The sequence below is a fragment of the Caballeronia sp. ATUFL_F2_KS9A genome (assembly GCF_023630765.1).
In the GTDB taxonomy this organism is placed as follows: Bacteria; Pseudomonadota; Gammaproteobacteria; order Burkholderiales; family Burkholderiaceae; genus Caballeronia; species Caballeronia zhejiangensis.
Map to the genome: position 1 here is coordinate 1 of NZ_JALQEK010000003.1, position 56,571 is coordinate 56,571.

Genomic DNA, 56,571 nt, shown 5'->3' on the forward strand with positions numbered 1-56,571 from the left:
CCCCCCCCCCCCCCCCCCCCCCCCCCCCCCCCCCCCCCCCCCCCCCCCCCCCCCCCCCCCCCCCCCCCCCGCCGCCCGATCCGGCCCGCTTGCGGTAAGTAATGTTTCACCCCTACAGTTCTACGTTGTTGCAACCCTCCTCGGCGCGATCGGAACCTCATATGCCCACAGCCTACAAACGCGTACTCCTCAAGCTCTCCGGCGAAGCCCTGATGGGCGACGATGCTTTCGGCATCAATCGCGCAACAATCGAAAGGATGGTGGCGGATGTCGCGGAGGTGGTGCGGATCGGGACGCAACTGGCCGTCGTGATCGGCGGCGGCAACATCTTCCGCGGTGTCGCGGGCGGCGCGGCCGGCATGGACCGGGCGACGGCCGACTACATGGGGATGCTCGCCACGATGATGAACGCGCTCGCGCTGCAAGACGCGATGCGCCACGCGGGCATCGAAGCGCGCGTGCAATCCGCGTTGCGCATGGATCAGGTGGTCGAGCCGTACATCCGCCCCCGCGCGATCCGTCAACTGGAAGAGGGCAAGGTCGTGATCTTCGCGGCCGGCACGGGCAACCCGTTCTTCACGACGGATACGGCCGCCGCGCTGCGCGGCTCGGAAATCGGCGCCGAAGTGGTGTTGAAGGCGACGAAGGTCGATGGCGTATACTCCGCCGACCCGAAGAAGGACCCGCATGCGACGCGTTACAGCACGATCAGCTTCGACGAGGCGATCGGCAAGAATCTTCAGGTGATGGACGCCACCGCGTTCGCACTGTGCCGCGACCAGAAGCTGCCGATTCGCGTGTTCTCGATCACGAAGCCGGGCGCATTGAAGCGCATCGTGCAGGGCGACGACGAAGGGACGCTCGTCCACGTGTAAACTCTCGCGGTATCAGGCGCCGCGCAGCGGGGCGGCAAGCCTCGCGCGACAGAGCGCCGCTATCGCCGGTAAAACTTAGGTTTGGAGGTTCAAAATGAGTGTGGCTGACATCAAGAAGAGCGTCGACCAGAAGATGCAGCGGTCGATCGAAGCGTTCAAGGCCGATCTCGCCAAGATCCGTACGGGCCGCGCCCACACCGGGCTGCTCGACCACATCCAGGTCGACTACTACGGTTCGAACGTGCCCATCTCGCAAGTCGCGAACATGACGCTCGTCGATGCCCGTACGATCGGCGTGCAGCCGTGGGAAAAGAAGATGGTCGCCGTGATCGAGAAGGCGATCCGCGAATCGGATCTCGGCCTGAACCCTGCCACGCAGGGCGACCTGATCCGCGTGCCGATGCCCGCGCTGACCGAAGAGCGCCGTCGCGAACTCACGAAGGTCGTGAAGAGCGAAGGCGAGACCGCCAAGGTCGCCGTGCGCAATCTGCGCCGCGATGCGAACGATCAACTGAAGAAACTCGTGAAGGACAAGGAGATTTCGGAAGACGACGAGCGCCGTGCGAGCGACGAAGTGCAGAAGTTCACCGACAAGTTCGTCGCCGAAATCGACAAGCTCGTTCAGACCAAAGAATCCGAAATCATGACGGTGTGAGGCCGTAGAGACGGTCCTGCCAAGCCCGGACGTGCAAGCTCCGGGCTGGCTCTCACTTCTTCAGATTCCCAGATTCAGCGGCCATGACCTATACCAGCTCCACCGTTGCCGTGCCCGATGTCGCGGCTGTCCCGCGTCACGTCGCGATCATCATGGACGGCAATGGCCGATGGGCGACCGAGCGGCGTCTGCCGCGCGTCGCCGGTCATACGCGCGGCGTCGATGCGGTCCGCGCGACCGTCGAAAGCTGCGCGCGGCGCGGCGTCGAATTCGTCACGCTCTTCGCGTTCAGTTCCGAAAACTGGCGCCGTCCGACCGACGAAGTGTCCTTCCTGATGCGCCTGTTCGTGACCGCGCTCGAACGCGAGATCGGCAAGCTGCATGCGAACGGCATTCGTCTGCGCGTCGTCGGCGACATTTCCATGTTCGACGACCGCATCCGCGCGCTCATCCAACGCGCCGAAACCAAGACAGCCCGCAATACGCGACTCACGCTGACCATCGCTGCCAATTACGGCGGGCGCTGGGACATCATGCAGGCGACGAAGAAGCTTATCGCGGAGTCTCTCGAGTCGGGCGTGCCCGCGCGCGTGGACGACGAATCGTTCGCCGAACATCTCGCGATGGCCTACGCGCCGGAGCCGGATCTGTTCATCCGCACGGGCGGCGAGCAGCGCATCAGCAACTTCCTGCTGTGGCAGCTCGCTTACACCGAGTTCTACTTCACCGACACCTACTGGCCCGACTTCGACGCCGACGCCCTGGACCGCGCGATCGCGTCCTACGGCGACCGCGAACGCCGCTTCGGGCGCACCAGCGCGCAACTCGCTTCCCAATCGCAGAAGGCCGACACCCTTTCATGCTAAGAACCCGTGTCATCACGGCAATCGTCCTGCTCGCCGTACTCGTGCCGATCACGCTGTTTGCGCCGATCGGCGCATTCGGAGCGTTGATCGGGTTCGTCGTCGTGTTCGCGGCCTGGGAATGGGGACGGCTCCTCAAGCTGAACGGGGCGGGGCCGGTCGCTTACGCGCTCGTCGCGGGCATCGCGCTCGTTCTGAGCACGTTCCTCGGGATCAAAGCCACGCCGCTCTACCAGATGGCCGGTATTTTCTGGGTGCTGGCGGGGCCTTACGCATTGCTTCGCAAGCCCGCGCTGGCCGCGCACGCCTGGCGCGCGTTCCTGCTTTTCGCCGGAATCGTCGTGTTTCTGGCCTGCTGGCACGCGGTCGTCGACGCGCGCACGCGAGGCGTATCCTTCGTGCTATCGCTTCTGCTAGTAGTCTGGCTGGCTGATATAGGCGCATACTTCGCCGGAAAAGCGCTCGGCCGCCATAAGCTCGCCCCGTCGATCAGCCCGGGCAAGACCTGGGAGGGCGCCATCGGCGGGTGGCTCGCCGTTATCGTCATCGGCGCGCTCGCCGCCGCCACCGGCTTTTACGCGCCCACCGTATTCACCGCCTTCGTCGGACAGCTCGGCTGGGATCGCGCGTTCGTCGCGCTTTCCGTGCTGGTCGCGTTCAGCGTGGTCGGCGATCTGTTCGAGTCGCTGCTCAAGCGCCAGGCGGGTGTCAAGGACTCGAGCGGCCTTCTGCCGGGTCACGGCGGCGTCCTCGACCGCATCGACGCATTGTTGCCTGTATTGCCGATCGCATTGCTCATGCTTGGCTGATCGGCTAGAGAAGAATTTATGCAAACACGTCTCACACTGCTCGGCTCCACGGGCTCGATCGGCGATAGCACGCTCGACGTCGTGGCGCGGCATGCGGACCGTTTCTCGGTCTACGCGCTCACCGCTCACCGCAACGGCGACAAACTCGTCGCGCAATGTCTGAAGTTTCAGCCCGAAGTGGCGGTCGTCGGCGACGCCGAAACCGCCGTACGCGTCGCGGCTGCGTTGCGCGCGCAGGGTTGCAAGACCGAAGTGACGCACGGGACCGAGGCGCTCGTCGAAGTCGCGCGCGCGGCGCAGTGCGATACGGTCGTCGCGGCCATCGTCGGCGCGGCGGGCCTGGCGCCCACGCTCGCCGCCGCACGCGCCGGCAAGCGCATCCTTCTCGCGAACAAGGAAGCGCTCGTGATGTCCGGCCAGATTTTCATGGATGCGGTGCGCGACAACGGCGCGATCCTGCTGCCGGTCGACAGCGAGCACAACGCGGTGTTCCAGTGCCTGCCGCCTTGCGCAGACAAGGAAGCGAAGCTGCACGGCGGCGTCTCGAAGATCATCCTGACGGCGTCCGGCGGTCCTTTCCGCACGCGCGAGCCCGCGACGCTCGTGAACGTCACGCCCGAAGAGGCCGTGAAGCATCCGAACTGGGCGATGGGCCGCAAGATCTCGGTCGATTCCGCGACGATGATGAACAAGGGCCTCGAAGTCATCGAGGCGCACTGGCTCTTCAATCTGCCCGGCTCGCGCATCGAGGTGCTGATCCATCCGCAGAGCGTGATTCATTCGATGGTGTCCTATGCCGACGGCTCGGTGCTCGCGCAACTCGGCAATCCGGACATGCGTACGCCGATCGCGCATGCACTGGCGTATCCTGAGCGTGTCGATTCGGGCGTCGCGCCGCTCGATCTCGCGCAGATCGCGACGCTCACATTCGAAAAACCCGACTTCGCGCGCTTCCCGTGTCTCGCGCTGGCGATTGCCGCGCTGGAAGCAGGCGGCATCGCGAGCGCGGCGTTGAACGCGGCCAATGAAATCGCCGTCGAGGCGTTCCTCGATCGCCGCATCGGCTTCATGGCGATCGGCGACGTGGTGGATCGCGTGCTGAACGCGCTGCCGAATACGAGCGCCGCGACCTTGGCCGACGTTCTCGCCGCGGATGCCGACGCGCGCCGTCTGGCGTCCCGTTTCGTCGCAGAGCTCACCGCGAGCGCGCCGGGCGCCGAACCCATCGCCCATTGAGGCCGTCATGAACTTTCTGACCGAAATCGTCGCCTTCGTTGTCGCGATAGGCGTACTGGTCGTCGTCCACGAATTCGGTCACTACAGCGTCGCGCGACTGTGCGGCGTGAAAGTGCTGCGGTTCTCGGTCGGCTTCGGCAAGCCGCTCGTGCGATGGGTCAGCAAGAAGACGGGCGTCGAATGGACGATCGCCGCGCTGCCGCTCGGCGGCTACGTGAAGATGCTCGACGAACGCGAGGTCGATCCCGAGAGCGGCACGACCATTCCCGCCGAAGACCTGCCGCGCGCGTTCAACCGTCAGAACGTGGGCAAGCGCATCGCGATCGTCGCGGCGGGGCCGATCGCCAATTTCCTGCTCGCAATCGTGCTGTTTTCCGCCGTGTTCGCGGGCGGCGTGACCGAGCCGGCGGCGATCGTTTCGCAGCCCGCTTCCGATACGGCGGCGGCGCAAGCGGGCTTCGAAGGCGGCGAAACGATTCTCTCGATGCGTGACGCGGAAGGCGGCGAGACGCATCCGATCCGCTCATGGTCCGACCTGCGCTGGAAGATGCTCGACGCATCGTTCGATCATCGGCGCATCGTGCTGACGGCGAAGACGCACGACGGCACCTTCGACTTTCCGGTGACGGTCACGGGCATCACCGATTCCGAAGCCGATCAGGATTTCATGGACAAGCTCGGCTTCACGCCGGGCGGCGGCACGCTGACGGTCGCGGGCGTCGAGGCGGGCAGCGCGGCGCAGAAGAGCGGGCTGAAGGCGGGCGACATGCTGCGCGCGATCGACGGCCGCAGCGTCGACAACGCGACGAGCTTCATCGACTACGTGAAGGCGCACGGCGGCAAGCCGGTGACGCTCGTGGTCGAGCGCAACGGCCAGCGCGATTCCGTGCAGATCGTGCCGGACGTGAAGCGCGATGCGTCGACGGGCAAGGACATCGGGCGTATCGGCGCCGCGCTCGCGAATCAACTGCCGACGGTAGATGTGCGCTACGGGCCGCTCGAAAGTCTGCGCCTCGGCGTGAACCGCACGTGGGACATCAGCGTGTACTCGCTGCGCATGTTCGGGCGGATGATCACCGGCGAGGCGTCGCTCAAGAATCTGTCAGGGCCGGTCACGATTGCCGACTACGCGGGCAAGAGCGCAAGGCTCGGTGCGACGGCCTTCATTTCGTTTCTGGCACTCGTGAGCATCAGCCTCGGAGTGTTGAACTTGTTACCGATTCCGGTATTGGACGGTGGGCATCTGTTATATTATTTGGTTGAGGCTGTTACCGGCAAGGCAGTATCCGATCGCTGGCAGCTTGTTCTGCAAAGGGCGGGCCTGGTCTGCATCGTCGCTCTGTCGATGATCGCGCTGTTCAATGACCTCGCGCGTCTGATTCGTTTTTGATCCACTTTGACAATTTCTGGCGGCGTCTTTCGAGCGACCGCCGGAACGAATGCAGCTTTAAATACTGGGGAAGCACGTTGTTCAAACCTCATCGCTTTGTTCCTAAGACGGCTGTGGCCGCGGCGCTCGCCGCAACGGGCATGGCGGCGCACGCCACCACGCCGTTCGTCGTGCAGGATATTCGGATCGACGGTCTCCAACGCATCGAGCCTGGCTCCGTGTTCGCTTATCTGCCGATCAAGCAAGGCGACACCTTCACCGACGACAAGGCCTCCGAAGCGATTCGCGCACTCTACGCAACGGGTTTCTTCAACGACGTTCAGATTGCCACCGAAGGCAACGTGGTGATCGTTCAGGTGCAGGAACGCCCGGCGATTTCGGCCATCGATTTCGCGGGCCTGCACGAGTTCGACAAGGACAACCTCACGAAGGCGCTGCGTTCCGTCGGCCTGTCGCAAGGCCGCTCGTACGACAAGGCGCTCGTCGACAAGGCGGAGCAGGAGCTCAAGCGCCAATACCTGACGCGCGGCTACTACGCCGCGGAAGTCACGACCACCGTGACGCCGGTCGACCGCAATCGCGTGCAGATTCTGTTCTCCGTCGCGGAAGGTCCGAGCGCGAAGATTCGCCAGATCAACTTCGTCGGCAACAAGGCGTTCAGTTCCAGTACGCTGCTCGGCGAAATGCAGCTTTCCACGCCGAACTGGTTCTCGTGGTACACGAAGAGCGATCTCTACGCGAAGGAAAAGCTCACGGGCGACCTCGAGAACGTGCGCTCGTACTATCTGAACCGCGGCTACCTCGAGTTCGCGATCGACTCCACGCAGGTGTCGATCTCGCCGGACAAGAAGGACATGTATCTGACGATCGCCGTGCACGAAGGCGAGCCGTACAAGATCAGCAGCATCACGCTTTCGGGCAATCTGCTCGACCGTCAGGCCGAGCTCAACAAGCTCATCAAGATCAAACCGGGCGAGCGCTTCTCGGCCGAAAAGCTGCAGTCGACCACCAAGGCGATCGTCGACAAGCTCGGCGAATACGGCTACGCGTTCGCGCAGGTCAACGCGCAGCCGCAGATCGATCAGGCGAACCACACCGTGGCGCTCACGCTGCAAGTCGATCCGAGCCGTCGCGTGTATGTGCGGCGCGTGAACATCGTCGGCAATACGCGTACGCGCGACGAAGTGGTGCGCCGCGAAATGCGCCAGCTCGAAAGCTCGTGGTTCGATTCGAGCCGCCTCGCGCTGTCGAAGGACCGTATCAACCGTCTCGGCTACTTCACCGACGTGGACGTCACTACGACGCCCGTGGAAGGCACGAACGACCAGGTCGACGTCGACGTGAAGGTGGCCGAAAAGCCGACCGGCGCGATCACGCTGGGCGCGGGCTTCTCGTCGACGGACAAGGTGGTGCTCTCGGCGGGCGTGTCGCAGGACAACGTGTTCGGCTCGGGCACGAGTCTCGCGGTCAACGTGAACACCGCGAAAACCTATCGCACGCTGACCGTGACGCAGGTCGATCCGTACTTCACGATCGACGGCATCAAGCGCATCACCGACGCTTACTACCGCACGTATCAGCCGCTGTATTACTCGACGGATTCGAGCTTCAAGATCATCACGATGGGCGCGGACACGAAGTTCGGCATCCCGTTCTCGGAGCAGGACACGGTGTTCTTCGGCGTCGGAGCCGAACAGAACACGATGGACGTGGACAGCAACACGCCGCAGTCCTACAAGAACTACGTGAACGAGTTCGGCCGTGTCGTGAACAACTATCCGCTGACCGCGGGCTGGTCGCGAGACAATCGCGACAGCGCGCTCGTCCCGAGCCGCGGCTACTACATCCAGTCGAACGCAGAATACGGCACGCCGCTCGGCAACACGACGTACGCGAAGTTCGACGCGCAGTTCCAGTATTACTACTCGTTCGCGCGCGGTTTCGTGCTCGGCTTCAATCTGCAGGGCGGCTACGGCAAGGGCCTGCAAGGGCAGACGTACCCGATCTTCAAGAACTACTACGCGGGTGGTATCGGTTCGGTGCGCGGTTACTCGCCGAGCTCGCTGGGTCCGCGCGACGCGAAGACCAACGACCCGATCGGCGGCTCGCGCATGGCGGTCGGCAATATCGAGCTGACGTTCCCGCTGCCGGGAACGGGCTACGATCGTACGCTGCGCGTGTTCACCTTCCTCGATGCCGGTAACGTCTGGGGCGATCCGGGTCAAGGCGGTACGAGCGGCGGTGCAAACGGCTTGCGCTACGGTTACGGTCTGGGTCTCGCGTGGATCTCGCCGATCGGCCCGCTCAAGCTGAGCCTCGGCTTCCCGCTGCAGAAGCATGAGGGCGACCAGTATCAGAAGTTCCAGTTCCAGATCGGTACGGCGTTCTAAGCAGCCCGCCGATGAACGCGAACTTCATTTTTTTCGACGTAACGTGAGGAACACTTTGGGAACCGGTAAGCATTCGAAACATAGGGCGCTGGCGCTTGCGTTGTCGATGGTTCTCGGCCTGGGCACGGCGATGTCCGCCAGTGCTCAGGAAGCGCGCATCGCGGCGGTCAATTCGGACCGCATCTTGCGCGAATCGTCCGCGGCGAAGGCCGCCCAGTCGAAGCTCGAGCAGGAATTCTCCAAGCGCGACAAGGCGCTGCAGGACATGGCGCAGCGCCTGAAGGCGATGTCGGACAACATCGACAAGAACGGTGCCTCGATGTCGCCGACCGACCGCGCGGCCCGTCAGCGCGATCTGGCGCAGCTCGACGCGGACTTCCAGCGCAAGCAGCGCGAGTTCCGCGAGGACCTGAATCAGCGCCGTAACGAGGAACTCGCGGCGGTGCTGGACCGCGCGAACAAGGTGATCAAGCAGATCGCCGAGCAGCAGCACTACGACCTGATCGTGCAGGAAGCGGTGTACGTGAGCCCGCGCATCGACATTACGGATCAGGTGCTAAAGGCGCTGGCGGCGGGCGCGACCGGCACGGGTTCGCTCACGAACCCGAACTGACGAGGACTGAGACGAGATGGCATCAGGCATGACGGTCACCCTCGGCGAGCTGGTGAAACGCTTCGGCGGCGAGGTGGTCGGCGACGGCGCGCACGCGGTCGGCAGTCTCGCGCCGCTCGACAAGGCGGGCCCCGCGCAGCTCGCGTTTCTCGCGAATCAGAAGTATCTGCCGCAAGTCGAGACGACGCGCGCCGGCGCCGTGCTGATTTCCCCGGCCGACCTCGACAAGGTGACGAATCGCGCGGGCAGTAATTTCATCGTCACGCCGAATCCTTACGCTTATTTCGCTCGCGTGGCTCAGGCGTTCATCGACTTGGCGACGCCCAAGGCCGAGCCTGGCGTGCATCCGAGCGCCTACATCGATCCGGACGCGAAGGTTGCGGCGAGCGCCGTGATCGGCCCTCACGTGACGGTTGAGGCGGGCGCGGTCGTCGGCGAGCGCGTGAAGCTGGATGCGGGCGTAGTCGTCGGGCGCGGCGTTACGCTAGGCGACGACGTTCATCTGTATCCGAACGTCACCGTTTATCACGGCTGCAAGCTCGGCGCGCGCGTGATCGTGCACGCGGGCGCGGTGATCGGTGCGGACGGTTTCGGCTTCGCTCCGGATTTCGTCGGCGAGGGCGATGCGCGCACCGGAAGCTGGGTGAAGATTCCGCAGGTTGGCGCGGTGGATATCGCCGACGACGTGGAAATCGGCGCCAACACGACGATCGATCGCGGCGCGATGGCGGACACCGTCATCGAGGAATGCGTGAAGATCGATAATCTCGTGCAGATCGGCCACAACTGCCGCATCGGCGCGTACACGGTCATCGCCGGCTGCGCGGGCATCGCGGGCAGCACGAGCATCGGCAAGCATTGCATGATCGGCGGCGCGGTGGGCATCGCGGGGCACGTGACGCTCGCGGACTACGTGATCGTCACCGCGCAATCCGGCGTGTCGAAGTCGCTCCTGAAGCCCGGCATGTACACGAGCGCGTTTCCGGCCGTGCCGCATGCAGACTGGAACAAGAGCGCGGCGATCATGCGCAATCTGGACAAGATGCGCGAGCGCATCAAGGCGCTCGAGACCGCGCTCGCCGATTCACGCAAGCGCGACGAGACGAGCGGCGGCGCATAAGCGCCGGGCTCGTTCGAACGAAGAACGAACCACAAGCAAGAGCGGGCCGGTTCAAGCCGCCGAAGCGAGCTGGCAATCCCGGGCGGGCGTCCGATACGGCCCGCCATCCAAATTTCCGCGCCCGACGCGCGCGTGAGCAGAACGACCATGAGCACAGAAAAAATCAATCTCGACATCCACAAGATTCTCACGCTGCTGCCGCATCGCTATCCGATCCTGCTCGTGGACCGCGTGCTCGAACTCGAGCCGCACAAGAGCATCAAAGCGATCAAGAACGTGACGATCAACGAGCCGTATTTCCAGGGCCACTTCCCGACGCGCCCGGTGATGCCCGGCGTGCTGATTCTCGAAGCGCTCGCGCAGACGGCCGCGCTTCTGACGTTCGCGGAAGAGCCGCACGATCCGTCCAACACGCTCTATTACTTCGTCGGCATCGACGGCGCGCGCTTCAAGCGCGTGGTGGAGCCGGGCGATCAGCTCGTTCTCAACGTCACGTTCGAGCGGTACATGCGGGGCATCTGGAAGTTCAAGGCGCGCGCCGAAGTGGACGGCGTGACCGCCGCCGAAGCCGAGCTCATGTGTACCGTCAAGAGCACGGACGCCTGAGCGCCTTCGCGTTCACACCGCGTTCAACGTAACAAGCAGCACGAACAGCATAGGCGAAAAGCGCATGAGCAAGATTCACCCAACCGCGATCATCGAGCCGGGCGCTCAGCTCGACGAGTCCGTCGAAGTCGGGCCGTACGCGATCGTCGGTTCGCACGTCGTGATCGGCGCGGGCACGACCATTGGCTCGCACAGCGTGATCGAGGGCCACACCACGATCGGCCGCGATAACCGCATCGGCCATTACGCGTCGATCGGCGGCCGTCCGCAGGACATGAAGTACAAGGGCGAGCCGACGCGCCTCGAAATCGGCGACCGCAACACCATCCGCGAATTCACGACGCTGCACACGGGCACGGCGCAGGATCAGGGCCTCACGTCGATCGGCAGCGACTGCTGGATCATGGCGTACGTGCACGTCGGTCACGACTGCCGGCTCGGCGACAACGTCATCATGTCGAGCAACGCGCAACTGGCGGGACATGTCATCGTCGGAGACCACGCGATCGTCGGCGGCATGTCGGGCGTGCATCAGTTCGTGCGCATCGGCGCGCATTCCATGCTGGGCGGCGCATCGGCGCTCGTGCAGGACGTGCCGCCGTTCGTCATCGCGGCAGGCAACAAGGCGGAGCCGCACGGCATCAACGTCGAGGGTCTCCGCCGCCGCGGCTTCACGCCCGACGCCATTTCGGCGCTGCGCTCCGCGTATCGCATCGTCTACAAGAGCGGCCTGTCGCTCGAAGAGGCGAAAGCGCAGCTGAAGGAGCTGAGCACGGCAGGCGGCGAGGGCGATGCGCCCGTCAAGGCATTCTCCGATTTCATCGCGGCGTCGCAGCGCGGCATCATCCGCTGACACGCTGTCCGATGACCCTGATCACCAACCCGCCACGCATCGCGATGGTCGCGGGCGAGCCGTCCGGCGACCTGCTCGCGGCATCGCTGCTCAAAGGCCTGCGGCGCACGCTGCCCGAAGGCACGCGCTATAGCGGCATCGGCGGTCCGCGCATGACGGCCGAGGGCTTCGAAGCGCATTGGCCGATGGACAAGCTGACCGTGCGCGGCTATGTCGAAGCGCTGAAGCACATTCCCGAGATTCTCGGCATCCGCAACGAGATCAAGCGTCAGTTGCTTGCCGAGCCGCCGTCGGTTTTCATCGGTGTGGACGCGCCCGATTTCAACTTCGGCCTCGAGCAGCCGCTGCGCGAAGCGGGCATTCCGACCGTGCATTTCGTCTGTCCGTCGATTTGGGCGTGGCGCGGCGGCCGCATCAAGAAGATCGTGAAAGCGGTCGATCACATGCTGTGCGTGTTTCCGTTCGAAACGGCGCTGATGGAAAAGGCGGGCGTCGCCGCGAGCTACGTCGGCCATCCGCTCGCCGATGACATTCCGCTCGAGCCGGACGTCGCGGGCGCGCGCCGCGAACTCGGCATCGCGGAAGGCGGTCCGGTGATCGCGGTCCTGCCGGGCAGCCGTCGCTCGGAGATTTCGCTGATCGGCCCGACCTTCTTCGACGCGATGGAACTGATGCAGCTTCGCGAGCCCAACGTGCGCTTCCTGATGCCCGCGGCGAATCCGGCGTTGCGCGAACTGCTGCGGCCGCTCGTGGACGCGCATCCGCATCTGTCGCTGACGATCACGGACGGCAACGCCCAGCGCGCGATGACCGCCGCCGATGCGATCCTCGTGAAAAGCGGCACGGTGACGCTCGAAGCGGCGCTGCTCAAGAAGCCGATGGTCATCTCGTACAAGGTGCCTTGGCTGACGGGTCAGATCATGAAGCGTCAGGGTTATCTGCCGTATGTCGGCTTGCCGAACATTCTGGCGGGCCGCTTCGTCGTGCCGGAAATCCTGCAGCACTTCGCGACGCCCGAAGCGCTCGCCGACGCCACGCTGAAACAGTTGAACGACGACGCCAACCGCCGTACCCTGACGGAAATATTCACCGACATGCACATCGCGCTGCGCCAGAATACGTCGCAGAAAGCGGCCGAGGCCGTCGCGCGGGTGCTCGACACGCGGAGGCCGCGGTAATGGCCGCTAGACGATCGGCGCAAGCCGGACTCGATTTCAGCTCACCGTTCGACGTCGTTTGTGGCGTCGACGAGGCCGGGCGCGGTCCGCTGGCCGGTCCGGTCGTGGCGGCGGCGGTCATCTTCGATCCGGCGAAGCCTCGCATCAACGGCATCGACGATTCGAAGGCGCTCTCTGCCAAAAGGCGCGAAGAGCTGTACGAGAAGATCGTCGATCGCGCGCTCGCGTACTGCATCGCGTCGGCGAGCGTCGAGGAAATCGACACCATCAACATCCTGCATGCGAGCATGCTGGCGATGAAGCGCGCGGTGGAAGGCCTCTCAGTCGCGCCGACGCTCGTGAAAGTCGATGGCAATCGCTGCCCGACCTTGTCCATCCGCAGCGAAGCCGTCATCCGCGGCGATGCGCTCGTCAAGCAGATCTCGGCGGCGTCGATTCTCGCAAAGGTCACGCGTGATCGCATGCTGGTCGATCTGCACGAGCTTTTCCCGATGTACGGCTTCGCCACGCATTCCGGCTACGGCACGCCGCAGCATCTGAAGGCGCTGCGCGAACATGGGCCGTGCGAGCATCATCGGCGGTCGTTCGCGCCGGTGCGCGAGGCGCACGCGCTCGTGTTCGGTTCGGTGTTGCCCGAGATCGCTCCCGAAGTGCTTCAGGTCGCATCGACGATCGAAGACGATCCCGACGCGCTCGCCTTCTGAGCGTCAACCGAATCAACGTGAAATCCATCACTTCGCGGGACAACCCGCTCTACAAGCGCATGAAGGCGCTCGCCGGGTCGACGGCGCAGCAGCGCAGAAGCGGCCACGCGCTGCTCGAAGGCCTGCATCTGGCGTCAGCGTATCTCGACGCGGCGGGCCAGCCGGAAACGTGCGTCGTCACCGAAGGCGCGCTCACGCACGAGGAAGCGCGCGAGATCGTCGCGCGCATCGAAGAGAAGCGCGTCGTCGTGTTGCCGGATGCGCTTTTCGGGCAGTTGTCGAGCGTCGTACACGGCGTGGGCATGCTGTTGCTCGTCGAAAAGATCGATGCAGAATTGCCCGCGCGCGTCGCACAAACCTGCGTGATTCTCGATGGCGTTCAGGACGCCGGCAATGTCGGCTCGATTCTGCGCAGCGCGGCGGCGGCGGGCATCACGCGCGTATTCTGCGCGCCGGGCACGGCATACGCGTGGTCATCGAAAGTGCTGCGCTCGGGCATGGGCGCGCATTTTCTGCTGGATATTTTCGAGGACGTCGAACCGGCCGATCTCATCGCGCGACTCGACGCACCCGTGACGATCACCGATTCGCACGGTGCCGTCGCGCTCTACGATTGCGACCTGTCGGGCGCGCTCGCCTGGGTGTTCGGCAACGAAGGCGCGGGCGTGTCGCAAATCTGGCGCGATGCGGTGACGCATCGCGTGACGATTCCGCAGCCGGGCGGCATGGAATCGCTGAACGTGGCGGCCGCGGCGGCGATCTGTCTCTTCGAGCAGTGCCGCCAGCAGCGCTGACAGCCGTCAATAGTAGGAAGGCCGCTCCGGCTTGACCTCCTGCAGGATCGTCGTGGCGATTTCCTCGATCGACTTGTGCGTCGACGAAAGCCACTTGATGCCTTCGCGCTTCATCATCATTTCCGCCTCGTTGATCTCGTAGCGGCAGTTTTCGAGTGCGGCGTACTTGCTGCCCGGACGGCGTTCGTTACGGATCTCGGCCAGCCGCTGCGGATCGATCGACAAACCGAACATCTTCGTCCGATGCTCGAGCAGCGGCGTCGGCAGCTTGCCGCGCTCGAAATCTTCGGGAATCAGCGGATAGTTCGCCGCCTTCACGCCGTACTGCATCGCGAGATAAAGGCTCGTTGGCGTTTTGCCGCTGCGCGATACGCCGACGAGAATGACGTCCGCGTCGGCGAGATTGCGGTTCGACTGGCCGTCGTCGTGGGCGAGCGAGAAATTGATCGCCTCGATGCGATTCTTGTATTCCTCCGTGTCGGCGTTCTGGTGCACGCGGCCCATCGCGTGCGTCGATTTCATTTCCAGTTCGTGCTCGAGCGGCTCGATGAAGGTCTGGAACATGTCGAGCACGAGCGCGTTGCAGCCCTTGACCACTTCATTCGATGCGCTGTCGACGAGCGTCGTGAACACGATCGGCCGGCGGCCATCGAGCGCGACGACTTCGTTGATCTTCTCGACGGTCGCGTAGGCCTTGTCGATCGAGTCGACAAACGGCACGCGCACGAGCCGGAATTTTTGATCGAACTGGGCGAGGATCGAATGCGCGAAGGTTTCGGCAGTGATCCCGGTCCCGTCGGAAACGATGAATACGGAAGGCGGCATCGGCGAAAGAGGGAACGAGTTGGGGCGACGATGCTCAAACGCTGAACCGTGGCTAGCGCGAAAGCACGGACGCCGTAAAAACCTGTGTTAAGGTAGCTGACCGCTGGCAGGCAGTGAACCGGGCGTGAGCGCCGGGGTGTGGGTGAGCCCACGATCAGGCGTTAAAGACCTCGATTTTGCCGTGGAACGACTGCCCGGCCGAAACAATTTTGAAATACGGCAAGGTAGAATAGCGGCAACCTGTTCGATAAGCAATTGCGGAGAAATTGAATCGGATTTTCGTCAAATCGCGGTCGTTTCGTGGCATTTCGTTACGTCAGTCCACGTTTTCGAGCAGATTTCAGACGTACCCCGCTTCTTTTTGACGTGCCCCGGTTCTCGCGGGCGCGTGTCCCCGAAGGTTTATCAAACAGGTTGTACGAGATGCGTGCGCGCTTCCAATGAGCGCGCTCGCATATGAGCCCACTCGTGCGATCGTGAATTCCATCCACCTTAGGGGCTTGTATGACTAACGCAGTCAATGTTGCGAAAGATGTCGCAAAGGATCAGGCGTATGTAGTTCCATTCGAGCAGTTGCGAATGACCGACGTGGAAATCGTCGGCGGCAAGAATGCGTCGCTCGGCGAAATGATCAGCCAGCTTTCCGAAGCCGGCGTTCGCGTGCCGACGGGTTTCGCCACGACTGCGCTCGCATTCCGCGACTTCCTCCATCACAACAATCTGACGGACCGCATCGCCAAACGTCTCGAGACGCTCGATGTCGACGACGTCAAGGCGCTCGCCGAAGCCGGCAAGGAAATCCGTCAGTGGATCGTCGACGCGCCGATGCAGCCGCGCCTCGAAGACGAAATCCGCCGCGGTTTCGAAGTCCTTCAAGCCAGCTCGCCCGAAGAGCTTTCGTTTGCCGTGCGCTCGTCGGCGACGGCCGAGGACTTGCCGGACGCATCCTTCGCGGGCCAGCAGGAAAGCTATCTGAACGTGGTCGGCATCGAGGACGTGCTCGATCGCATGAAGCACGTGTTTGCGTCGCTTTATAACGACCGCGCCATTTCCTATCGCGTCCACAAGGGCTTCACGCATGCGGAAGTCGCGTTGTCGGCGGGCGTGCAGCGCATGGTGCGCTCCGACGTCGGCGCGGCCGGCGTGATGTTCACCATCGACACCGAATCGGGCTTCAAGGAAACCGTCTTCATCACGTCGAGCTACGGCCTGGGCGAAACCGTCGTGCAAGGCGCGGTGAATCCGGACGAGTTCCACGTCTTCAAAACGACGCTCGAACAGGGCAAATACCCGATCATCCGCCGCTCGATCGGCTCGAAGCTCATCAAGATGGAATTCACGAAGCCGGGCGAGCCGGGCCGCGTGAAGACCGTCGACGTGCCGCACGAACAGCGCAACCGCTTCTCGATCACCGACGAAGACGTGATCGAGCTCGCGAAGTACGCGGTCATCATCGAGAAGCACTATCAGCGTCCGATGGACATCGAGTGGGGCAAGGACGGCCGCGACGGCAAGCTGTTCATCCTCCAGGCGCGCCCGGAGACGGTGAAGAGCCAGGCGTCGGGCAAGGCCGAAATGCGCTTCAAGCTGAAGGGGCAGTCGAACGTGCTGGCGACCGGCCGCGCGATCGGCCAGAAGATCGGCGCGGGCCCCGTGCGCGTGATTCACGATCCGTCGGAAATGGAACGCGTGCAGCCGGGCGACGTGCTCGTCGCCGACATGACGGACCCTAACTGGGAACCGGTGATGAAGCGTGCATCGGCCATCGTGACCAATCGCGGCGGCCGTACGTGCCACGCGGCGATCATCGCGCGTGAGCTGGGCGTGCCGGCGGTTGTCGGCTGCGGCGACGCAACGGACATCCTGAAGGACGGCGCACTCGTCACGGTGTCGTGCGCGGAAGGCGACGAAGGCAAGATCTACGACGGCCTGCTCGAAACCGAAGTGACCGAAGTGCAGCGCGGCGAACTGCCGAAGATTCCGGTCAAGATCATGATGAACGTCGGCAATCCGCAACTCGCGTTCGACTTCGCGCAGTTGCCCAACGCGGGCGTCGGCCTCGCGCGACTCGAGTTCATCATCAACAACAACATCGGCGTGCATCCGAAGGCGATTCTGGAGTACCCGAACGTCGATGCCGATCTGAAGAAGGCGGTTGAAAGCGTCGCGCGCGGCCATGCATCGCCGAAAGCGTTCTACGTCGACAAGCTGACCGAAGGCATCGCCACGATTGCAGCGGCGTTCTATCCGAAGCCCGTCATCGTGCGTCTGTCGGACTTCAAGTCGAACGAGTACAAGAAGCTGATCGGCGGTTCGCGCTACGAGCCGGATGAAGAAAATCCGATGCTCGGTTTCCGTGGCGCGTCGCGCTATATCGCGGAAGACTTCGCCGAGGCGTTCCACATGGAATGCATCGCGCTGAAGAAGGTCCGCGAGGAAATGGGCCTGGACAACGTGCAGATCATGGTGCCGTTCGTGCGTACGCTGAAGCAGGCGGATCGCGTGGTCGAGCTGCTGAAGAAGTTCGGTCTCGAACGCGGCAAGAACGACCTGAAGCTCGTGATGATGTGCGAAGTGCCGTCCAACGCGATTCTCGCCGAGCAGTTCCTGGAGCGCTTCGACGGCTTCTCGATCGGTTCGAACGACCTGACGCAGTTGACGCTGGGCCTCGATCGCGACTCGGGCATGGAGTTGCTCGCGGCGGACTTCGACGAGCGCGACGAAGCGGTGCAGTTCATGCTGAAGCGCGCGATCGAGACGTGCCTGAAGCTGAACAAGTACGTCGGCATTTGCGGTCAGGGCCCGTCGGACCACCCTGATCTCGCCGAGTGGCTCGCGAAGCAGGGCATCGAGTCGATGTCGCTTAATCCGGACACGATCATCGATACGTGGCAGCAGCTCGCGAAGACCTTGTCAAAATAAGTCGATGTCACACCTTTCCACTTGCTTTCGGATTGGTGCAGCGTGATATAAAAACACCCCGGACTTTTCCGGGGTGTTTTCGTTTGGAGACCGATGATGGAAACGGGCGGGTTGATCTGGTGGGTCGCTGCGGGCGCGCTGATCGTCGCGGAATTGTTTACCGGAACGTTCTATCTGCTCATGATCGCGCTCGGGATGATCGCGGGCGGCGTCGCTCATGTGCTCGGCGCGTTGCCGCACGTACAGATGGGCGCGGCCGCGGTCATCGCGCTGATCGCGGTGGCGGTGCTGCGGCGCTCGCGCTTCGTCAGCTGGAAGCGGCGTGACGACGCCTCGCGCGATGCGGCCGTGAATCTCGATATCGGCGCGACCCTGGAAGTCGATCAATGGCATCACGGCCACGCGCGCGCAATGTATCGCGGCGCGCAGTGGGATGTCGAGCTCGCACCGGGCGAAACGGAGGGCGCACGGCTTTATCGCATCACGGCGCTCGACGGCAATCGCCTGATCGTCGCGGCCAAACGGTAGTCCTATAAGGAGAAAAATAATGTCAATGTACTTTGCGCTCATCGTGCTCGTCATCGCGATCGTCATCGTGTCGAAAACGGTCAAGATCGTCCCTCAGCAACACGCATGGATCATGGAACGCCTCGGCCGCTATCATGCAACGCTCACGCCGGGCCTCAACATCGTGCTGCCGTTCATCGATCGCATCGCCTACAAGCACATGCTGAAGGAGATTCCGCTCGAAGTGCCGAGCCAAGTCTGTATCACGCGCGACAACACGCAGCTTCAAGTCGATGGCGTGCTGTACTTCCAGGTCACGGATGCGATGAAGGCTTCGTACGGATCGAGCAACTTCGTGTTCGCGATCACGCAACTGTCGCAGACGACGTTGCGTTCGGTCATCGGCAAGCTGGAGCTCGACAAGACGTTCGAGGAGCGCGACTTCATCAACCAGAGCATCGTGAATGCGCTCGACGAAGCCGCGTCGAACTGGGGCGTGAAAGTGCTGCGCTATGAAATCAAGGATCTCACGCCGCCGAAGGAAATCCTTCACGCGATGCAGGCGCAGATCACCGCCGAGCGCGAGAAGCGCGCGCTGATCGCCGCGTCCGAAGGGCGCAAGCAGGAGCAGATCAATCTGGCATCGGGCGCGCGCGAGGCCGCGATCCAGAAGTCGGAAGGCGAACGGCAGGCGGCGATCAATCAGGCGCAGGGCGAAGCCGCCGCGATTCTCGCGGTGGCGGAAGCGAACGCGCAAGCCATCGAGAAGATCGGCACTGCAATTCAGACAGCGGGCGGCATGGAAGCGGTGAATCTGAAGGTTGCGGAGCAGTATGTCGGCGCGTTCGGCAATCTCGCGAAGCAGGGCAACACGCTGATCGTGCCGGGCAACATGTCCGACATGAGCACGATGATCGCGTCCGCGTTGTCGATCGTGAAAGGCGAGGGCAGCGGCATAATCAGGAAGAGCTGAAGCAATCGGGGGCGCTAAAAAGCGCCCCCCGATTCGTTTCACGGTTTAACGCGAGGCGGTTCGCATCAGACGCCCGCGTTCGCGTTCCCAGTCGCGCTTCTTTTCGGTCTCGCGTTTGTCGTGCAACTTCTTGCCCTTCGCGAGGCCGATTTCACATTTCACGCGGCCATCCTTGTAGTGGAAGTTGAGCGGCACGAGCGTGTGCCCGCGCTGCTCGACCTTGCCGATGAGCTTGTCGATCTGTTCGCGGTGGAGGAGCAGCTTGCGCGTGCGCACCGGATCGAGGTTAGCGAATTTCGATGCTTCGGGCAGCGGGCTGATATGCGTGCCGATCAGAAAGAGCTCGCCGTTCTTGATCACGACGTAGCCTTCCTTGATCTGCGCGCGCCCGGCGCGAAGCGCCTTGACTTCCCAGCCCTCGAGCACGAGACCGGCCTCGTAGCGCTCTTCGACGAAGTAATCGAAGAAGGCTTTTCTGTTGTCGATGATGCTCATGAATGGAAAGTGCCCAACTCGTTTAAAATCCTGATTTTAGCAGCGCGCCGGCATGCGTTCGATCCGATGCCTCGTTCTCTTGCGCGTTGCCGCCCAATTCAGCCACCGCTGCGCCCTATATGGCAGACGTCCAGAAAACCGTATTGATCCGCCATTCAGCGGAAGAAATGTTCGACCTCGTCACCGATGTCGCCGACTACCCCAATTTCCTGCCTTGGTGCGGCGGCGTCGAAATCGGCCGCCACGACGAGAACGGCATGGAAGCGAAGATCGACATCAGCTTCAAGGGCATCAAGCAGCATTTCGCGACGCGCAATGTGCAAAAGCGTCCGACCAATATCGATATGGAGTTCCTGAGCGGCCCTTTCAAGAAATTCACCGGATATTGGCACTTTACGCCGCTGCGCGCGGACGCCTGCAAGATCGAATTCGCGCTGCATTACGAATTCTCGAACGTGATTCTGGAGAAGATCATCGGGCCGGTGTTCAGCCATATCGCCAACACGTTCGTCGATTCCTTCGTGAAGCGCGCGGACCAGCGCTACGGCAAGCCATGATGCATATCGATGTCTGCTACGGCCTGCCCGATGGCGCGTTCCTGAAGCGCGTCGACCTGCCCGAGGGCGCGACGGTGCGCGATGCGATCGACGCAAGCGGCGTGCTGCTCGCGCATCGCGACATCGATCTGACGACGCAGAAGGTCGGCGTGTTCGGCAAGCCGAAGCCGCTCGACGCGGCGCTCGCCGATTTCGACCGCGTCGAGATTTATCGGCCGCTGAAGGTGGATCCGAAGGCCGCGCGCCAGCGCCGCGTGGACAAGGCGCGCAAGGCGGGTTCGATCGAAGGGCGCAAGTGGCAGTCGAAGGATTCGCGCTGAGCGAATTCAATGCGCGGGCGCTTCTTTCGCCGCGGCGGGCGCCGGCTCCAGCGTGTGCTGCCTGACCGACCAGATTACGCCGGCGAGCAGCAGCACGATCGCGAGCACTTCGGGCGAGCGCGGCCAGCGGCCGTCGTAGACGAAGGCGTAGAGCAGGGCGAAGAGCGTCTCGAACACGATCATCTGCCCTGACAGCGTGAGCGGCAGGCGCTTCGCTGCCGCGTTCCACAGCATGTTGCCGAGCCACGAGCCGCCGGTGGCCAGCGCAAAAGAAACGATCCAGAACAGATGCCAGCGCGAGGCGGGCACGCTCGCCTGCACCGTGCCCGCGGGCAGCATCCAGACGATCGCGCCGAGCGCGACGCCGAGCAGACCCGTCACGATGCCCCACAGGATGGACCACTCGTTGCCGTCGAAATGGCGATTCGATTGCAGATACCGCGCGTTGACGACCGCGTACCACGTCCAAGAAGCGAGCGCCCCGAGCGCGCATCCGAGTCCGGCGAGGCGCGTGAGCACGCTCGTCGCGTGATCGGCGTCGCTGAATACATCGAGATTGATGCACGCGATGCCGGCCAGCACGAGCAGGAGCGGCCCGATGAGCCTTTTCAGGTCGACCGCGCCGTGATCCCGCCGTCCGGCGAGCGTGACGGTCACGGGGAGAATGCCGACGATCAGCGACGAAGGCGCGACGCCCACGAGCTGCACCGCGCTCGCGAGCAGCATGTAGTACAGCAGGTTGCCGACCAGCGCGAGCTTCGCGAGCGCGATGAAATCGGCGCGCGTGAGCTTGGCCGCGAGGCGCCGGGCGAACGGCAGCGCCACGGCGAGCGAAACCGCGCCGTACATCAGATAGCGCCCGACGGAGAGCGTCAGCGGCGAAAAATCCGGCAAGAGCCGTGGCGCGAGAAAGATGAAACCCCAGATCGCTCCCGCCGCCATTCCGTACATCACACCGCGCTGCATCGTCCGACTCCTGCCGAAATTTCAACTGACGGCGCGAAGCGTAGCATGTGGCCCCGGGCGGCCGTCTTGTCTAAAACTGCAACAACGCGGACGCCCGGCAGACGGGCGAAAGCGGTCCGGAATTTGCGTCCGAATGGGCTAAGCTGCTGTTCGGGCAGTGAAAATGCAGGGAACTATCGGTATAATCTGCTTTTGCGCCCATAGGATTTGCCATGCGTCTGATCCAGAAAGCACTCACGTTCGATGACGTGCTCCTCGTGCCCGCCTTCTCCAGCGTTCTCCCGCGCGACACCAGCCTGAAATCCCAGCTGACTCGCAATATTTCCCTGAACATGCCTCTCGTGTCCGCCGCCATGGACACGGTCACCGAAGGCCGGCTCGCCATCGCGATGGCGCAGATGGGCGGCATCGGCATCGTCCACAAGAATCTCACCGCCAAGGAACAGGCCCGCGAAGTCGCGAAAGTGAAGCGCTTCGAATCGGGCGTCGTGCGCGATCCGATCACGATTCCGCCGCAAATGCGCGTGCGCGACGTCATCGCGCTGACGCAGCAGCACGGCATTTCGGGTTTCCCGGTGGTCGAAGGCGCGCAACTGATCGGCATCGTCACCAATCGCGACCTGCGCTTCGAAGAACGGCTCGATGAGCCGGTGCGCAACATCATGACGCCGCGCGAACGCCTCGTGACGGTCAAGGAAGGCACGTCGCTCGCCGAGGCGAAGGCGCTGATGCACAGCCATCGCCTGGAGCGCGTGCTCGTGGTGAACGACGCGTTCGAGCTGCGCGGCCTGATGACGGTGAAGGACATCACCAAGCAGACCGAAAACCCGGACGCCTGCAAGGACGAAGACGGCAAGCTGCGTGTGGGCGCGGCCGTGGGCGTCGGTCCGGACAATGAAGAGCGCGTCGAGCTGCTCGCGCAGGCGGGCGTCGACGTGATCGTCGTCGATACCGCGCACGGCCATAGCCAGGGCGTGCTGGAGCGCGTGCGCTGGGTCAAGCAGAATTATCCGCACGTGCAGGTCATCGGCGGCAATATCGCGACGGCGGCGGCAGCCAAGTCGCTCGTCGAGTACGGCGCGGACGCGGTGAAGGTCGGTATCGGCCCGGGCTCGATCTGCACGACGCGGATCGTGGCGGGCGTCGGCGTGCCGCAGATCACGGCGATCGCGAATGTTTCCGAAGCACTGCGCGGCACCGGCGTGCCGGTCATCGCGGACGGCGGCGTGCGCTTCTCGGGCGACGTGTCGAAGGCGCTCGCGGCGGGCGCGAACGTCGTCATGATGGGCAGCATGCTCGCGGGCACCGAAGAATCGCCGGGCGACGTGTTCCTGTATCAGGGCCGCCAGTACAAGTCGTACCGCGGCATGGGTTCGGTCGGCGCGATGAAGGACGGCGCGGCGGACCGCTACTTCCAGGACAACTCGGCGAACATCGACAAGCTCGTGCCGGAAGGTATCGAAGGCCGTGTGGCCTACAAGGGCTCGGTCAACGCGATCCTGTTCCAGATCGTCGGCGGCGTGCGCGCGAGCATGGGCTACTGCGGTTGCCGCACGATTTCCGAACTGCACGAGAAGGCGGAATTCGTTCAGATCACGGCGGCCGGCATGCGCGAATCGCATGTGCATGACGTGCAGATCACGAAGGAAGCGCCCAACTATCACGTCGACTAATCGAGCGGACTGATCATGAAACCGTTGCTGCGGGTCGTGCTCGTCATCAATGCCCTGATTTTTCTGGCGTTCGGCCTGTTGTTTCTGCTGACGCCGTGGGCGGGCCTGTACGGCGCGCTGCAACTGGATTCGATCCGCGTTCAGCCGGCGTTCGCCGGGCAGTTGCTCGGTATCGCGCTCATCGGGCTGTCGTGGCTTGCGTTTCACGCAGCCGTCGATGGCGCGTTGACGGCTCGCGCCGCGCGCGTGTCGGGACACGTGCAGTGGCTGTCGGGGGTGGTGGTGCTGGTCTGGCTGCTCGGACTGCATACGCCTGAGATCGATGGCTTCGGGCAGATCAGCGCGGCCGTCGTGGGCGCCGTGCTGCTGGTGCTCGGTCTGGGCAGCGTGAGACTGTCGTCGGCGGTGCGTCGGCGCGAGCGCGCGGCGGCGGCCGGCGCGGTATCGGCGCAGCGCGCGGAAAAGAAGGCGGCGCAAAAGCGTGACGAGTTTTCCGCGAGCAACGCGGCATCGTCGGCGCGCGCCGAATCGGTCGATCTCGCGGCGCGTCCCGCAGCGCGCGCACCGGGCGCGACGGCCATCGATCCGGTATCGGGCCGCACGCTCGATCCCGTCTCGCCGGCCGGCGCGGTTCGCGCGCACCCGGACGGCGCGGTCGATCCCGTCACCGGCGGCACGCTCGATCCGCTGACGGGCCGCGCGGTCGATCCGGTCACCGGCAAGCGCATCGAGCCCGTCATCAGCGGCGAGATCGATCCGGCGACGGGTCGAAGAGCCGATCCGCTCGCGCCCGACGCGGGCCGCGCGCCTCGCTGAAGGCGTGAAGCGCATGCTACGAGCCACGCACGCGCAGCAACGGAAACACGCAGGACAAGCACGGTCGGCCTTTGCGCCGGCCGTCGATTTATTTGCAGACCGGGGCGCGAGGCCGCGCTCCGGCAGCACCGACATCATTCGTTCACTTAGCCTTTGGCCGCAGCCATGCACGACAAAATCCTGATTCTCGATTTCGGCTCCCAAGTCACCCAGCTGATCGCGCGGCGCATCCGCGAGTCGCACGTCTACTCGGAAATCCATCCGTACGACGTCGACGAGACGTTCATCCGCGAATTCGCGCCGAAGGGCATCATCCTGTCCGGCGGCCCGAACTCCGTCACCGAGGCGAAGTCGCCGCGCGCCCCGCAGATCGTCTTCGATCTCGGCGTGCCGGTGCTCGGCATCTGCTACGGCATGCAGACGATGGCCGATCAGCTCGGCGGCAAGGTCGAACTCGGCAACGTGCGCGAATTCGGCTATGCGGAAGTGCAGGCGCTGAATCACACGGGCTTTCTGGAAGGCATTCAGGATTTCGCCAGCGACAAGGGCGAGTCGATGCTCAAGGTTTGGATGAGCCACGGCGACAAGGTCGTCGATCTGCCGGCGGGTTTCAAGCTGATGGCCTCGACGCCGTCGTGCCCGATCGCCGCGATGGCCGACGACGACCGGCGCTTCTACGGCCTGCAATGGCATCCGGAAGTCACGCATACGGTGCAGGGCCGCGCGATGCTCGACCGCTTCGTGCTGGAGCTGTGCGGCGCGAAGGCCGATTGGGAGATGGGCCATTACATCGACGAGGCGGTCGAGAACATCCGCGCGCAGGTCGGCAATGAGCACGTGATTCTCGGCTTGTCGGGCGGCGTGGATTCGTCGGTGGCGGCGGCGCTTTTGCATCGCGCGATCGGCGACCAGCTGACGTGCGTGTTCGTCGATCACGGCTTGCTGCGTCAGAACGAGGCGGAGCAGGTCATGTCGACGTTCGCGGATCACCTGGGCGTGAAGGTGATTCACGTCGATGCCAGCGAGGAATTCCTGCAGAAGCTTGCGGGCGTGACCGATCCGGAGGCGAAGCGCAAGATCATCGGCGCGGAGTTCGTCGAAGTGTTTCACAACGAATCGGACAAGCTCACCGATGCCAAGTGGCTCGCGCAGGGCACGATTTATCCGGACGTGATCGAATCGGCGGGCAAGGGCAAGAAGGGCGCGCATACGATCAAGAGCCATCACAACGTCGGCGGTTTGCCGGAGACGCTGAATTTGAAGCTGCTCGAACCGCTGCGCGAGCTTTTCAAGGACGAAGTGCGCGAACTCGGCGTGAAGCTCGGTCTGCCGCCCGCGATGGTGTATCGCCATCCGTTCCCCGGTCCGGGTCTCGGCGTGCGGATTCTCGGCGAAGTGAAGCGCGAATTCGCGGACCTGCTGCGCCGCGCGGATGCGATTTTTATCGAGACGCTGCGCAACACCATCGACAAGGAAACGGGCAAGTCGTGGTACGACCTGACGAGCCAGGCGTTCGCGGTGTTCCTGCCGGTCAAGAGCGTCGGCGTGATGGGCGACGGGCGCACCTATGAATACGTCGTCGCGCTGCGCGCCGTGCAGACGCTCGACTTCATGACCGCGCATTGGGCGCATCTGCCGCATGATCTGCTCGGGCATGTTTCCAATCGCATCATCAACGAAGTGCGCGGGATCAATCGGGTGGTGTATGACATCTCTGGCAAGCCGCCTGCGACAATCGAGTGGGAGTGAGCCGCGTCTGATTGCGAGGGGGCATGACTGATTCCGCGTCCGATCGCCCCACCGACTCGCTCTTCTTCGCGATCTATCCGGACGCAGTCGCCGCCGCGCGCATCGCCGAACTGGCGGCGCGGCTGCGTATCGAGCACACGCTGAAGGCGAGGGCGATTCCCGCCGATCGCCTTCACGTCACCCTGCATTATCTTGGCGCCTTCGCAGGCGTTCCCGCCGATGTGGCCGCGCACGCTTGCGCCGCAGCATCCCGAATCGCGTTGCCGCCCGTCGATGTGACGCTCGACCGTATCGAAAGCTTTTCCGGCCGTCGCGCGAGACGCCCGCTCGTCGTTTCCGGCGATGTCACCGAGCCACTCGACGCGCTCGAGCGAACGCTCGGCGCGGCGCTGGAGGCGGCAGGCATCGCACTGAAGCGGCATCCCCGTTTCACGCCTCATGTGACCTTGCTCTACGACGAACACCGCGTCGCGCGTGAGCGCATCGAACCCATCGCATGGACCGTGCGTGAGTTCGCGCTCGTGCGCAGCCGGCTCGGCAAATCGCAACACGAAGTCCTCGCGCGCTGGCCGCTCGTGCCGTGAATCGGCGGAACCACGCGCAATAAAAGGTTTCGCGGATTTTTCTAACGCGTTAAGGTGCGTGTATCGGAATGAATCGAGACGAAGCGCTTACATGACCCGATCCCGCCTGCTGCACATCACGCCCGACACCCACCACGTCCAGATCGATCTCGTCTACGCGACCGATCGCAATTTCACCGGCAAGCCCATCTACAAGGCGCAGCACTGCCTGTTGCTCGAGCCCGCCGAAGCGGCATTGCGTAAAGCCGTCGATATCGCGACGAGCATCGGCATGACGCTCAGGATCTTCGACGCCTATCGTCCGCCGCAAGCGCAGAAAGTGCTGTGGGATTTCCTGCCCGATCCGACCTTCATCGCCGAACTCGGACGCGGCTCGAACCATAGCCGCGGCACGGCGGTGGACCTGACGCTCGTCGATCGCGACGGCAACGAGCTCGACATGGGCACCGGTTTCGATGCGATGGTCGCCGAATCCGAGCACTTTCACTTCGGCTTGCCGGAGCATGTGCAGCGCAACCGCACGCTGCTGCTGGGCGTCATGCACGGCGCGGGCTTCACGCACATCAAAAGCGAGTGGTGGCATTACGAATTGCCCGGCTCGCGCGAACTTGCTCTGATCGACAACGAAGAATGCGGCCCGCTGCGGCTCATGTAATCGGGGATTCGACATGAAACTGACTGCACTGATCACGGCGCTGATGCTCACGTTGATGAGCGCGCCGCCGGCAAGCGCCGCGACGCCGAAAGACATGTTCGTCATGGCCACGTTGCTCGATGAATTCACGTCGCTCGATCCCGGCGAAATCTACGAACTGGTGCCGGAGGAATACGTCGCGAACACGTATGACCGTCTGGTGCGCGTCGATCTGAAGGATCCGTCGAAATTCAATGGCGATGTCGCCGAATCGTGGACGGTGAGTCAGGACGGCCTCACGTTCACGTTCAAGATCCGGCCGGGACTCAAGTTCCATTCCGGCAATACGCTCACCGCCGATGACGTCGCTTGGTCGATTCAGCGCACCGCGCTGCTCGACAAGGGCGCGGCGGCGGTGCTTGCGGGCATCGGGCTGACGAAGGCGAACGCGTTGCAGAACGTGAAGAAGATCGACGATACGACCGTCTCGATCACGACGGATCAGCGCTATGCGCCGACCTTCGTGCTCAACGTGCTCGGTTCGTGGCCGGCGTCGGTGGTGGATCGCAAGCTCGTCGAATCGCACGCGAAGGGCAACGACTACGGCAACGAGTGGCTGAAGACCAACGAAGCCGGTTCGGGCGCGTACAAGCTCGTGAAATGGACCGCGAACGACAGCATCGTGCTGCAACGCTTCGACGGCTATCGCATTCCGCTCGCGATGAAGCGCATCGTGCTGCGTCACGTCACGGAAGCGGCGAGCCAGCGTCTGATGATCCAGAACGGCGACATCGACGTCGCGCGCGACCTCTCGCCCGACGATCTCGACACGCTCTCGAAGAACGGCGTCATCAAGGCGACGGCCGTGCCGCAAGCGACACTCATGTATCTCGGCCTCAACAACAAGAATCCGAATCTCGCGAAGCCGGAAGTCTGGGAAGCGATGAAGTGGCTCATCGACTATCAGGGCATTCAGAAGAACGTGATCCGCACGACCTACAAGGTTCACGAAGCGTTTCTCCCGGAAGGCTTTCTCGGCGCGCTGAACGAAAACCCGTATCACCAGGATGTCGCGAAGGCGAAGGCGCTGCTCGCGAAAGCGGGCTTGTCCAACGGCTTCACGGTGAAGATGGACGTGCGCAACGATTATCCGTACAGCGAGATCGCGCAAGCCGTGCAGGCGAATCTCGCGCTCGCCAACATCAAGGTGCAACTCGTGCCGAGCGACAACAAGCAGACGCTCGGACGATATCGCGCGCGGGCCCACGATATCTACATCGGCGAGTGGTCGGCGGATTACATCGATCCGCACAGTAACGCGCAGGGCTTCGTGTGGAATCCGGACAACTCGGATGCATCGAGCTACAAGATGCTCGCGTGGCGCAACGCGTGGGACATTCCACAACTGACGAAGGAAACCAACGCGGCGCTCGCCGAAAGCGATACGAAAAAGCGCGCGCAGCTGTACGAGAAGATGCAGCGTGAAGTGCTCGCGAAATCGCCGTTCGTCATCATGTTCCAAAAGGTGTCGCAGGTGGCGGCGCGGCCCGGCGTGACCGGTCTCGAAGTCGGGCCGATCAACGATCTCGTGTCGTATCGCAACATCAAGAAGCAGTGAACACGGTCACGCTCATCGGCTCGCGGCGCGGCGGCGCGCGCATCGCGTTGGCGCTCGCGCGCTGGATCGCGATGCTCGCCATCACGTTCACGGGCTTGCTCGCGATCACGTTTTTCATCGGCCGCAAGATTCCGATCGATCCGGTGCTCGCGATTCTCGGCGATCGCGCGTCCGCGACGGCTTATGCCGCCGCGCGTCTGCGGCTCGGTCTCGACAAGCCGCTCATCGAGCAATTCCTGATCTACGCGCGCGACGTGCTGCACGGCAATCTCGGCATTTCGCTGTTGACGGCAAATCCGGTCATCGACGACATCAAGCGCGTCTTTCCCGCGACGCTCGAACTCGCGACGCTCTCGACCTCCATCGGCATCGCGATCGGCGTGCCGCTCGGCGTCGCGGCGGCGGTGAAGCACAATCACATCGTCGATCACATCGCGCGCGTGATCGGGCTCGCCGGAAGCTCGGTGCCGGTGTTCTGGCTCGCGCTGATGGGCCTGCTGCTCTTTTACGCGCGGCTGCATTGGGTGTCGGGGCCGGGACGCATCGATCCGCTTTACGACGGCATGGTCGATACCCGCACGGGCAGTTTGCTCATCGATTCGCTCATCGCCGGCGAATGGGATGTCTTCGAGAACGCGTTCTCGCATATCGCGCTGCCGGCGAGCGTGCTCGCGTTCTATTCGATCGCGTATCTGTCGCGGATGACGCGCTCGTTCATGCTCGAACAACTGAGCCAGGAATACGTGACGACCGCGCGCGCGAAAGGGCTGCCCGAGCGCCGCGTGATCTGGCGGCACGCGTTCGGCAATATCGCGGTGCCGCTGCTGACGGTGATCGCGCTCGCATACAGCTATCTGCTCGAAGGCTCGGTGCTGACGGAGATCGTGTTCGCGTGGCCGGGCATCGGCTCGTATCTGACGGGCGCGCTGTTGAACGCCGACATGAACGCCGTGCTCGGCAGCACGCTCGTGATCGGCGCGACGTTCATCGCGCTCAATCTGTTGACCGACGCGCTGTATCGCGTGTTCGATCCGCGTGCGCGCTGACATGGAGGATCTTGCGCAGATGAAACAGCCGCGAACGGGCTTGCGCGCGTGGCTCCTGACCGATACGCCCGCGTCGCCGCGTCAAGCCGCGCTCGGGCGCGCGTATCGGCGCTGGCGGCGGTTCTCGTCGAATCCGTTGAGCATGCTCGGACTCGCGATCCTGCTGCTGCTGATCGTAGTCGCGGCGTTCGGGCCGATGCTCGTCACGCAGGATCCGTTGCAGCAGGTGCTCGCCGAACGTCTGACGCCGCCCGGCGCGGCCCACTGGTTCGGCACCGATCAACTCGGCCGCGACATCCTTTCGCGGCTCGTGCACGGCTCGCGCCTGACGCTCGCGATCGCGATGCTCGTCGTCGTGCTCGTGGTGCCGGTCGGGCTTTTGATGGGCACGGTGGCGGGTTATTGCGGCGGCATCGTCGATACGGTGCTGATGCGCTTGACCGACGTCGCGCTCGCATTTCCGAAGATCGTGCTCGCGCTCGCGTTCGCCGCCGCGCTCGGGCCGGGCGTGCTCAATGCGGTGATCGCGCTGTCGATCACCGCGTGGCCGCCGTATGCGCGTCTCGCGCGCGCGGAGTCGCTGCGGCTCGCGCAGGCCGATTACATCCATGTGGCGCGTCTGCAAGGCGCTTCGCATCTGCGCATTCTGCTGCGGTATATCGTGCCGCTGTGCTCGTCGTCGGTGATCGTGCGCGCGACGCTCGACATGGCCGGCATCATTCTCGCCGTCGCCGGTCTCGGCTTTCTCGGACTGGGCGCGCAGCCGCCGAGCCCGGAATGGGGTTACATGGTCGCGGCGGGCCGCAACGTGCTGCTCGACGCGTGGTGGGTCGCGACGATTCCCGGCCTCGCGATCCTCGCGGTGAGCCTCGCCTTCAACCTGCTCGGCGACGGTCTGCGCGACGTCTTCGATCCGCGTCACGGAGGCTGACATGCCCGATGCGCTGGCTGAAATCGACGGACTGGACGTGGCCTTCGCGAGCCATGACGGCGTGCTCATGCCCGCCGTGCGCGGCGTATCGCTGACGGTGCGGCGCGGCGAGCGGCTCGGCATCGTCGGCGAATCGGGATCGGGAAAATCGCTGACGGGGCGCGCGCTGCTCGGACTGCTGCCGCCCGAGGCGAAATGGTCGGCTAAGGCGCTGCGTTTCGAAGGGCAGGACCTGCTCGCGATGCGCCCGAAAGCGCGCCGCCGCCTGTGCGGCACGCGCATGAGCATGATCCTGCAGGATCCGAAGTTCTCGCTGAACCCGGTGATGACCGTCGCGCAGCAGATGCGCGAAACCTTTGTGCGGCAGGGCGTGAAAGAAGGCCGGCGCGCGTTGCGCGAGCGCATCGTCGCAGCGCTGGAAGCGGTGCATATCCGCGATCCGCAGCGTGTCGCGGATGCGTATCCGCACGAACTGTCCGGCGGCATGGGCCAGCGCGTGATGATCGCGATGATGGTCTCGGCCGGCCCGCGCCTTCTGATCGCCGACGAACCCACGAGCGCGCTCGATGTCCTCGTATCGATGCAGGTGCTTGCCGTGCTCGACGAGATGATCGCGCGCCACGATACCGGCCTCGTGTTCATCAGTCACGATTTGCCGCTCGTGATGTCGTTCTGCGACCGCGTCGCGGTGATGTACGGCGGTCGCGTCGTCGAGACGTGCGCGGCGCGCGATCTCGTTCACGCGACGCATCCGTACACGCGCGGGCTGCTCGAAGCGAATCCGCCGCTCGTGAATCCGCCCGACGAGTTGCCGACGCTGCGCCGCGACCCCGCGTGGCTCGATGAAGGCATCGCGCGATGATCGAAATCGAGCGCGCGCTCATCCGCTTCAAGACGAAGAGCGGTCACGTCGACGCCGTGCGCGACGTTTCGCTGTGCGTGGAAGAGGGCGAGGTTTTCGGACTCGTCGGCGAATCGGGCAGCGGCAAGTCGACGTTGTTGCGCGCGCTCGCCGGGCTGACGCCGCTGTCGGGCGGCAGGATAAGCATCGGATCGCGCCCTGGAAGCCGCGACGTGCAGATGGTGTTCCAGGACCCCTACGGCGCGCTGCATCCGCGCTTCACCGTCGACAAGACCTTGCGCGAGCCGCTCGCGATCAACGGCATCGGCGACGAAGACACGCGCATTCTCGCCGCGCTCGCCGAAGTCGGGCTCGGTCCGGCGTATCGATTCCGCTATCCGCATCAGTTGTCGGGCGGGCAGCGCCAGCGCGTGTCGATCGCGCGCGCGTTGATCGTCGAGCCGCGCGTGCTGCTGCTCGACGAGCCGACCTCCGCGCTCGATGTCTCCGTCCAGGCGGAAATCCTGAACCTGCTGCGCCGCCTGCATCGCGAACGCAAGCTGACGATGATCCTCGTGAGCCACAATCTCGCCGTGATCGGCTTTCTTTGCCAGCGCGTCGCGGTCATGCGCAACGGCGAAATCGTCGAGCAACTGGGCGTCGATGCCGTGCGTTCGCGCGACGTTACGCACGAGTACACGCGCCGGCTTCTGCTCGCGACAGAAGGCTACACGCGACAGAACGCGTAGTCGTCGTACAAGCACAATCGTCATGACGCGGTCAATGGATGTTGCGCGAACGACGCATAAGCACGGCGATAAGCCCGGTATACGACGACGCGCGGCGGGCCGGCTTGTCTTCGACGAAACCGGTGCCGCCGCCGCTGATAGAATGTGCGCTGGATTGTCGAGACGTGCCGAACAACGCGCGAGCGTGGTTTTCCGGCTGCCTTCCGACTTCGAGCTAACCAACGGAAATCGTGACAGACCGCGCCCGTTCGCGGGTGAAAACCGGTCGTAATCCCCGATGAAATTGCTAGATGCTTTGGTCGAACAGCGGATCAACGAAGCCGCTGCGCGTGGCGAGTTCAACAACCTGCCGGGCGCGGGCGCACCGCTTCACTTCGACGACGACACCCTCGTGCCCGAGGAAGTGCGCGTCGCCAATCGAATCCTCAAGAATGCGGGCTTCGTCCCGCCGGCAGTCGAACAGCTTCGCGCGCTGCGCGGGCTTCAGGAAGAGTTCGACAAGGTGACGGACCCCGCGGCCCGTTGCCAGCTGCAAGCCAAGATGCTCGCGCTCGACATGGCGCTCGAGTCGCTGCGCGGCGGCGGCTGCGTGCCGCATGAATATCGCCGGCGCATCGCGGAGCGTTTGTCCGAGCGCGCGCAGTCGCGCGTGGCGGTGGACGTCAAGTGACCGGCCTGCCGGATGCGGCCGATCCCGCGCCCAGCGCTCAAATCGCCGATCCTGCCAGCGAACGCGATCGCCGCTTCATGGCGCTCGCGCAACGCGCCGCCGACGAAGCCCGTCGCGCCGGCGAAGTGCCCGTCGGCGCGGTCATCGTGCTCGGCGACGAAGTCATCGCCACCGGCTTCAATCATCCGATTCGCGGACACGATCCGTCCGCGCATGCCGAGATGGCCGCGCTGCGCGCCGCCGCCCAATCGCTCCAGAACTACCGCTTGCCGGGCTGCGAGCTCTACGTGACGCTCGAACCTTGCCTGATGTGCGCGGGCGCGATCATGCACGCGCGCATCTCGCGCGTCGTCTACGGCGCCACGGACCCGAAAACGGGCGCGTGCGGCAGTGTCGTCGACATGTTCGCGAATGCGCAGCTCAATCACCACACCACCGTGACGGGCGGCGTGCTCGCGGATGAATGCGGGCATGCGCTCAAGAATTTCTTCGCCGAGCGCCGCCGCCTCGCGCGCGACGAACGCGATGCGCGCCGCGCGCGCGAAGCCGGGCAACCCGCCGCCGATTCATCTGATCGACTAACAACATCGTGAAATCACGCACCATCGACCTCGTTGCGCCCTCTGGCTATCCACACGATCCGGCGGCCGTCGAGCGCGGCATCGGACGGTTGCGCAGGGAAGGGCATCGGCTCGAAAACGTCGACGCGACGCGCCGACGCTTCCAGCGCTTCGGCGGCACCGATGCGGAACGCGCCGCCGATCTCAATCGTCTTGCGGATGCATCGCGCGCGTTACCTGACATCGTACTTGCAGTGCGGGGCGGATACGGCGCGTCGCGCATCCTGCATGGCCTCGACTACACCGGGCTGCGCAGGCTCGCGGATCAGCCGGTGGCGATCGTCGGCCACAGCGATTTCACCGCGATTCAGTGCGCGCTGTTCGCGCACGCCGGTGTGAAAAGCTTCGGCGGACCGATGTTCGCGGGCGATTTCGGCGCCGAGCAGGTCAGTTCGTTCACGATGCAGCACTTCTGGAACGCGATCTCGCGACCGAGTTTCACCATCACGAGCCATACGCCGCAGCAACAGACCGTCGACGCGACCGGCATGCTGTGGGGCGGCAATCTCGCGATTCTGGCGTCGCTCGTCGGCACGCCGTATCTGCCGCCGGTCGAGGGCGGAATCCTGTACATCGAGGATGTCAACGAGCATCCGTTTCGCATCGAGCGGATGATTTATCAGCTGTATCAGGCGGGCGTGCTCGGTCGGCAGCAGGCGATCGTGATGGGGGAGTTCTCCGGCGGCCGTCTGTCCGACTACGACAACGGCTATTCGCTCGACGCGATGATCGAGCAGGTGAGGTCGGTGACGGGCATTCCGGTGGTGACAGGATTGCAGTTCGGACACGTCGAAAATCTGCTGACGCTGCCTTTCGGTGCGGCGGCGCACCTTATCGCGAGCGAGCGGGGCTTCACGCTGAAACTTTCCGATTACCCTCATCTGGCTTGAGCCCGCGTGGCAAGGCGCTCAAGCGAGCGCCTTATTTTTAGCTCGTCCCTGCAACTAACTGTCGGTTCATGCACCGTCCGCGACAACTGCGTGCACCACGTCGGCGCTAGAATTGTCGACAAAAAAGAGGCGACAATGCTGACAAAAACTTGTGAAATCTGCTGCGATGCCCGCCGATATTGGGCCTCAGCAAAACGCGGTACTCGAAAAACGCGCGGTAACCGATAATTTTAAAAATGAATTGTTGACAATCTTTATGTCGATTCTAAGATGCTTAACATGCAAGCGAGCACATCATGTCCGACACCAAGCGTAGTGCTGCATCGAATGTTTCGGATTCCGCTCCCAATGGGGCGAACGCCGAGTCGATCGCCGAGAACATCCGCGCCGCGATCCTCGAGCATCGGCTGGCGCCGGGCGCGAAGCTGACCGAAGCGCAGTTATGCGAGGTGTTCGCCGTGAAGCGCGGCACCGTCCGCCAGGCGCTCGCGCAACTGTCGAACGAACGGCTCGTCGATCTGGAGCCGAATCGCGGGGCGTTCGTCGCGAGTCCGTCGTTGCAGGAAGTGCATGAAGTGTTCGAAATGCGCCGCATCATCGAATTGGCCGTGGTGGACCGAATTGCGCAAGGGCACGGCCTGCGTCGGCTGAAGTCGATCAGCGCGACGATCGGAAAAGAGCGCCGCGCTTTCGAAAGCCACGATTTTTCGTCGTGGATCCGGCTCTCCGGCGAGTTTCACACCGAACTCGCGGCGCTTACCGGCAACACGGTGCTGTGCGAATGCCTGTCGGGACTCGTCGCGCGTTCGACGCTGATCTCGGCGCTGTATGAATCGCTCGGCAAGAGTTCGTGCTCGTTCGAAGATCACGAAGCGATTCTCGCCGCGCTCGATGCAGGCGATGCAGCGAAAGCCGGCGTGTTGATGGCGCAACATCTGCGCGACGTCGAACTGAAGATGCTGGAGCGGCCGGCACGCGGCGCGGTCGATCTGAAGGAAGTGTTCATGAAGCCCGCCGAGCGCGAACGAGCGCTCGATATGTAAGGCAGACAGACGGCAGATCGGACTATCTGCCATCGGCTGAATCAAGCAGGACTAAATAACTGGAGACCGTGCCTCGCGCTTCGCGCGAAGGCGCGTGGAGAGTCGCACGCTTTGAAAATCCGTAGCGTGTATCGCACCGAACAGGACGCTCGTGTGAGCGTGAAATGAAAGCCGCCGCAGGGCGGGCGTGCCGGGCCGATGCCTCGCGCGCTCTCGGCCTCATGCCCGAAGGCGAAAACGCAAATCCGAAGAATGCCGCGCGGGATGGAGACATCCGACACGTCAGCGAAGGCATCCGATCGAAGCTTGAACCCCGAGCATTTGCAGTTTTCTCATCACGCAAGCAGCCAATGAAGGAGACGTCATGGCCCAGTTCAGTGCATCCGGCAGCTCAACCCTGCCGCCGCTCGACAACGAGTATGAAGAGCAACATCTGCCCGCCGGTTACAGCGACCGGCTTTACAACGAGGACCTCGCCCCGCTCAAGAATCAGACCTGGGGCGCGTACAACATCTTCGCGTTCTGGATGTCGGACGTGCACAGCGTCGGCGGTTATGTGTTCGCCGGAAGTCTCTTCGCGCTCGGCCTGACGAGCTGGCAGGTGCTGGTGTCGCTGCTGATCGGCATTGGGCTCGTGAACGTGCTGTGCAATCTGATCGCTAAACCGAGCCAGGTGGCGGGCGTGCCGTATCCCGTCGCGTGCCGCGCCACGTTCGGCGTGCTCGGCGCGAACATTCCGGCCGTGATCCGCGGGCTCATTGCGGTGGCGTGGTACGGCATTCAGACATATCTGGCGTCGAGCGCGCTCGTCATCGTCGTGCTGAAGTTCGTGCCGTCGCTGATGCCTTATGCCGACGTCCACAAGTACGGCTTCGTCGGGCTTTCGGCGCTCGGCTGGGCGGGCTTCATGCTGCTTTGGGTGCTGCAGGCCGTCGTGTTCTGGCGCGGCATGGAGATGATCAAGAAGTTCATCGACTTCGCCGGTCCCGCCGTCTACGTCGTGATGTTCATTCTCGCCGGCTATATGGTGTGGCGCGCGGGCATCGACAATATCGGCCTGAACCTCGGCGGGGTGAAGTATCACGGCACGGAAGTGATTCCCGTGATGATCACCGCGATCGCGCTCGTCGTTTCGTACTTCTCCGGCCCGATGCTCAACTTCGGCGACTTCTCGCGCTACGGCAAGAGCTTTCGCAGCGTGAAGCGCGGCAATTTCTGGGGCCTGCCGGTCAACTTCCTGGCGTTCTCGGTCGTGACCGTCATCACGACTGCGGCGACGCTGCCGGTCTTCGGCCAGCTCATCACGGATCCGGTGGAAACCGTCGGCCGCATCGACCATCCGTCTGCTGTGATTCTCGGCGCGCTGACCTTCACGATCGCGACCATCGGCATCAACATCGTCGCGAACTTCGTGTCGCCGGCCTTCGACTTCTCGAACGTCGCGCCGAAGCTCATCAGCTGGCGCATGGGCGGCATGATGGCGGCGGTCGCGTCGATCTTCATCACGCCGTGGAACCTGTTCAACAACCCGGCCGTGATCCACTACACGCTGGATATTCTCGGCAGCTTCATCGGACCGCTGTATGGCGTGCTGATCCTCGACTTCTATCTCGTGAAACGCGGCAAGCTGGTGGTCGACGATCTCTACACGGTGTCGGAACAGGGCAAGTACTGGTACACGAAGGGCGTGAACCGCCGCGCGGTGATGGCGCTCGTGCCGGCCGCCGTGCTCGCGACGCTCTGCGTGATGGTGCCGGCGCTCGAAGCCGCTGCGAACTTCTCGTGGTTCATCGGTGCGGGACTCGGCGCGGTGTTCTATTACTTCCTCGCGGATCGCAAGCGCGGAGTCTAAAACGATAGCTGGAACCTGAGAGAATTTCCAAAGGCAGTGTGGAGACAGCAATGCGCATCAAACTGATCAACCCCAACACGACGCAGCGCATGACCGACTCGATGGGCCGCTGCGCCCGCGAGGTCGCCGCGCCCGGCACGGAGATCGTCGCCGTCAGCCCGACGATGGGCCCGCCGTCCATCGAAGGCTATTACGACGAGGCGGTCGCGTCGCTCGGTCTGCTCGCCGAAGTGGAAGCGGGCGAAAAGCAGGGCTTCGACGGCTATGTGATCGCGTGCTTCGGCGATCCGGCCCTTTACGCCGCACGCGAACTGGCGCGCGGCCCGGTGATCGGCATCGCGGAGGCGGCGATGCATGCGGCGAGCGTCATCGCGCCGGGATTTTCCGTCGTCACGACGTTGCAGCGTACCGTCGGCATGGCTTGGCATCTGGCGGAGCGCTACGGCATGGAGCGCTTCTGCAAGAACGTCCGCGCGACAGACGTCCCCGTGCTCGAACTGGATGTGCCGGGGTCGCCGGCGCGTCGGACGATCATCGACGAATGCCGGCGCGCGCTCGACGAAGACGGCTCGGACGCCATCGTGCTCGGCTGCGCGGGCATGGCGGAGTTCTGCCGCGAAGTGGAGGACGCGATCGGCGCGCCGGTGGTTGAGGGCGTGACGGCCGCGGTGAAATGGGCGGAGGCGCTCATCGCGCTGAAGCTGCACACGGCGAAACGCGGCGACTACGCGCGCCCGCTCGCGAAACGGTACGACGGCGTGCTGTCGGATTTCAGCCCGCGCCGATAGCCTTTTCGCCGGACACATACCGATGACGTGACCCGGATTATGCGCCCTGATGTATGGGCGCGTCCGGGTCTTTTAGCTACACTGAATCGTCGACAATCCCGTTTTTTCAACGCTTGAGCAGAACGCCAGCCATGTCACTCGATCCGAACTACCCACGCGATTTGATCGGCTACGGCCGCCACCCGGTGCAGGCGAACTGGCCGGGACGGGCGCGCGTCGCCGTGCAATTCGTGCTCAATTACGAAGAAGGCGGCGAGAATTGCGTGCTGCACGGCGATCCGGGCTCCGAGCAGTTCCTGTCGGAGATCGTGGGCGCGGCGGCGTATCCGTCGCGTCACATGAGCATGGAGTCGATCTACGAATACGGTTCGCGCGCGGGCGTGTGGCGCATCCTGCGCGAGTTCGAGAAGCGCGGCATGCCGCTGACGATCTTCGGCGTCGGCATGGCGATCGAGCGGCATCCCGAAGTGGCGAAGGCGTTCGTCGAACTGGGGCATGAAATCGCGTGTCACGGCTATCGGTGGATTCACTATCAGGACATGTCGCCGGAGAAGGAAGCCGAACACATGCGCCTCGGCATGGAAGCGATCGAGCGCGTGACGGGCGTGCGGCCGCTCGGCTGGTATACCGGGCGCGATAGCCCGAATACGCATCGGCTGGTCGCGGAATACGGCGGTTTCCTCTACGACTCGGACTATTACGGCGACGACCTGCCGTTCTGGACCGAAGTCGAAGTGACGGGCGGCGAGAAGAAGCCGCATCTGATCGTGCCGTACACGCTCGACACCAACGACATGCGCTTCGCGACGCCGCAAGGCTTCAACACGGGCGATCACTTCTTCACGTACCTGAAAGACGCGTTCGACGTGCTCTACGAAGAAGGCGACGAAGCGCCGAAGATGCTGTCCATCGGCATGCACTGCCGCTTGCTCGGCCGGCCGGGGCGCTTCCGTGGCCTTCAGAAATTCCTCGATCACATCGAGAAGCATGATCGCGTGTGGGTTACGCGGCGTGTCGACATCGCGCGTCACTGGCGCGAGCAACATCCTTTCGAAAAAGCTAACAACGGGACGGCGGCATGAAGGCGATGCACTACACACTCGACCAACTCAACACCATGCCCGCCGACACGTTCGTGACGGTGCTCGCGGGCATTTTCGAGCACTCGCCGTGGGTGCCGGAAAGAGCGGCGCAACAGCGCCCGTTCAAGGACATCGACGCGCTGCATCACGCGATGTCGCAGATCGTCGAAGAGGCCGGCGAAGACAGGCAGCTCGCGCTCATCAACGCGCACCCGGAGCTCGCGGGCAAAGCGGCGGTGCGCGGCGAGCTGACCGCCGAATCGACGCGCGAACAAAGCGGCGCGGGCCTGAATCTGTGCACGCAGGAAGAGTTCGACAGGCTTCAGTCGCTGAACGCGCAGTATCGCGAGAAATTCGGGTTTCCGTTCATTCTCGCGGTGCGCGGCTATGACCGTCACGGCATCATCGCGAACTTCGAAGCGCGCGTGAATCACGACCGCGCCGAAGAATTGCGCACGAGTCTCGACCAGATTTACCGGATCGCGGGCTTCAGGTTGAACGACCTGATTCAAGCGGCGTAATCCGCAAACAACCGTAAACGAACGAAAAGAAGGACAGAAACAAATGGCAATCCCGACACTCGATCCCAATGCGCCCGACTTCACGCGCCGCTATGTGAACCTGGCGGACCCGCGTCTGGGCGCGCAGGCACTCGAGGCGAGCGACGATTTCTTCGCGCCGAAGGAACGCATGCTGAATCCCGAGCCGGCGGTGTTCATTCCCGGCAAGTACGACGATCACGGCAAGTGGATGGACGGCTGGGAAACGCGCCGCAAGCGCACGACGGGCTATGACTGGTGCATCGTCAAGCTCGCGCGTCCGGGCGTCATCAAGGGCATCGATGTCGACACGAGCCACTTCACCGGCAACTTCCCGCCGGCGGCGTCGATCGAAGGGACGCATGTCGCCGACGGCGCACCGAATCAGTCGACGCAATGGACGGAAATCGTCCCGTCGACGACGCTGCAGGGCAACAGCCATCACTATCTCGAAGTCGAGGTCCCGCAGCCGTTCACGCATCTGCGCGTGAACATCTATCCGGATGGCGGCATCGCGCGTCTGCGGGTCTATGGCCAGCCGCAACTCGACTGGAGCAACGCGGACAAGCATGCGCTCGTCGATCTCGCCGCGATGGAAAACGGCGCGTACATGGTCGGCACGAACAATCAGCACTTCGGTCTCGCATCGACCTTGCTGATGCCGGGCCGCGGCGTGAACATGGGCGACGGCTGGGAAACGCGCCGGCGTCGCGAGCCGGGCAACGACTGGTGTATCGTCGCGCTGGCGCAGCCGGGCGTCATCAAGAAGGTCGAAGTGGATACCGCGCACTTCAAGGGCAATTTCCCCGACCGCTGCTCGCTTCAGGCGGCATACGTGAAGGGCGGCACGGACAGCTCGCTCGTCACGCAGGCGATGTTCTGGCCGGTGCTGCTCGGCGAACAGAAACTGCAGATGGACAAGCAGCATTTTTTCGAGTCCGAACTCGCCGCGCTCGGCCCCGTGACGCACGTGCGCTTCAATATTTATCCTGACGGCGGCGTGTCGCGTCTTCGTCTCCTCGGAACCCTTGCATGATGAAGAAACTCGCTATCGAACCGTTGACGCGCGCAGCGTTCAAGCCTTATGGCGATGTCATCGAACGCGATGGCGCCAAGCAGATTCCAATCAACCTCGGCACCACGATCCGCTTCCACGATCTGTGCAACGTCGACGTGACCGACGGCGGCGGCCACGCGATCGTCAATCTGTTTCGCGGCCAGCCGCGCACGCTGCCGTTCGAATGCAAGATGATGGAGCGTCATCCGCTCGGCAGCCAGGCGTTCATTCCGCTCGATGACCGGCCGTATCTCGTCGTCGTCGCGCCCGCGGGCGATCTCGACGAATCGAAGATCCGCGCCTTCGTCACGCGCGGCTGGCAGGGTGTGAACTACGCGAAAGGCGTGTGGCATCACCCGCTGCTCGCGCTGGGGAAGGTGAGCGATTACATCGTCGTCGATCGCGGCGGCGGCGAAGGGCACAACCTCAACGAGCAGGATCTGAAGGAATCGCTCTGGCTGACCGAAGACGCGCTGCGATAGGCGCATCGAAAGCAGCACCCGCGCAGTGACGAAAGACCGGAACGCACCTCCGGTCTTTTTTTTTCGTCACAGCGCCGCCCACACCACCCGATATCGCCGCCTTCCCACCCGAAATCTCCGTTGAACGGGACAGACCCGCCCCTTACCCTTGACGGACGGCTTGCATCCGGCCAGCGTCCGCCTCGGGACCGTCCGGTGCCGCACTAATAAATACGGAGACAGCATGAGCGATTCGGCCAGGAGGCGCGCGAGCGTAAGCGGTAACGATCAGTATGACTACATAGTGGTCGGGGCAGGATCGGCGGGATGCGCGGTCGCGAGCCGCCTTGCCGACCAGCAAGGGGTCACGGTCGCATTGCTGGAGACCGGCCCGGACGATCATCACTACACGGTGTGGGCGCCCGTCGGCGTGGCGAAGCTGGCGGTGAAGGAAAATGTGCGCAACTACGGTTATCACACGCTGCCGCAACCGTCGCTGAACAACCGGGTGTCGTTTCAGCCGCGCGGCCGCGGACTCGGCGGCAGCTCGTCGATCAACGGCATGCTGTATGTCCGCGGTCATCGCAACGATTACGATCGATGGGCGCAACTCGGATGCCGCGGCTGGAGCTACGAAGAAGTCCTTCCGTACTTCCGCAAGGCCGAGTCGAACGGCCGGATCCGCAATGGTCTCGACGACGCCTTCCACGGCGCGCAAGGCCCGCTGCACGTCTGCGATCAGCGCACGCTCAATCCGTTCAGCCAGCGCTTCATCGACGCCGCGTTGCAGGCGGGCATGCGGCTCAATCACGATTTCAACGGGCAGCATCAGGAAGGCGTCGGGCTATATCAGGTCACGCAGTACAACGGCGAGCGCTGGAACACCGCGCGCGCGTATCTGCATCGCGGCGACGCAGCCGATGCATCGCTCTGCGGCGGCCGCGACTCGCTCTCGGTGATGACCGGCACGATCGCGCTGCGCATCGAGTTCGACGGCAAGCGGGCGACCGGCGTGCGCGTCGTGCGCGATGGCGTCGAGCGCAGCCTGCGTGCGCGTCGCGAGGTCATCGTGTGCGCGGGCGCGTTCAATTCGCCGCAACTGCTTCTGGCATCGGGAATCGGCCCGGCCGCGCATCTGCGCGAGATGGGTATCGATGTCGTGCACGATCTGCCGGGCGTCGGCGAGAACCTGCAGGATCACATCGACATCACGATCAAGAAGGCCGTGCCGACCGCCGATCTCTACGGCTACTCGTGGCGCAACATCGCGCGCATGATTCCGGAGCTGATGCGCTACAGGCGCGACCGCACGGGCATGTTCGCATCGAACATCATCGAGGCGGGCGGCTTCACGCGCAGCCGCGAAGGGCTCGCGGAACCCGATCTGCAGTTCGCGTTCATTCTCGCGCTCGTGGGCAGCCGTGGCGACGGCGCGGGCAGGAAAGCGCCGCCGGGATACAGCTGTCACGCGACCAACCTGCGCCCGAAAAGCCGTGGCGTGCTTCGCCTCAAGTCGCGCGACATGCGCGATGCGCCGCTCATCGATCCGCGCTATCTGAGCGTGGAATCCGACATGGACAACCTCGTGACCGGCGTGCGGCTCATTCGCCGGATTTTCTCGCAGCCCGCGCTTGCGCAAGCGGGCGGGCGCGAGCTCATGACCGACGATTTCGGCCCCGGCGAGGGCGATGAGCGCGCCATTCGCGCTTACATCCGCGAGCATGCGGACACGCTCTTTCATCCGGTCGGGACATGCAAGATGGGCGTCGATGAACTCGCGGTCGTCGACCCCGACCTGCGCGTGCGCGGCATCGATGGTCTGCGCGTGGCCGACGCCTCGGTCATGCCGACGATCATCGGCGGCAACACGAACGCGCCGACCATCATGATCGCGGAGAAGGCCGCGGATCTCATTCGTGCCGCCGTCTCCACCGAGACGCGCGTCGAGGCAATCTAATTCAGCGGGGAACATCGCATGCAAAACGGTGACACACAGGCGCTGCCGAAACCTTATCCGCCGTCGCTGCCGGCGACCACGGCGACGCGCGCGGAGCACGAGCGCGCGCTGCACGAACTGCCTCCCGACGATCCCGACGAGGAAGCGGACGCGCGGCGCGGATTCATCGGCACGGTGCCGGACGCCGAGGTGCGCGGCGCATATGGCCAGCTCGTCTGGAGCCTCGCGGACTACGCGTTTCTGAACGAGCCCGAGGCGCCCGACACCGCGCATCCGTCGCTGTGGCGTCACGCCCGCATCAATTCGCTGCACGGCCTTTTCAAGGTGACGGAGCGCATCTATCAGGTGCGGGGTTTCGACGTCTCGAACGTCACGTTCATCGAGGGCGACAGCGGGCTCATCGTCATCGATCCGCTGACATGCAAGGAAACCGCCGAGGCCGCGCTCGCGCTCTATTGCGCGCATCGGCCGAAGCGTCCGGTCGTGGCCGTCATCTACAGCCATAGCCACGCGGATCATTTCGGCGGCGTGCGCGGCGTCACGAATGACGCGGATGTGCAGGCCGGGCGCACGGCGATCATCGCGCCGGCCGGGTTCATGGAAGAGGCGGTGTCGGAAAACGTGATGGCCGGCCCGGCTATGGCGCGCCGCGCGCAGTTCCAGTTCGGCCACACGCTCGCGCGCAACGCGTGCTGCCAGATCGATGCCGGCATGGGCAAGACCATGCCGCGCGGCACGATCACGCTGATTCCGCCGACGCAGCTCATTCGCGAGCCGCTGGAGACGCATGTCATCGACGGCGTCGAGATCGTTTTCCAGCTGACGCCGGAAAGCGAAGCGCCCGCCGAGATGCATTTTTACTTCCCGCAGGAGCGCGCGCTCAATCTCGCGGAGAACGGCACGCGCTCGCTGCACAATCTGTGTCCGCTGCGCGGCGCGAACGTGCGCAATGCGCAACGCTGGGCGCGCTATCTGGGCGAATCGCTGGAGCGCTTCGGACGCCACGCGGATGTCGTGTTCGCGCAGCACAACTGGCCGACTTGGGGCCGCGAGCGTATCGCCGGATATCTCGAAGCACAGCGCGATCTATACAAGTATCTGCACGATCAGACCGTACGCATGATGAATCGCGGCATGAACGCGGCCGAGATCGCGGAGGTCATGCGCCTTCCCGATTCGCTTCACGCGCTGTGGCACGCGCGCGGCTATTACGGCACGGTGTCGCACAACGTGAAAGCGATCTATCAGCAGTATCTGAGCTGGTACGACGGCAATCCGTCGAATCTGCACGCGCTGCCGCCGGAACTGGCGGCGCCGCGCTACGTCGAGTACATGGGCGGCGCGGATGCCGTGCTCGAACGCGCGCGCCGGGACTTCGGCAAGGGCGAATATCGCTGGGTCGCTCAGGTGATGAATCATCTCGTGTTCGCGCAGCCGCAGTTGCTCGAAGCGCGCGCACTGGGCGCGGCGGCGCTGGAGCAGATGGGCTATCAGGCCGAATCGGCGACGTGGCGCAATGCGTTCCTTCTGGGTGCGCGCGAGTTGCGGGAAGGGCATCGCGCGGCGACGCAGTTCGCGAGCCGCAGCCGCGACATGGTGTGCGCGATCACCGAAGACATGTTCTTCGACTATCTGGCGGTGCGTATCGACGGGCTGAAGGCACAGAATCTGACTGCGCGCTTCGACTGGCGTTTCAGCGATGTCGACAAGCGCTTCTCCGTGAATCTGCAGCACGGCGCGCTGACGTGGTCCGCGCTGCCGTCTGCGTTGCCGCCGCACGCGCAGATCGACATGACGCGCGAGACGCTGAATCTGATCCTCTGCGGCGAAACCGGCTTCGCGGGCGCACTGCGCGAAGGTCAGATCCGCGTCACGGGCGATCTCGACGCGTTCAAGTCGCTGCTCGGCGCGCTCGAACAGGTCGACAACGACTTCAACGTCGTGGAACCGTAAGCGGCGCGTCGTTATCGCGTATCGAAAGGCCGGTGCGGGCGCGCCGGCCTTTCGCGTTTCGGGGCGCGCTCTTTATCGAACGGCTAAGATAGTCGGCCCAGACGAGCCTGAAACAAGGAACCACGCATGATCGATCTTCGCAGCGACACCGTCACCCGTCCCAGTCAGCCGATGCTCGCCGCGATGACCGCGGCCAAAGTCGGCGACGATGTCTGGGGCGACGACCCGACCGTCATCGAATTGCAAGGCAGGCTCGCGGAGCGCACGGGCAAGGAAGCGGGCCTGTTCTTTCCGAGCGGCACGCAGAGCAACCTCGCGGCGTTGATGGCGCATTGCGCGCGCGGCGACGAATACATCGTCGGCCAGCAGGCGCACACGTACAAGTACGAAGGCGGCGGCGCGGCGGTGCTCGGCAGCATCCAGCCGCAGCCGATCGAAAACGCGCCCGACGGCGCCTTGCCGCTCGACAAGATCGCGGCGGCGATCAAGCCGATCGACAATCACTTCGCGCGCACGCGTCTGCTCGCGCTCGAAAACACCATCGGCGGGAAGGTGCTGCCGGCGTCTTATGTCGCGGAGGCGACGCAACTCGCGCGCAGTCGCGGTCTGTCGACGCATCTCGACGGCGCGCGCGTATTCAATGCGGCGGTGGCATCGGACAAACCAGTTGGCGAACTGTGCGCGCCGTTCGACTCGGTTTCCGTCTGCTTCTCGAAGGGGCTGGGCGCGCCGGTCGGTTCGGTGCTGGTCGGATCGAAGGCATTGATCGATGTCGCGAGCCGCTGGCGCAAGGTGCTCGGCGGCGGCATGCGCCAGTCGGGCGTGCTGGCGGCGGCGTGTCTGTATGCGCTCGATCATCACGTCGATGGCCTCGCGCAAGACCACGACAACGCCGCGCATCTCGCCGCCGGCCTCGCACAGATCGATGGCATCAAGATTCAGTCGCACGCGACGAACATGGTCTTCGCGCAGATTCCCGAGGCGCATTGCGCGCGGCTCGAAGCCTTTCTGAAGGAGCGCGGCATCCTCACGCAGATGCTCTATGCGTCGCGCTTCGTCACGCATCGCGATGTGTCGCGCGCCGATATCGACACGGTCGTTCGCGCGGTGAAGGATTACTTCGCACGTTGAAGGTCGAATAAAAAATGCCCCGCTTCCGGACGAAGCGGGGCATTTCATTGCGCGCAGCGGCAAGCTTATTCGACAGCGCCGCCTGCAAACCACGCCGCCACCTTCTGACGCTCCGCATCCGTCATTTGCGTGACGTTGCCGAGCGGCATCGCCTTCAGCGTCACGGCCTGCTGATGCACGCGCTGCGCATTCTGCTTGATTTCCGCGGGCGTATCGAGCAGGACGCCGGCGGGTGCGCTGCCCATCATCGTCGGATGCGCGGAGTGGCACGTCGCGCAACGCTGCTGGATGATCGGCTGAATGTCGGAGACCTTGATCGTCGGCGCGCCTGCGGCCTGGGCGACGGGCACCGAAGGTGCGGGCATCGTCCATGCGAACGCGCCGAGCACCAGCACGAGACCCGCGACCGGCATGTACCACAGCACCTGGCCGCGATGGCGCATCACGAAGAACTGGCGAATCAGCGCGCCCGCCAGCATGATGAGCACGAGGATCAGCCAGTTGTACTTGTGCGTGTAGGTCATCGCGTAGTGGTTCGACAGCATCGCGAACACCACCGGCAACGTGAAGTACGTGTTGTGCACGGAGCGCTGCTTGCCGCGCTTGCCGTAGATCGCGTTCGGCGTTTCGCCCTTGAGCATCGCGGCGACCATCTTGCGCTGGCCCGGAATGATCACGAAGAACACGTTCGCCGACATGATCGTCGCGATCATCGCGCCGGTGATCAGATACGCCGCGCGGCCCGCGAACACATGGCACGCGATGAACGCAGCGATCAGCACATAGATGCCGACGCAGATGCCGAGCAGCTTGTCGTTGGTGCCGAGCACGCGGCACAGCGTGTCGTACACGATCCAGCCGGCCATCAAAAAGCCGAGCGCGGCCGATACGGCGACCACCGGACCCATGTCGAGCACGCTCTTGTCGATGAGATACGTGCTCGGCGCCATCAGATACAGCACGAAGAAGAGGCCGAAGCCCGACATCCACGTCGTGTACGACGGCCAGAACGACCAGTGCAGGTTTTCCGGCATGTCCTGCGGCGCGACGGAATACTTCTGCATGTGATAGAAACCGCCGCCGTGAACGTGCCAGAAATCGCCGAACACGCCGCGTCGGCGCGCGTTCGGGTCGGTTGGCGGTTTCAAACTGTTGTCCAGCGCGACGAAATAGAACGATTCGCCGATCCACGCGATCGCGACGATGACGTGCAGACAGCGCAATACGAGATTGAGCCAGTCGGTGACAAAGCCTTCCATGTACTCCTCCACTACCGATTCGTTATGTGCTTGTGGGGTTCAAGCGATGTTTTGGCTGCCGCTCAGCTTCCGCGATAGGTGCTGTACGCCCACGGCGACACGAGCAGCGGAACGTGATAGTGCGACGAAGCATCCGCGATGCCGAAGCGCAGCACGACGCGATCGACGAAGCGCGGCTCGGGCACTTTCACGCCGAGCGCGGCGAAGTAATCGCCTGCGTGGAACACGAGTTCGTATTCGCCGGTTTCGAAGTCGGCGCCTTCGAGCAGCGGCGCATCGGCGCGGCCGTCGTCGTTCGTGTGGATGGTCTTGATCGCGCGGCGGGCGTCGCCGTTGAGCGCGAACAGCTCGACTTTGAGGTTCGCGCCCGGGCGGCCGTGCGCGGTGTCGAGGACGTGGGTAGTGAGCTTGCCCATTCGCAGTTTCCTTGAGTTGTGCGAGATCCGGCTTTGCGCATCGATCCGAAATTCGGCACCTGATTACTCGAGGTGCGTCTGCGGCGGATCGAGGCTCCACGTCAGTGGCTACATACCCGTCGGCGTTTCAGATGCGCGCCGTGTACAGCATTGTAGGAATTTGAGACGCGCTGTGCGGCCGCGATAGGAAAGATAATGCCTGACGCATGACAGCGTCGCGTAAGCAAGACGCACGCGCTCGGAATCGCTTTTTGCCGATGCTACCCGCGCCAATAATCGGGAATATATTGCCGCCGTGAAGATGACTATGACTGCCGCTTGATTGCGTCCGATTTTTTGGCTGCGGACAGTAGCGGTGCGCGCAATATCCATGGATATTTGCCGCGTCCCGAAGACGGCGGCAGACGCTGGGTAACCGGGGCTTTTCACTGGTTTCCCAACTGTCTCTGGAGAGAGTTTGCTTATGCTACGCAGTCTTCTGGTCAAGAACGCCCACATGCTCGTCACGATGGACGAAGCGCGCCGCGAAATCGCCGATGGCGGCATGTATATCGAGGGCAATCGCATCGTGCAGGTCGGGCCGACGAGCGAACTTCCGCAATCCGCCGACGACGTACTCGACATGCGCGGTCATCTCGTGATTCCGGGCCTCGTCAACACGCACCATCACATGTATCAGAGCCTCACGCGCGCGATTCCCGCCGCGCAGAACGCCGAGCTTTTCGGCTGGCTCACGAATCTCTACAGGATCTGGGCGCATCTGACGCCCGAAATGATCCATGTCTCGACCCAGACCGCGATGGCCGAACTGCTGCTGTCCGGTTGCACGACGTCGAGCGATCACTTGTATATCTATCCGAACGGCAGCCGGCTCGACGACAGCATCGCGGCGGCGCGCGAGATCGGCATGCGGTTTCACGCGGCGCGCGGGAGCATGAGCGTCGGACAAAAGGATGGCGGCTTGCCGCCCGATTCGGTCGTCGAAAAGGAGGATGCGATTCTGAAGGATTCGCAACGCCTGATCGAGACGTATCACGACGAAGGCCGTTACGCGATGCTGCGCGTGGTGGTCGCGCCTTGTTCGCCGTTTTCGGTGAGCCGCGAATTGATGCGCGATGCGGCGCTGCTCGCGCGCGAATACGGCGTGTCGCTGCACACGCATCTGGCCGAGAACGTGAACGATGTCGCGTATAGCCGCGAGAAATTCGGCATGACGCCGGCGGAATATGCGGAGGATCTCGGCTGGGTCGGGCATGACGTGTGGCACGCGCACTGCGTGCAGCTCGACAAGGCGGGCATCGAGCTTTTTGCGCGCACAGGGACGGGTGTCGCGCATTGCCCGTGCTCGAACATGCGGCTCGCGTCCGGGATCGCGCCGATTCGCGCGATGCGCGATGCGGGCGTGCCGGTGGGTATCGGCGTGGATGGGTCGGCGTCGAACGATGGCGCGCAGATGGTCGCGGAAGTGCGGCAGGCTTTGCTCCTGCAACGCGTTGGGTTCGGGCCGGATGCGATGACTGCGCGTGAGGCGCTGGAAATTGCGACGCTCGGGGGCGCGAGGGTGCTCAATCGCGATGATATCGGGGCGCTTGCGCCGGGCATGGCGGCGGATTTTGTGTCCTTCGACCTCTCGCAGGTCGCGTTTGCCGGGGGGCTTTCTGATCCTGTCGCTGCGTTGGTGTTCTGTGCTCCGTCGCAGGTGTCGACCAGTGTTATCGACGGGAAGATCGTGGTGAAGGATGGGGTGCTTGCGACGGTGGATCTAGGCGCGGTCGTGGAGCGCCACAATCGTCTGGCGCGGGACTTGGTTCAGGCTGCTTCTTCGGGCTCTTGATCTTTCTTGGGGGCGTTGCGTGAAACCTGTGTTCGCGTCGGTCTTTTCGCACCGGGGCAACGCTAATAGACCGACGCGAACACAGGTTTCACGAACGAGCAAGGAAAGCGTTAAGGCTGATCGATCAACGACCGCGTCGCCTCGGCGACGAGCCCCCGCAACCATCGCACTTCATCCGAATAATGACACCGCTCATGCCACAACTGGTAATACTGCATCGGCGGAAAATCGAGCGGCGCGGGCACGACTGCCAGCGGCAAGAACCGCGCGTAATGGTCCGCGAACAGCCGCGTCGTCGTAAACACGAGATCCGACTTGATCAACACGTAAGGCGCGAGATTGAAGTACGGCAACGTAACGACGACATGACGCTTCAACCGTTCCCGCGCGAGATGCACGTCGATCGCGCCGCGCTGCCCGACGGAATAGGGCGTCGGCGCGAGATGCGGCGCGTTCAGGTACTGATCGAGCGTAAGCCCGCCGCGCTTCGCGAAAGGATGCGTATTGCTGACGAGACACACGATCTTGTCGACGAACAGATTCGAAAGATGCAACTGCTCGGGCGGCTCCGGCCAGTTGCCGACGACGATATCGAGTTTGCCGTCCTCCAGCGCGAGTTCGTAATCGAACGCCGGACCGAGCGAATGAAATTCGAGCGTGGCGTTGGGCGCGGCCTGCCTGAAGCGCTCGACGACAGTCGGCACGAACAGCACGTTCAGATAATCCGGACAGCCGATCCGATAGCACCGCACCGAAGTGGACGGGTCGAAATTATGCTGCTGAACCTTGATGCGCTCGATTTCACGCAGCGCGTTCTGCGTCGGTTCGAGCAGGCGCAGGCCATATTCGGTCGGCACCATGCCGGACTTGCCGCGCACGAGAAGCGGGTCGCCGGTGATGTCGCGCAAGCGCCGCAAGGCAGCGCTGATGGCGGGTTGCGACTGATTGAGCTTGACGGCCGCACGCGTCACGCTGCGTTCCATCAGTAGGGTATGCAAGACGCGCAATAAGTAAGTATCGATCGCCTCGCGTTGCTGACTCATGTTATCTCCACTATATGTTCTGGCTGATCGACGCAGGGGTGCGACATATCGTTTTTAATATGTTGCAAAAAATTCGTCAAGATGTGAGTTACCCGCGATGACTGGGTTTGCGGGGCGCAACACATAATTTTGAGTTATCGACTTAGCGTCTCGATTTCTGTAAATTCTGCCCGCGATATGAGTTCGTGCGACATCACGCTGTCTTGCGCTCTCGAGCGGTAACTTTTTCCAGCCCGGCCTGCTCGGTGGCCGGGCGCATCTCTGGATCTCAATGGGCGACGCCATCTCCACGTCGACGACGCCACCGCGCCTGGCGTTGTCCGGTATCAGCAAGCAGTATCCGTCGGTCAAGGCGAACGACGGCGTGAATCTCGTCGTCATGCCGGGCGAAATCCACGCCGTGCTCGGCGAGAACGGCGCGGGCAAATCCACGCTGATGAAAATCATCTACGGCGCGGTGCGCCCGGATGAAGGCGAGATCCGCTGGCAGGGCGAGGCGGTCGAGATCGGCAGCCCGGCCGCCGCGCGCAAGCTCGGCATCGGCATGGTCTTTCAGCACTTTTCGCTGTTCGAGACGCTGACCGTCGCCGAAAACATCGCGCTCGCGCTCGACGAAAAGTTCGACATGAAGGCGCTCGGCAAGCGCATCCGCGATGTGTCGAAGGACTATGGCCTCGATGTCGATCCGCAGCGCCACGTCCACAGCCTGACCGTCGGCGAACGGCAGCGCGTCGAGATCGTGCGATGCCTGCTGCAGAATCCGCGGCTGCTCATCATGGACGAGCCGACGTCCGTCCTTACGCCGCAAGCCGTGCAGAAGCTTTTCAAGGTGCTGCGCCGCCTCGCGTCCGAGGGCTGCAGCATTCTCTACATCAGCCACAAGCTCGACGAAATACAGTCGCTGTGCGAAAACGCCACCGTGATGCGCGGCGGTCGCGTGACCGGCAACGTCGATCCGCGCAAGGAGACGCATGCGTCGCTCGCGCAACTGATGGTGGGCCATTCGCTGCCCGACTACACGCGCCGCGAACACAATCCCGGCGACGTGCGCCTTGCGGTGAAAAATCTGTCGGTCGCGAGTCCGGACCCGTTCGGCACGTCGCTCGACAACGTCTCGTTCGGGGTGCACGCGGGCGAGATTTTCGGGATCGCGGGCGTGTCGGGGAACGGACAGGCGGAGTTGCTCGCGGCGCTATCGGGCGAAATCCGCGATAAACACGTCGCCGCCGATGCCGTGTCGATCTGCGGCAAGCCCGCCGCGCGTCTCACCGCGGGCGGCCGCCGGCGGCTCGGCTTCGCGTTCGTGCCGGAGGAGCGGCTCGGCCGCGGCGCGGTCCCGGCGATGTCGCTCGCCGATAACGGCCTGCTCACCGCGCATCGCGAAAACATGGTGCGCGGCGGCTGGATCAAGGCGGGCACGGTCAAGGCATTCGCGGAACGCTGCATCAAGTCGTTCGACGTGCGTTGCGGCGGCAGCGATGCGCTCGCGCAAAGTCTCTCCGGCGGCAACTTGCAGAAATTCATCGTCGGACGCGAGATTCTTCAGGAGCCGAAAGTGCTCGTGGTCGCGCAGCCGACTTGGGGCGTCGATGTCGGCGCGGCGGGTTTCATCCGCCAGCAACTGCTCGATCTGTCCGCGCGCGGCGTCGCGATTCTCGTGATTTCGGAAGAACTGGAAGAACTCTTCGATATCTGCGACCGGCTCGCCGTCATCGCGCGCGGCAAGCTCTCGCCGGTGCGCAAGACGAGCGAAACCAATGCGGAGGAGATCGGCCTCTTCATGGCCGGCCTCTTCGAAGGCAAGCCCGCGCCCGCCGTCGAATCCGACTCTCTTCAGAAGCACTAAAAGAACGATGATCTTCCCTTATCGACTCGAAGCGCGTCCGGCGCCCTCGCGCGTCATGCAGCTCGCGGTGCCGGTGGTCGCCGCCGTGGCGACGCTCGTCATCGGCTTTCTGATTTTCAGCCTCGTCGGACAGGATCCGCTGCGCGCGATGCATGCGTTCTTCATCGAGCCGCTCTCCAGCATCAACGGCTGGTCGGAGCTCGTGCTCAAGGCGTCGCCGCTGTGCCTGATCGGGCTCGGGCTCGCGGTCGGCTATCGCGCGAACGTGTGGAACATCGGCGCGGAAGGGCAGATGCTGCTCGGCGGCATCGTCGCGGGCGGCATCGCGGTCCATGTCGGCGATGCTTCCGGCTGGTGGACGCTGCCGCTGATGATGGTGGGCGGCATCGTCGGCGGAATGGTGTGGGCGGGCATTCCCGCGCTGCTCAAGAGCCGCTTCAACACGAACGAAATCCTGACGAGCCTGATGCTCACCTACGTCGCGACGCAGTTGCTCATCTATCTCGTGAGCGGTCCGTGGCGCGATCCGGAAGGCATGAACTTCCCGATCTCGGCGATGTTCGGCGACGACGCGCTCTTCCCGCGTCTCTACGGCGACTGGCACTGGACATGGCTGAAGGGCACGCGCATCAACGCGTCGGTGTTTCTGACGGCGATCGCGATTCCCTGCGTGTGGCTCTTCATGCGCAAGAGCTTCGCGGGCTTCCGGATGAACGTCGGCGGTCTCGCGCCGCTCGCCGCGCGCTACGCCGGGTTCTCCGACAAGAAGACGATCTGGACCTCGCTCCTGCTTTCCGGCGGCCTCGCGGGTCTCGCGGGCATGGGCGAAGTGGCCGGTCCGATCGGCCAGCTTCAGGCGGGCTGGTCGCCGGGCTACGGCTTCACGGCGATCATCGTCGTGTTCGTAGGGCGTCTGCATCCGGTCGGCATCGTGCTCGCCAGTCTGCTGATGGCGCTGCTTTATCTCGGCGGCGAAGCGGTGCAGACGTCGCTGCAATTGCCGCAAGCGCTCGCGGGCGTGTTTCAGGGCTTGCTGCTGTTCTGCCTGCTCGGTTGCGATCTGTTCGTGAATTTCCGCATCAAGCGCAGGACGCCTGCACATCACGCCGCTTAACGAGGTCGAGAAAAACATGGACATCAATCAAGCCAGCAATCTCGCTTCGAGCGCCGTGATCGCCGCCATCCCGCTGATGTACGCGGGCGCGGGCGAACTCGTCGCGGAAAAATCCGGCGTACTGAATCTCGGCGTCGAAGGCATGATGCTGATGGGCGCCGTCACCGGCTACGCCGTCACCGCGATCACGGGCAGCCCGTGGCTCGGCATCGTCGCGTCGGTGTTCGCCGGGCTCGCGATGGCGCTGCTCTTCGGCTTTCTCACCATCACGATGCTCGCGAATCAGGTCGCGACGGGCCTCTCGCTGACCATCTTCGGCATCGGCTTTTCGGCGTATGTCGGCAAGCCCTATACGTCGGCGGCGGTGCGCTCGACCATCGACGTGATGCCGATTCCCGGGCTGTCGAGCATTCCGGTGCTCGGCCCGGCGATCTTCTCGCTCACGCCGCTCGGCTATCTCGCGTTCATCATGTTCGCGGTGATCGGCTGGTTCCTCTACAAGACGCGGGCGGGGCTCGTGCTGCGCTCGGTCGGCGAATCGCCGGCGGTCGCGCATTCGGTCGGCTTTCCGGTCGTCGGCGTGCGCTACGGCGCGACGCTCTTCGGCGGCGCGATGGCCGGCATCGCGGGCGGCTATTACTCGATCGTCTATCTGCACGTCTGGCAGGAGCAACTGACGTCGGGGCGCGGCTGGATCGCGCTCGCGCTCGTCGTGTTCGCGACGTGGCGCCCGGGCCGGCTGCTCATCGGCGCGTTGCTGTTCGGCGCGGTGATGGCGCTGCAGTTCTACGCGCAGGCGATCGGCGTCCCGGTGCCGACGCAATTTCTCGCGATGCTGCCGTATATCGCGACGATCGTCGTGCTCGTGCTCATCTCGCGTAACCCGAACACGATCAGGCTCAACGCGCCCGCATCGCTCGGCAAGCCGTTCTTCGCGGCGAGCTGATGCCGCTGTTGTTCGCGCGCAGCATCGCGGTTCCGTTCTCATTTTTGACCGACCACACTGATGCGGGCCAAAGCAATTCGTTTGACACACAACATCGACCAGGAGAATCACAATGAATAAACCATGGCTGAAGGCGATCACCGCTACGGTCGCACTGTCCGCCACCGTCGCGGCCTTGAGCGCGCAGGCGGCGGATGCGCCGGGCGTCGCGTTCGTCTATCTCGGCAATCCGGGCGATGCAGGCTGGACCTTCGCGCACGACGCCGGCAGCAAGGAGGCCGAAGCGAAGTACGGCAGCAAGATCAAGATCACGCGCGTCGAGAACGTGCCGGAATCGGCGGACTCGGAACGCGTGTTCCGCGATCTCGCGAACAAGGGCAACAAGGTCATCTTCGCGACGAGCTTCGGCTATCAGGATTTCGCGCTGAAGGTCGCGAAGGATTTTCCGGACACCATTTTCCTGACGGCCACCGGCTTCAAGAAGGCGAAGAACTTCGGCACGTATGACGTGCGCATGTATCAGGGCGCGTATCTCGCGGGCGTCGCCGCGGGCTACGTGACGAAGACGAACACGCTCGGCTTCGTCGCGTCGGTGCCGATCCCGGAAGTGGTGCGCAACATCAACGCGTACACAATGGGCGCGCGCTCCGTGAACCCGAAGGTCCACACGAAGGTCATCTGGATCAATAGCTGGTTCGATCCGGGCAAGGAAAAGCAGGCAGCCGAAACGCTGATCGGCCAGGGCGCCGACGTCCTGCTGCAGAACACCGATTCGAACGCGACGCTCAACACCGCCGCCGAGAAGAAAGTCTTCGCGTTCGGCTGGGATTCGAACATGAAGAAGTTCGGCCCGAGCGCGCATTTGGGCTCGGTCGTCGCGCATTGGGGCGTGTATTACAACGACGTGATCCAGAAGGTGATCGACGGCAAGTGGAAGAACGATCCGGTATGGCTCGGCATTCCGCAGAAGGCCGTGGATCTCGAAGACCTGAATACCGGCGCGATTCCCGCGAAGGCAGTGCAGGCGATCTCCGCGAAGCGTGACGAGTTGCACGCAGGCAAGTGGGATGTGTTCAGCGGTCCGATCAAGGATCAGTCGGGCGCGGAGAAGGTGCCGGCCGGCAAGACGCTGACCGACCCGGAACTGCAGCGCATCAACTGGTATGTCGAAGGCGTGGACGGCTCGCTGCCGAAGTAAGCACGCATCGTTCGCTCGCCGCAATGTAAAACCGCGCTTCGTTGCAAAACGAAGCGCGGTTTTTTCATGCGATGAGCCACGCGCATCAATCGATACGCAGTCCCACCTTGATCGTCACCTGCCAGTGCAGGATCTTGCCGTCCTCGATGTGCCCGCGCGTTTCCACCACTTCGAACCAGTGCATGTTGCGCAGCGTTTTCGACGCCTTCTCGAGCGCGACGCGCACGGCGTCATCGCTCGACTGCGGCGACGAGCCGGTCAGTTCGATCTGCTTGTAGACGTGTTCCGACATGGTGTTCTCCTTGTAGTGTGGTGGATCGGTCAGAGCGATGCGACGCGTGGCGTCGCAAGATGCTTCGAATACCGATGCAGCAAGGCACGCGCCATCACGCTTTCGCGCGTGGCTTCCATTAAAGGACAGGAACGCGTGCGGGAGTAGTCGGGGTTTGCGCGAAGCGCGCTCGGCGCACGAGCCTCGTCAGCGAGGCCCGCGTGCATCGGCAGAAACCAGGGAGGTCCGCGCAGGATCAGCGCAGCGGTCGCGAAGCGGCGTCGCCTGCGTCCTGACGGCGCGTGCCGC

At 63.7% G+C, this 56,571-nt stretch carries 55 protein-coding genes (1 of these 55 only partly in view); 47 read left to right on the forward strand and 8 right to left on the reverse strand.

Annotated elements, in window-relative coordinates; translation table 11 throughout:
• The first annotated feature begins 161 nt into the window (after positions 1-161).
• The 14 genes from pyrH (at position 162) to NCS67_RS05340 (ending at position 14,086) form a co-directional block, all read left to right on the forward strand.
• On the forward strand, positions 162-875 hold the full coding sequence (pyrH, locus tag NCS67_RS05275; protein ID WP_008350086.1) for a UMP kinase: 714 nt from the start codon (positions 162-164) through the stop codon (positions 873-875).
• 94 nt (positions 876-969) lie between these two features.
• Complete coding sequence (gene frr / locus NCS67_RS05280) at positions 970-1,530, forward strand: ribosome recycling factor (RefSeq protein WP_008350085.1); 561 nt, start codon at positions 970-972, stop codon at positions 1,528-1,530.
• Positions 1,531-1,613: 83 nt separating this feature from the next.
• Complete coding sequence (uppS, locus tag NCS67_RS05285) at positions 1,614-2,396, forward strand: polyprenyl diphosphate synthase (protein ID WP_034471985.1); 783 nt, start codon at positions 1,614-1,616, stop codon at positions 2,394-2,396.
• Positions 2,390-3,202, forward strand: coding sequence for a phosphatidate cytidylyltransferase (locus tag NCS67_RS05290; RefSeq protein WP_008350082.1), 813 nt, complete (start codon positions 2,390-2,392; stop codon positions 3,200-3,202). The genes uppS and NCS67_RS05290 overlap by 7 nt, the downstream gene beginning before the upstream one ends.
• An 18-nt stretch (positions 3,203-3,220) precedes the next feature.
• Positions 3,221-4,438, forward strand: a complete 1,218-nt coding sequence (locus tag NCS67_RS05295) for a 1-deoxy-D-xylulose-5-phosphate reductoisomerase (protein WP_250434592.1) — start codon at positions 3,221-3,223, stop codon at positions 4,436-4,438.
• A 7-nt stretch (positions 4,439-4,445) separates the two neighbouring features.
• Positions 4,446-5,828 carry an RIP metalloprotease RseP gene (rseP, locus tag NCS67_RS05300; RefSeq protein WP_008350079.1) on the forward strand — a complete coding sequence of 461 codons (1,383 nt, stop codon included), beginning with the start codon at positions 4,446-4,448 and terminating at the stop codon, positions 5,826-5,828.
• A gap of 77 nt (positions 5,829-5,905) precedes the next feature.
• Complete coding sequence (gene bamA, locus NCS67_RS05305; RefSeq protein WP_008350077.1) at positions 5,906-8,218, forward strand: outer membrane protein assembly factor BamA; 2,313 nt, start codon at positions 5,906-5,908, stop codon at positions 8,216-8,218.
• A gap of 106 nt (positions 8,219-8,324) precedes the next feature.
• Positions 8,325-8,831: an OmpH/Skp family outer membrane protein gene (locus tag NCS67_RS05310; RefSeq protein ID WP_008350075.1), complete on the forward strand. Its 507-nt coding sequence runs from the start codon at positions 8,325-8,327 to the stop codon at positions 8,829-8,831.
• Positions 8,832-8,859: 28 nt separating this feature from the next.
• Positions 8,860-9,951, forward strand: a complete 1,092-nt coding sequence (gene lpxD / locus NCS67_RS05315) for a UDP-3-O-(3-hydroxymyristoyl)glucosamine N-acyltransferase (RefSeq protein ID WP_250434594.1) — start codon at positions 8,860-8,862, stop codon at positions 9,949-9,951.
• A gap of 147 nt (positions 9,952-10,098) precedes the next feature.
• Positions 10,099-10,557 carry a 3-hydroxyacyl-ACP dehydratase FabZ gene (fabZ, locus tag NCS67_RS05320; protein WP_008350071.1) on the forward strand — a complete coding sequence of 153 codons (459 nt, stop codon included), beginning with the start codon at positions 10,099-10,101 and terminating at the stop codon, positions 10,555-10,557.
• 64 nt (positions 10,558-10,621) lie between these two features.
• Positions 10,622-11,410: an acyl-ACP--UDP-N-acetylglucosamine O-acyltransferase gene (lpxA, locus tag NCS67_RS05325; RefSeq protein ID WP_008350069.1), complete on the forward strand. Its 789-nt coding sequence runs from the start codon at positions 10,622-10,624 to the stop codon at positions 11,408-11,410.
• 11 nt (positions 11,411-11,421) lie between these two features.
• Complete coding sequence (lpxB, locus tag NCS67_RS05330) at positions 11,422-12,588, forward strand: lipid-A-disaccharide synthase (protein ID WP_008350067.1); 1,167 nt, start codon at positions 11,422-11,424, stop codon at positions 12,586-12,588.
• Entirely contained in the window at positions 12,588-13,292 is a 705-nt protein-coding gene (gene rnhB, locus NCS67_RS05335; RefSeq protein ID WP_250434596.1) for a ribonuclease HII, read from the forward strand. Before lpxB ends, rnhB begins: the two co-directional genes overlap by 1 nt.
• A 17-nt stretch (positions 13,293-13,309) precedes the next feature.
• The gene (locus NCS67_RS05340; RefSeq protein ID WP_008350064.1) at positions 13,310-14,086 is read left to right on the forward strand and encodes a TrmH family RNA methyltransferase; all 777 of its coding nucleotides are present in this window, start codon (positions 13,310-13,312) and stop codon (positions 14,084-14,086) included.
• A 6-nt stretch (positions 14,087-14,092) separates the two neighbouring features.
• Here the strand turns inward: NCS67_RS05340 and ppsR are convergent, their stop codons facing one another.
• Positions 14,093-14,911, reverse strand: coding sequence for a posphoenolpyruvate synthetase regulatory kinase/phosphorylase PpsR (gene ppsR, locus NCS67_RS05345; RefSeq protein ID WP_008350062.1), 819 nt, complete (start codon positions 14,909-14,911; stop codon positions 14,093-14,095).
• 504 nt (positions 14,912-15,415) lie between these two features.
• Between ppsR and ppsA the strand changes: the two genes are divergently transcribed.
• From ppsA to NCS67_RS05360, 3 genes are all read left to right on the forward strand, one after another.
• Entirely contained in the window at positions 15,416-17,833 is a 2,418-nt protein-coding gene (gene ppsA, locus NCS67_RS05350) for a phosphoenolpyruvate synthase (RefSeq protein WP_244808026.1), read from the forward strand.
• Positions 17,834-17,929: 96 nt separating this feature from the next.
• The gene (locus NCS67_RS05355) at positions 17,930-18,361 is read left to right on the forward strand and encodes an NfeD family protein (RefSeq protein ID WP_008350058.1); all 432 of its coding nucleotides are present in this window, start codon (positions 17,930-17,932) and stop codon (positions 18,359-18,361) included.
• A 25-nt stretch (positions 18,362-18,386) separates the two neighbouring features.
• Positions 18,387-19,313, forward strand: coding sequence for an SPFH domain-containing protein (locus tag NCS67_RS05360; protein WP_008350056.1), 927 nt, complete (start codon positions 18,387-18,389; stop codon positions 19,311-19,313).
• 45 nt (positions 19,314-19,358) lie between these two features.
• Here the strand turns inward: NCS67_RS05360 and smpB are convergent, their stop codons facing one another.
• Positions 19,359-19,808, reverse strand: coding sequence for an SsrA-binding protein SmpB (gene smpB / locus NCS67_RS05365; RefSeq protein WP_008350055.1), 450 nt, complete (start codon positions 19,806-19,808; stop codon positions 19,359-19,361).
• A gap of 119 nt (positions 19,809-19,927) precedes the next feature.
• Between smpB and NCS67_RS05370 the strand changes: the two genes are divergently transcribed.
• Positions 19,928-20,365, forward strand: a complete 438-nt coding sequence (locus NCS67_RS05370; RefSeq protein WP_008350053.1) for a type II toxin-antitoxin system RatA family toxin — start codon at positions 19,928-19,930, stop codon at positions 20,363-20,365.
• Positions 20,362-20,685: an RnfH family protein gene (locus tag NCS67_RS05375; RefSeq protein ID WP_008350051.1), complete on the forward strand. Its 324-nt coding sequence runs from the start codon at positions 20,362-20,364 to the stop codon at positions 20,683-20,685. Before NCS67_RS05370 ends, NCS67_RS05375 begins: the two co-directional genes overlap by 4 nt.
• A gap of 6 nt (positions 20,686-20,691) precedes the next feature.
• Here the strand turns inward: NCS67_RS05375 and NCS67_RS05380 are convergent, their stop codons facing one another.
• Positions 20,692-21,651 carry a DMT family transporter gene (locus NCS67_RS05380; protein WP_250434598.1) on the reverse strand — a complete coding sequence of 320 codons (960 nt, stop codon included), beginning with the start codon at positions 21,649-21,651 and terminating at the stop codon, positions 20,692-20,694.
• Between the two features lie 212 nt (positions 21,652-21,863).
• Between NCS67_RS05380 and guaB the strand changes: the two genes are divergently transcribed.
• From guaB to ltaE, 23 genes are all read left to right on the forward strand, one after another.
• Positions 21,864-23,324 (forward strand): IMP dehydrogenase, encoded by a 1,461-nt coding sequence (gene guaB / locus NCS67_RS05385; protein ID WP_008350049.1) that lies wholly within the window; start codon positions 21,864-21,866, stop codon positions 23,322-23,324.
• A gap of 15 nt (positions 23,325-23,339) precedes the next feature.
• Positions 23,340-24,140: a hypothetical protein gene (locus NCS67_RS05390; protein WP_250434599.1), complete on the forward strand. Its 801-nt coding sequence runs from the start codon at positions 23,340-23,342 to the stop codon at positions 24,138-24,140.
• Between the two features lie 165 nt (positions 24,141-24,305).
• Positions 24,306-25,889, forward strand: coding sequence for a glutamine-hydrolyzing GMP synthase (guaA, locus tag NCS67_RS05395; protein ID WP_008350045.1), 1,584 nt, complete (start codon positions 24,306-24,308; stop codon positions 25,887-25,889).
• 23 nt (positions 25,890-25,912) lie between these two features.
• On the forward strand, positions 25,913-26,473 hold the full coding sequence (thpR, locus tag NCS67_RS05400) for an RNA 2',3'-cyclic phosphodiesterase (RefSeq protein WP_250434600.1): 561 nt from the start codon (positions 25,913-25,915) through the stop codon (positions 26,471-26,473).
• Between the two features lie 91 nt (positions 26,474-26,564).
• On the forward strand, positions 26,565-27,128 hold the full coding sequence (gene ddpX / locus NCS67_RS05405; protein ID WP_008350041.1) for a D-alanyl-D-alanine dipeptidase: 564 nt from the start codon (positions 26,565-26,567) through the stop codon (positions 27,126-27,128).
• Positions 27,129-27,141: 13 nt separating this feature from the next.
• Entirely contained in the window at positions 27,142-28,725 is a 1,584-nt protein-coding gene (locus NCS67_RS05410; RefSeq protein WP_008350038.1) for an ABC transporter substrate-binding protein, read from the forward strand.
• A gap of 71 nt (positions 28,726-28,796) precedes the next feature.
• The gene (locus NCS67_RS05415) at positions 28,797-29,771 is read left to right on the forward strand and encodes an ABC transporter permease (protein ID WP_250434613.1); all 975 of its coding nucleotides are present in this window, start codon (positions 28,797-28,799) and stop codon (positions 29,769-29,771) included.
• Between the two features lie 19 nt (positions 29,772-29,790).
• Positions 29,791-30,702, forward strand: a complete 912-nt coding sequence (gene nikC / locus NCS67_RS05420; RefSeq protein WP_244808029.1) for a nickel transporter permease — start codon at positions 29,791-29,793, stop codon at positions 30,700-30,702.
• A 1-nt stretch (position 30,703) separates the two neighbouring features.
• A complete protein-coding gene (locus NCS67_RS05425) occupies positions 30,704-31,564 on the forward strand; it encodes an ABC transporter ATP-binding protein (protein WP_250434602.1) in 861 nt (286 codons plus the stop codon).
• Positions 31,561-32,292 carry an ABC transporter ATP-binding protein gene (locus NCS67_RS05430; protein WP_250434603.1) on the forward strand — a complete coding sequence of 244 codons (732 nt, stop codon included), beginning with the start codon at positions 31,561-31,563 and terminating at the stop codon, positions 32,290-32,292. The genes NCS67_RS05425 and NCS67_RS05430 overlap by 4 nt, the downstream gene beginning before the upstream one ends.
• Before the next feature lie 277 nt (positions 32,293-32,569).
• Positions 32,570-32,962, forward strand: a complete 393-nt coding sequence (locus NCS67_RS05435; protein WP_033537251.1) for a DnaJ family domain-containing protein — start codon at positions 32,570-32,572, stop codon at positions 32,960-32,962.
• Complete coding sequence (tadA, locus tag NCS67_RS05440) at positions 32,959-33,555, forward strand: tRNA adenosine(34) deaminase TadA (protein WP_502801848.1); 597 nt, start codon at positions 32,959-32,961, stop codon at positions 33,553-33,555. Before NCS67_RS05435 ends, tadA begins: the two co-directional genes overlap by 4 nt.
• Positions 33,549-34,472, forward strand: a complete 924-nt coding sequence (gene ldcA, locus NCS67_RS05445; RefSeq protein ID WP_250434617.1) for a muramoyltetrapeptide carboxypeptidase — start codon at positions 33,549-33,551, stop codon at positions 34,470-34,472. The genes tadA and ldcA overlap by 7 nt, the downstream gene beginning before the upstream one ends.
• Positions 34,473-34,768: 296 nt before the next feature.
• Positions 34,769-35,515 carry a GntR family transcriptional regulator gene (locus NCS67_RS05450; RefSeq protein ID WP_034473574.1) on the forward strand — a complete coding sequence of 249 codons (747 nt, stop codon included), beginning with the start codon at positions 34,769-34,771 and terminating at the stop codon, positions 35,513-35,515.
• Positions 35,516-35,879: 364 nt separating this feature from the next.
• Positions 35,880-37,367 carry an NCS1 family nucleobase:cation symporter-1 gene (locus NCS67_RS05455; protein ID WP_175979998.1) on the forward strand — a complete coding sequence of 496 codons (1,488 nt, stop codon included), beginning with the start codon at positions 35,880-35,882 and terminating at the stop codon, positions 37,365-37,367.
• A 50-nt stretch (positions 37,368-37,417) separates the two neighbouring features.
• Entirely contained in the window at positions 37,418-38,155 is a 738-nt protein-coding gene (locus NCS67_RS05460; protein WP_008350020.1) for an aspartate/glutamate racemase family protein, read from the forward strand.
• Positions 38,156-38,286: 131 nt separating this feature from the next.
• Complete coding sequence (gene puuE, locus NCS67_RS05465) at positions 38,287-39,237, forward strand: allantoinase PuuE (protein WP_008350018.1); 951 nt, start codon at positions 38,287-38,289, stop codon at positions 39,235-39,237.
• Positions 39,234-39,758, forward strand: coding sequence for a 2-oxo-4-hydroxy-4-carboxy-5-ureidoimidazoline decarboxylase (uraD, locus tag NCS67_RS05470; RefSeq protein ID WP_250434604.1), 525 nt, complete (start codon positions 39,234-39,236; stop codon positions 39,756-39,758). Before puuE ends, uraD begins: the two co-directional genes overlap by 4 nt.
• 43 nt (positions 39,759-39,801) lie before the next feature.
• Positions 39,802-40,812, forward strand: a complete 1,011-nt coding sequence (gene alc / locus NCS67_RS05475) for an allantoicase (RefSeq protein ID WP_250434605.1) — start codon at positions 39,802-39,804, stop codon at positions 40,810-40,812.
• Entirely contained in the window at positions 40,812-41,315 is a 504-nt protein-coding gene (locus NCS67_RS05480; protein WP_250434619.1) for an ureidoglycolate lyase, read from the forward strand. The genes alc and NCS67_RS05480 overlap by 1 nt, the downstream gene beginning before the upstream one ends.
• 223 nt (positions 41,316-41,538) lie before the next feature.
• Positions 41,539-43,251 (forward strand): GMC family oxidoreductase, encoded by a 1,713-nt coding sequence (locus tag NCS67_RS05485; protein WP_250434606.1) that lies wholly within the window; start codon positions 41,539-41,541, stop codon positions 43,249-43,251.
• An 18-nt stretch (positions 43,252-43,269) separates the two neighbouring features.
• Complete coding sequence (locus NCS67_RS05490) at positions 43,270-45,204, forward strand: alkyl/aryl-sulfatase (RefSeq protein ID WP_250434607.1); 1,935 nt, start codon at positions 43,270-43,272, stop codon at positions 45,202-45,204.
• 126 nt (positions 45,205-45,330) lie between these two features.
• Positions 45,331-46,335 (forward strand): low-specificity L-threonine aldolase, encoded by a 1,005-nt coding sequence (gene ltaE, locus NCS67_RS05495; protein ID WP_008350005.1) that lies wholly within the window; start codon positions 45,331-45,333, stop codon positions 46,333-46,335.
• A gap of 65 nt (positions 46,336-46,400) precedes the next feature.
• Here ltaE and NCS67_RS05500 read toward each other — a convergent pair whose 3' ends face one another.
• Positions 46,401-47,594, reverse strand: a complete 1,194-nt coding sequence (locus NCS67_RS05500; protein ID WP_008350004.1) for a urate hydroxylase PuuD — start codon at positions 47,592-47,594, stop codon at positions 46,401-46,403.
• A 62-nt stretch (positions 47,595-47,656) separates the two neighbouring features.
• Positions 47,657-48,010 (reverse strand): hydroxyisourate hydrolase, encoded by a 354-nt coding sequence (uraH, locus tag NCS67_RS05505; protein WP_008350002.1) that lies wholly within the window; start codon positions 48,008-48,010, stop codon positions 47,657-47,659.
• Positions 48,011-48,473: 463 nt separating this feature from the next.
• On the opposite strand from uraH, the gene NCS67_RS05510 reads away from it, so the two are divergent.
• Entirely contained in the window at positions 48,474-49,844 is a 1,371-nt protein-coding gene (locus tag NCS67_RS05510) for an 8-oxoguanine deaminase (protein WP_250434608.1), read from the forward strand.
• Positions 49,845-49,954: 110 nt separating this feature from the next.
• Here the strand turns inward: NCS67_RS05510 and NCS67_RS05515 are convergent, their stop codons facing one another.
• Entirely contained in the window at positions 49,955-50,887 is a 933-nt protein-coding gene (locus NCS67_RS05515) for a LysR substrate-binding domain-containing protein (RefSeq protein ID WP_008349998.1), read from the reverse strand.
• A gap of 271 nt (positions 50,888-51,158) precedes the next feature.
• Here NCS67_RS05515 and NCS67_RS05520 point away from each other — a divergent pair, with 271 nt between their 5' ends.
• The 4 genes from NCS67_RS05520 to NCS67_RS05535 all read left to right on the forward strand — a co-directional run bounded on the left by NCS67_RS05520 (position 51,159) and on the right by NCS67_RS05535 (position 55,991).
• Positions 51,159-52,733 carry an ABC transporter ATP-binding protein gene (locus NCS67_RS05520; protein ID WP_008349995.1) on the forward strand — a complete coding sequence of 525 codons (1,575 nt, stop codon included), beginning with the start codon at positions 51,159-51,161 and terminating at the stop codon, positions 52,731-52,733.
• Between the two features lie 7 nt (positions 52,734-52,740).
• On the forward strand, positions 52,741-53,847 hold the full coding sequence (locus NCS67_RS05525) for an ABC transporter permease (RefSeq protein ID WP_008349994.1): 1,107 nt from the start codon (positions 52,741-52,743) through the stop codon (positions 53,845-53,847).
• Between the two features lie 16 nt (positions 53,848-53,863).
• Positions 53,864-54,793 (forward strand): ABC transporter permease, encoded by a 930-nt coding sequence (locus NCS67_RS05530; protein ID WP_008349992.1) that lies wholly within the window; start codon positions 53,864-53,866, stop codon positions 54,791-54,793.
• Between the two features lie 112 nt (positions 54,794-54,905).
• Complete coding sequence (locus NCS67_RS05535) at positions 54,906-55,991, forward strand: BMP family ABC transporter substrate-binding protein (RefSeq protein WP_008349990.1); 1,086 nt, start codon at positions 54,906-54,908, stop codon at positions 55,989-55,991.
• Between the two features lie 85 nt (positions 55,992-56,076).
• Here NCS67_RS05535 and NCS67_RS05540 read toward each other — a convergent pair whose 3' ends face one another.
• A complete protein-coding gene (locus NCS67_RS05540) occupies positions 56,077-56,283 on the reverse strand; it encodes a dodecin (RefSeq protein ID WP_008349988.1) in 207 nt (68 codons plus the stop codon).
• Between the two features lie 235 nt (positions 56,284-56,518).
• On the reverse strand, positions 56,519-56,571 hold the 3' end of the coding sequence (locus NCS67_RS05545) for a hypothetical protein (RefSeq protein WP_008349986.1). It continues 439 nt past the right edge of the window; only the last 53 of its 492 coding nucleotides appear in the window; the start codon falls outside the window, past its right edge; its stop codon occupies positions 56,519-56,521.

What these genes read in the sequence shown, in the direction of transcription:
- pyrH (WP_008350086.1), top strand. Translation starts at nt 162, where the DNA reads ATGCCCACAGCCTACAAACGCGTACTCCTCAAGCTCTCCGGCGAAGCC.
- frr (WP_008350085.1), top strand. Translation starts at nt 970, where the DNA reads ATGAGTGTGGCTGACATCAAGAAGAGCGTCGACCAGAAGATGCAGCGG.
- uppS (WP_034471985.1), top strand. Translation starts at nt 1,614, where the DNA reads ATGACCTATACCAGCTCCACCGTTGCCGTGCCCGATGTCGCGGCTGTC.
- NCS67_RS05290 (WP_008350082.1), top strand. Translation starts at nt 2,390, where the DNA reads ATGCTAAGAACCCGTGTCATCACGGCAATCGTCCTGCTCGCCGTACTC.
- NCS67_RS05295 (WP_250434592.1), top strand. Translation starts at nt 3,221, where the DNA reads ATGCAAACACGTCTCACACTGCTCGGCTCCACGGGCTCGATCGGCGAT.
- rseP (WP_008350079.1), top strand. Translation starts at nt 4,446, where the DNA reads ATGAACTTTCTGACCGAAATCGTCGCCTTCGTTGTCGCGATAGGCGTA.
- NCS67_RS05310 (WP_008350075.1), top strand. Translation starts at nt 8,325, where the DNA reads ATGGTTCTCGGCCTGGGCACGGCGATGTCCGCCAGTGCTCAGGAAGCG.
- lpxD (WP_250434594.1), top strand. Translation starts at nt 8,860, where the DNA reads ATGACGGTCACCCTCGGCGAGCTGGTGAAACGCTTCGGCGGCGAGGTG.
- fabZ (WP_008350071.1), top strand. Translation starts at nt 10,099, where the DNA reads ATGAGCACAGAAAAAATCAATCTCGACATCCACAAGATTCTCACGCTG.
- lpxA (WP_008350069.1), top strand. Translation starts at nt 10,622, where the DNA reads ATGAGCAAGATTCACCCAACCGCGATCATCGAGCCGGGCGCTCAGCTC.
- lpxB (WP_008350067.1), top strand. Translation starts at nt 11,422, where the DNA reads ATGACCCTGATCACCAACCCGCCACGCATCGCGATGGTCGCGGGCGAG.
- rnhB (WP_250434596.1), top strand. Translation starts at nt 12,588, where the DNA reads ATGGCCGCTAGACGATCGGCGCAAGCCGGACTCGATTTCAGCTCACCG.
- ppsR (WP_008350062.1), bottom strand. Translation starts at nt 14,911, where the DNA reads ATGCCGCCTTCCGTATTCATCGTTTCCGACGGGACCGGGATCACTGCC.
- ppsA (WP_244808026.1), top strand. Translation starts at nt 15,416, where the DNA reads ATGACTAACGCAGTCAATGTTGCGAAAGATGTCGCAAAGGATCAGGCG.
- NCS67_RS05355 (WP_008350058.1), top strand. Translation starts at nt 17,930, where the DNA reads ATGGAAACGGGCGGGTTGATCTGGTGGGTCGCTGCGGGCGCGCTGATC.
- NCS67_RS05360 (WP_008350056.1), top strand. Translation starts at nt 18,387, where the DNA reads ATGTACTTTGCGCTCATCGTGCTCGTCATCGCGATCGTCATCGTGTCG.
- smpB (WP_008350055.1), bottom strand. Translation starts at nt 19,808, where the DNA reads ATGAGCATCATCGACAACAGAAAAGCCTTCTTCGATTACTTCGTCGAA.
- NCS67_RS05370 (WP_008350053.1), top strand. Translation starts at nt 19,928, where the DNA reads ATGGCAGACGTCCAGAAAACCGTATTGATCCGCCATTCAGCGGAAGAA.
- NCS67_RS05375 (WP_008350051.1), top strand. Translation starts at nt 20,362, where the DNA reads ATGATGCATATCGATGTCTGCTACGGCCTGCCCGATGGCGCGTTCCTG.
- NCS67_RS05380 (WP_250434598.1), bottom strand. Translation starts at nt 21,651, where the DNA reads ATGCAGCGCGGTGTGATGTACGGAATGGCGGCGGGAGCGATCTGGGGT.
- guaB (WP_008350049.1), top strand. Translation starts at nt 21,864, where the DNA reads ATGCGTCTGATCCAGAAAGCACTCACGTTCGATGACGTGCTCCTCGTG.
- NCS67_RS05390 (WP_250434599.1), top strand. Translation starts at nt 23,340, where the DNA reads ATGAAACCGTTGCTGCGGGTCGTGCTCGTCATCAATGCCCTGATTTTT.
- guaA (WP_008350045.1), top strand. Translation starts at nt 24,306, where the DNA reads ATGCACGACAAAATCCTGATTCTCGATTTCGGCTCCCAAGTCACCCAG.
- thpR (WP_250434600.1), top strand. Translation starts at nt 25,913, where the DNA reads ATGACTGATTCCGCGTCCGATCGCCCCACCGACTCGCTCTTCTTCGCG.
- ddpX (WP_008350041.1), top strand. Translation starts at nt 26,565, where the DNA reads ATGACCCGATCCCGCCTGCTGCACATCACGCCCGACACCCACCACGTC.
- NCS67_RS05410 (WP_008350038.1), top strand. Translation starts at nt 27,142, where the DNA reads ATGAAACTGACTGCACTGATCACGGCGCTGATGCTCACGTTGATGAGC.
- NCS67_RS05415 (WP_250434613.1), top strand. Translation starts at nt 28,797, where the DNA reads ATGCTCGCCATCACGTTCACGGGCTTGCTCGCGATCACGTTTTTCATC.
- nikC (WP_244808029.1), top strand. Translation starts at nt 29,791, where the DNA reads ATGAAACAGCCGCGAACGGGCTTGCGCGCGTGGCTCCTGACCGATACG.
- NCS67_RS05425 (WP_250434602.1), top strand. Translation starts at nt 30,704, where the DNA reads ATGCCCGATGCGCTGGCTGAAATCGACGGACTGGACGTGGCCTTCGCG.
- NCS67_RS05430 (WP_250434603.1), top strand. Translation starts at nt 31,561, where the DNA reads ATGATCGAAATCGAGCGCGCGCTCATCCGCTTCAAGACGAAGAGCGGT.
- NCS67_RS05435 (WP_033537251.1), top strand. Translation starts at nt 32,570, where the DNA reads ATGAAATTGCTAGATGCTTTGGTCGAACAGCGGATCAACGAAGCCGCT.
- NCS67_RS05450 (WP_034473574.1), top strand. Translation starts at nt 34,769, where the DNA reads ATGTCCGACACCAAGCGTAGTGCTGCATCGAATGTTTCGGATTCCGCT.
- NCS67_RS05455 (WP_175979998.1), top strand. Translation starts at nt 35,880, where the DNA reads ATGGCCCAGTTCAGTGCATCCGGCAGCTCAACCCTGCCGCCGCTCGAC.
- NCS67_RS05460 (WP_008350020.1), top strand. Translation starts at nt 37,418, where the DNA reads ATGCGCATCAAACTGATCAACCCCAACACGACGCAGCGCATGACCGAC.
- puuE (WP_008350018.1), top strand. Translation starts at nt 38,287, where the DNA reads ATGTCACTCGATCCGAACTACCCACGCGATTTGATCGGCTACGGCCGC.
- uraD (WP_250434604.1), top strand. Translation starts at nt 39,234, where the DNA reads ATGAAGGCGATGCACTACACACTCGACCAACTCAACACCATGCCCGCC.
- alc (WP_250434605.1), top strand. Translation starts at nt 39,802, where the DNA reads ATGGCAATCCCGACACTCGATCCCAATGCGCCCGACTTCACGCGCCGC.
- NCS67_RS05480 (WP_250434619.1), top strand. Translation starts at nt 40,812, where the DNA reads ATGAAGAAACTCGCTATCGAACCGTTGACGCGCGCAGCGTTCAAGCCT.
- NCS67_RS05485 (WP_250434606.1), top strand. Translation starts at nt 41,539, where the DNA reads ATGAGCGATTCGGCCAGGAGGCGCGCGAGCGTAAGCGGTAACGATCAG.
- NCS67_RS05490 (WP_250434607.1), top strand. Translation starts at nt 43,270, where the DNA reads ATGCAAAACGGTGACACACAGGCGCTGCCGAAACCTTATCCGCCGTCG.
- ltaE (WP_008350005.1), top strand. Translation starts at nt 45,331, where the DNA reads ATGATCGATCTTCGCAGCGACACCGTCACCCGTCCCAGTCAGCCGATG.
- NCS67_RS05500 (WP_008350004.1), bottom strand. Translation starts at nt 47,594, where the DNA reads ATGGAAGGCTTTGTCACCGACTGGCTCAATCTCGTATTGCGCTGTCTG.
- uraH (WP_008350002.1), bottom strand. Translation starts at nt 48,010, where the DNA reads ATGGGCAAGCTCACTACCCACGTCCTCGACACCGCGCACGGCCGCCCG.
- NCS67_RS05510 (WP_250434608.1), top strand. Translation starts at nt 48,474, where the DNA reads ATGCTACGCAGTCTTCTGGTCAAGAACGCCCACATGCTCGTCACGATG.
- NCS67_RS05515 (WP_008349998.1), bottom strand. Translation starts at nt 50,887, where the DNA reads ATGAGTCAGCAACGCGAGGCGATCGATACTTACTTATTGCGCGTCTTG.
- NCS67_RS05520 (WP_008349995.1), top strand. Translation starts at nt 51,159, where the DNA reads ATGGGCGACGCCATCTCCACGTCGACGACGCCACCGCGCCTGGCGTTG.
- NCS67_RS05525 (WP_008349994.1), top strand. Translation starts at nt 52,741, where the DNA reads ATGATCTTCCCTTATCGACTCGAAGCGCGTCCGGCGCCCTCGCGCGTC.
- NCS67_RS05530 (WP_008349992.1), top strand. Translation starts at nt 53,864, where the DNA reads ATGGACATCAATCAAGCCAGCAATCTCGCTTCGAGCGCCGTGATCGCC.
- NCS67_RS05535 (WP_008349990.1), top strand. Translation starts at nt 54,906, where the DNA reads ATGAATAAACCATGGCTGAAGGCGATCACCGCTACGGTCGCACTGTCC.
- NCS67_RS05540 (WP_008349988.1), bottom strand. Translation starts at nt 56,283, where the DNA reads ATGTCGGAACACGTCTACAAGCAGATCGAACTGACCGGCTCGTCGCCG.